General features: G+C 70.4%; 40 protein-coding genes. 17 read left to right on the top strand and 23 right to left on the bottom strand.

What is annotated here, in order from left to right:
* A partial coding sequence (locus GUY59_RS23255) for a hydroxyacid dehydrogenase (RefSeq protein WP_281283663.1) occupies positions 1–749 on the bottom strand: 749 nt, incomplete at its 3' end.
* 242 nt (positions 750–991) lie between these two features.
* Between GUY59_RS23255 and GUY59_RS23250 the strand changes: the two genes are divergently transcribed.
* The 5 genes from GUY59_RS23250 (at position 992) to GUY59_RS23230 (ending at position 6557) form a co-directional block, all read left to right on the top strand.
* Entirely contained in the window at positions 992–1846 is an 855-nt protein-coding gene (locus GUY59_RS23250) for a hypothetical protein (RefSeq protein WP_132333975.1), read from the top strand.
* An 86-nt stretch (positions 1847–1932) separates the two neighbouring features.
* Positions 1933–3294: an MFS transporter gene (locus GUY59_RS23245; RefSeq protein WP_138199782.1), complete on the top strand. Its 1362-nt coding sequence runs from the start codon at positions 1933–1935 to the stop codon at positions 3292–3294.
* A gap of 130 nt (positions 3295–3424) precedes the next feature.
* Positions 3425–3973: a DUF1707 and FHA domain-containing protein gene (locus GUY59_RS23240; protein ID WP_132333977.1), complete on the top strand. Its 549-nt coding sequence runs from the start codon at positions 3425–3427 to the stop codon at positions 3971–3973.
* Between the two features lie 112 nt (positions 3974–4085).
* A complete protein-coding gene (gene dacB, locus GUY59_RS23235; RefSeq protein ID WP_138199781.1) occupies positions 4086–5630 on the top strand; it encodes a D-alanyl-D-alanine carboxypeptidase/D-alanyl-D-alanine endopeptidase in 1545 nt (514 codons plus the stop codon).
* A 174-nt stretch (positions 5631–5804) separates the two neighbouring features.
* Entirely contained in the window at positions 5805–6557 is a 753-nt protein-coding gene (locus tag GUY59_RS23230) for a CAP domain-containing protein (RefSeq protein WP_138199780.1), read from the top strand.
* A 124-nt stretch (positions 6558–6681) separates the two neighbouring features.
* Here the strand turns inward: GUY59_RS23230 and GUY59_RS23225 are convergent, their stop codons facing one another.
* Genes GUY59_RS23225 through GUY59_RS23210 form a run of 4 tightly spaced genes read right to left on the bottom strand, consistent with a single transcriptional unit; the run spans position 6682 to position 10035 of the window.
* Positions 6682–7467 carry an ABC transporter permease gene (locus GUY59_RS23225; protein WP_138199779.1) on the bottom strand — a complete coding sequence of 262 codons (786 nt, stop codon included), beginning with the start codon at positions 7465–7467 and terminating at the stop codon, positions 6682–6684.
* Positions 7464–8213 (bottom strand): ABC transporter permease, encoded by a 750-nt coding sequence (locus GUY59_RS23220; protein WP_132333981.1) that lies wholly within the window; start codon positions 8211–8213, stop codon positions 7464–7466. Before GUY59_RS23220 ends, GUY59_RS23225 begins: the two co-directional genes overlap by 4 nt.
* Positions 8210–8986: an ABC transporter ATP-binding protein gene (locus tag GUY59_RS23215; RefSeq protein WP_132333982.1), complete on the bottom strand. Its 777-nt coding sequence runs from the start codon at positions 8984–8986 to the stop codon at positions 8210–8212. Before GUY59_RS23215 ends, GUY59_RS23220 begins: the two co-directional genes overlap by 4 nt.
* Positions 8983–10035, bottom strand: coding sequence for an ABC transporter substrate-binding protein (locus GUY59_RS23210; RefSeq protein WP_138199778.1), 1053 nt, complete (start codon positions 10033–10035; stop codon positions 8983–8985). The genes GUY59_RS23215 and GUY59_RS23210 overlap by 4 nt, the downstream gene beginning before the upstream one ends.
* A gap of 217 nt (positions 10036–10252) precedes the next feature.
* Between GUY59_RS23210 and GUY59_RS23205 the strand changes: the two genes are divergently transcribed.
* Positions 10253–11434, top strand: a complete 1182-nt coding sequence (locus GUY59_RS23205) for an amidohydrolase family protein (protein WP_138199777.1) — start codon at positions 10253–10255, stop codon at positions 11432–11434.
* Here the strand turns inward: GUY59_RS23205 and GUY59_RS23200 are convergent.
* Positions 11399–12574, bottom strand: a complete 1176-nt coding sequence (locus GUY59_RS23200; protein ID WP_138199776.1) for a PucR family transcriptional regulator — start codon at positions 12572–12574, stop codon at positions 11399–11401. The genes GUY59_RS23205 and GUY59_RS23200 overlap by 36 nt on opposite strands.
* Positions 12575–12745: 171 nt before the next feature.
* Here GUY59_RS23200 and GUY59_RS23195 point away from each other — a divergent pair, with 171 nt between their 5' ends.
* Complete coding sequence (locus GUY59_RS23195) at positions 12746–13726, top strand: adenosine deaminase (protein ID WP_138199775.1); 981 nt, start codon at positions 12746–12748, stop codon at positions 13724–13726.
* A 16-nt stretch (positions 13727–13742) separates the two neighbouring features.
* Here the strand turns inward: GUY59_RS23195 and GUY59_RS23190 are convergent, their stop codons facing one another.
* Entirely contained in the window at positions 13743–14024 is a 282-nt protein-coding gene (locus GUY59_RS23190; protein WP_138199774.1) for a hypothetical protein, read from the bottom strand.
* 260 nt (positions 14025–14284) lie between these two features.
* Here GUY59_RS23190 and GUY59_RS48895 point away from each other — a divergent pair, with 260 nt between their 5' ends.
* A complete protein-coding gene (locus GUY59_RS48895) occupies positions 14285–14554 on the top strand; it encodes a hypothetical protein (RefSeq protein ID WP_236667423.1) in 270 nt (89 codons plus the stop codon).
* Between the two features lie 46 nt (positions 14555–14600).
* The gene (locus GUY59_RS23185; protein WP_236667422.1) at positions 14601–15305 is read left to right on the top strand and encodes a hypothetical protein; all 705 of its coding nucleotides are present in this window, start codon (positions 14601–14603) and stop codon (positions 15303–15305) included.
* On the opposite strand, the gene map is transcribed toward GUY59_RS23185, so the two are convergent.
* The 3 genes from map to GUY59_RS23170 all read right to left on the bottom strand — a co-directional run bounded on the left by map (position 15292) and on the right by GUY59_RS23170 (position 17919).
* Positions 15292–16059 carry a type I methionyl aminopeptidase gene (map, locus tag GUY59_RS23180; RefSeq protein WP_138199773.1) on the bottom strand — a complete coding sequence of 256 codons (768 nt, stop codon included), beginning with the start codon at positions 16057–16059 and terminating at the stop codon, positions 15292–15294. The genes GUY59_RS23185 and map overlap by 14 nt on opposite strands.
* Positions 16060–16125: 66 nt before the next feature.
* Positions 16126–17091 (bottom strand): NAD(P)-dependent alcohol dehydrogenase, encoded by a 966-nt coding sequence (locus GUY59_RS23175; RefSeq protein ID WP_138199772.1) that lies wholly within the window; start codon positions 17089–17091, stop codon positions 16126–16128.
* A gap of 135 nt (positions 17092–17226) precedes the next feature.
* A complete protein-coding gene (locus GUY59_RS23170) occupies positions 17227–17919 on the bottom strand; it encodes a TetR/AcrR family transcriptional regulator (protein ID WP_138199771.1) in 693 nt (230 codons plus the stop codon).
* On the opposite strand from GUY59_RS23170, the gene GUY59_RS23165 reads away from it, so the two are divergent.
* Entirely contained in the window at positions 17918–18121 is a 204-nt protein-coding gene (locus GUY59_RS23165) for a hypothetical protein (RefSeq protein ID WP_138199770.1), read from the top strand. The genes GUY59_RS23170 and GUY59_RS23165 overlap by 2 nt on opposite strands.
* A 153-nt stretch (positions 18122–18274) precedes the next feature.
* Here GUY59_RS23165 and GUY59_RS23160 read toward each other — a convergent pair whose 3' ends face one another.
* Complete coding sequence (locus GUY59_RS23160) at positions 18275–19249, bottom strand: helix-turn-helix transcriptional regulator (RefSeq protein ID WP_138199769.1); 975 nt, start codon at positions 19247–19249, stop codon at positions 18275–18277.
* 61 nt (positions 19250–19310) lie between these two features.
* On the opposite strand from GUY59_RS23160, the gene GUY59_RS23155 reads away from it, so the two are divergent.
* The 3 genes from GUY59_RS23155 (at position 19311) to GUY59_RS23145 (ending at position 22669) form a co-directional block, all read left to right on the top strand.
* Positions 19311–20495, top strand: a complete 1185-nt coding sequence (locus GUY59_RS23155) for an epoxide hydrolase family protein (protein WP_138199768.1) — start codon at positions 19311–19313, stop codon at positions 20493–20495.
* A gap of 43 nt (positions 20496–20538) precedes the next feature.
* On the top strand, positions 20539–21381 hold the full coding sequence (locus GUY59_RS23150) for an NAD(P)H-binding protein (RefSeq protein WP_138199767.1): 843 nt from the start codon (positions 20539–20541) through the stop codon (positions 21379–21381).
* Between the two features lie 331 nt (positions 21382–21712).
* Positions 21713–22669 carry an NAD(P)-dependent alcohol dehydrogenase gene (locus tag GUY59_RS23145; protein WP_138199818.1) on the top strand — a complete coding sequence of 319 codons (957 nt, stop codon included), beginning with the start codon at positions 21713–21715 and terminating at the stop codon, positions 22667–22669.
* Positions 22670–22716: 47 nt separating this feature from the next.
* Here GUY59_RS23145 and ilvC read toward each other — a convergent pair whose 3' ends face one another.
* The 5 genes from ilvC to GUY59_RS23120 all read right to left on the bottom strand — a co-directional run bounded on the left by ilvC (position 22717) and on the right by GUY59_RS23120 (position 29956).
* Positions 22717–23700: a ketol-acid reductoisomerase gene (gene ilvC, locus GUY59_RS23140; RefSeq protein ID WP_138199817.1), complete on the bottom strand. Its 984-nt coding sequence runs from the start codon at positions 23698–23700 to the stop codon at positions 22717–22719.
* 23 nt (positions 23701–23723) lie between these two features.
* Complete coding sequence (gene ilvN, locus GUY59_RS23135; RefSeq protein ID WP_132333991.1) at positions 23724–24248, bottom strand: acetolactate synthase small subunit; 525 nt, start codon at positions 24246–24248, stop codon at positions 23724–23726.
* Positions 24241–25980 (bottom strand): acetolactate synthase large subunit, encoded by a 1740-nt coding sequence (locus GUY59_RS23130; RefSeq protein ID WP_138199766.1) that lies wholly within the window; start codon positions 25978–25980, stop codon positions 24241–24243. The genes ilvN and GUY59_RS23130 overlap by 8 nt, the downstream gene beginning before the upstream one ends.
* Before the next feature lie 204 nt (positions 25981–26184).
* Positions 26185–28788 (bottom strand): putative bifunctional diguanylate cyclase/phosphodiesterase, encoded by a 2604-nt coding sequence (locus tag GUY59_RS23125; RefSeq protein WP_252374848.1) that lies wholly within the window; start codon positions 28786–28788, stop codon positions 26185–26187.
* Between the two features lie 259 nt (positions 28789–29047).
* The gene (locus tag GUY59_RS23120) at positions 29048–29956 is read right to left on the bottom strand and encodes a 2-hydroxyacid dehydrogenase (protein WP_138199765.1); all 909 of its coding nucleotides are present in this window, start codon (positions 29954–29956) and stop codon (positions 29048–29050) included.
* A gap of 37 nt (positions 29957–29993) precedes the next feature.
* Between GUY59_RS23120 and GUY59_RS23115 the strand changes: the two genes are divergently transcribed.
* Complete coding sequence (locus GUY59_RS23115) at positions 29994–31067, top strand: PQQ-dependent sugar dehydrogenase (RefSeq protein WP_138199764.1); 1074 nt, start codon at positions 29994–29996, stop codon at positions 31065–31067.
* 5 nt (positions 31068–31072) lie between these two features.
* On the opposite strand, the gene GUY59_RS23110 is transcribed toward GUY59_RS23115, so the two are convergent.
* The 3 genes from GUY59_RS23110 to GUY59_RS23100 all read right to left on the bottom strand — a co-directional run bounded on the left by GUY59_RS23110 (position 31073) and on the right by GUY59_RS23100 (position 35393).
* Positions 31073–33064 carry a VanW family protein gene (locus tag GUY59_RS23110; protein ID WP_138199763.1) on the bottom strand — a complete coding sequence of 664 codons (1992 nt, stop codon included), beginning with the start codon at positions 33062–33064 and terminating at the stop codon, positions 31073–31075.
* Between the two features lie 92 nt (positions 33065–33156).
* Positions 33157–33819 carry a response regulator gene (locus tag GUY59_RS23105; protein WP_171055329.1) on the bottom strand — a complete coding sequence of 221 codons (663 nt, stop codon included), beginning with the start codon at positions 33817–33819 and terminating at the stop codon, positions 33157–33159.
* On the bottom strand, positions 33816–35393 hold the full coding sequence (locus tag GUY59_RS23100; RefSeq protein ID WP_252374847.1) for an ATP-binding protein: 1578 nt from the start codon (positions 35391–35393) through the stop codon (positions 33816–33818). The genes GUY59_RS23105 and GUY59_RS23100 overlap by 4 nt, the downstream gene beginning before the upstream one ends.
* Positions 35394–35558: 165 nt before the next feature.
* Between GUY59_RS23100 and GUY59_RS23095 the strand changes: the two genes are divergently transcribed.
* From GUY59_RS23095 to GUY59_RS23085, 3 genes are read left to right on the top strand one after another with little or no spacing between them, the layout of a single operon-like run.
* On the top strand, positions 35559–36527 hold the full coding sequence (locus GUY59_RS23095) for a Bug family tripartite tricarboxylate transporter substrate binding protein (RefSeq protein WP_138199762.1): 969 nt from the start codon (positions 35559–35561) through the stop codon (positions 36525–36527).
* Positions 36527–37012 (top strand): tripartite tricarboxylate transporter TctB family protein, encoded by a 486-nt coding sequence (locus GUY59_RS23090; RefSeq protein ID WP_138199761.1) that lies wholly within the window; start codon positions 36527–36529, stop codon positions 37010–37012. Before GUY59_RS23095 ends, GUY59_RS23090 begins: the two co-directional genes overlap by 1 nt.
* Complete coding sequence (locus tag GUY59_RS23085) at positions 37013–38533, top strand: tripartite tricarboxylate transporter permease (RefSeq protein WP_138199760.1); 1521 nt, start codon at positions 37013–37015, stop codon at positions 38531–38533.
* A 112-nt stretch (positions 38534–38645) separates the two neighbouring features.
* Here the strand turns inward: GUY59_RS23085 and gatB are convergent, their stop codons facing one another.
* The 4 genes from gatB to GUY59_RS23065 all read right to left on the bottom strand — a co-directional run bounded on the left by gatB (position 38646) and on the right by GUY59_RS23065 (position 44261).
* Positions 38646–40133 carry an Asp-tRNA(Asn)/Glu-tRNA(Gln) amidotransferase subunit GatB gene (gene gatB, locus GUY59_RS23080; RefSeq protein ID WP_138199811.1) on the bottom strand — a complete coding sequence of 496 codons (1488 nt, stop codon included), beginning with the start codon at positions 40131–40133 and terminating at the stop codon, positions 38646–38648.
* A gap of 2 nt (positions 40134–40135) precedes the next feature.
* Positions 40136–41626 carry an Asp-tRNA(Asn)/Glu-tRNA(Gln) amidotransferase subunit GatA gene (gene gatA / locus GUY59_RS23075; RefSeq protein ID WP_138199759.1) on the bottom strand — a complete coding sequence of 497 codons (1491 nt, stop codon included), beginning with the start codon at positions 41624–41626 and terminating at the stop codon, positions 40136–40138.
* Positions 41623–41922 carry an Asp-tRNA(Asn)/Glu-tRNA(Gln) amidotransferase subunit GatC gene (gatC, locus tag GUY59_RS23070; RefSeq protein WP_132334000.1) on the bottom strand — a complete coding sequence of 100 codons (300 nt, stop codon included), beginning with the start codon at positions 41920–41922 and terminating at the stop codon, positions 41623–41625. The genes gatA and gatC overlap by 4 nt, the downstream gene beginning before the upstream one ends.
* Positions 41923–42188: 266 nt before the next feature.
* Positions 42189–44261 carry a putative bifunctional diguanylate cyclase/phosphodiesterase gene (locus GUY59_RS23065; RefSeq protein ID WP_138199758.1) on the bottom strand — a complete coding sequence of 691 codons (2073 nt, stop codon included), beginning with the start codon at positions 44259–44261 and terminating at the stop codon, positions 42189–42191.
* Positions 44262–44519: the final 258 nt, after the last annotated feature.

The following is a 44519-nucleotide window of genomic DNA, read 5'->3' as shown; positions in this document are numbered from 1 at the left end:
ACCCGCCCCTCCTTGATGGCCGAGTAGAGGGCGGCCTCGTCGACGATGCCGCCGCGGGCGACGTTGACGATGCGCACGTTGGGCTTGACCTTGTGCAGCTCGTCGTCGCCGATGAGCCCGATCGTCTCCTTCGACTTCGGCAGGTGCACGGTGATGAAGTCGGCCTGCTTGAGCACGTCGTCGAGGGGCAGCAGCTTGACGCCCATCTGCGCGGCACGGGCCGGCGGCAGGTAGGGGTCGTAGGCGATCAGCTCGACGCCGAACGGCTGCAGGCGCTGGGCCACGAGCTGGCCGATCTTGCCGAGGCCGAGGATGCCGACGACCTTCTCGTCGAGCTCGACACCGGTGTACTTCGACCGCTTCCACTCGCCGTTCTTCAGCGCGGCGTGCGCCTGGGCCGTGTTGCGCGCGCTGGCCAGGATGAGCGCGAGGGTCTGCTCGGCGGCGCTGGTGATGTTGGAGGTCGGCGCGTTGACGACCATGACACCGGCCTTGGTGGCGGCCTCGACGTCGACGTTGTCGAGGCCGACGCCGGCGCGCGCGACCACGCGCAGCTTGGGGGCCGCGGCGATGGCCTCGGCGTCGACCTGCGTGGCGGAGCGGACGATCAGCGCGTCCACGCCGGCGAGTGCGGGCAGCAGCTTGGAACGGTCGGCGCCGTCGGTGTGGCGGACCTCGAAATCAGCGCCGAGTACGGCGAGGCCGGCCTCGGACAGCTCCTCTGCGACCAGAACGACGGGCTTGTTCACGGGTGTGGATCCTCCGGGACGGGCGGGCTTCGGGGGACTCGTCACACGTCCGGCCCCCGACGGTCCCACAGAGTCTAACGGTCGCTTGTGAACGCGTTCACGAGAGCCCCAGGATGTGAGACAAGGGCGGCCGTACCCACGGAACACCAAACTCATCCATATCGCGGCCGTCTTTGTCTTGCTCGGGGGATTTCTTCGCCATTAGCCTGATAAGCCGTGGCCGACTACCTATGGTTCGTCATATGAGCATCGGGAATCCTGCGCTTGCCGACGTGCTCGCCCAGCATGGCACCCCCCATCGCCTGCTGGGCGCTCTCGCCGACGGTGGAATCCTGGTGGCGGTGCGAACAGATCGCTCGGTCGTCCTGGGGACGACCCAAGCCGGTGACCGGGTCCTGCTCGGTTACACCGGCCCTGCCACCTATGCCAGGCACCGCGGCAGCCATTCCCTGTCGGCGTGTGACGCCGACACCATCCTGGACATCCAGCGCGTCACCGGCGTGCGGGAGATCGTCATCGACGCGGCCGGACCAGCCGCCGCGGCCGTGCCCATCGACGATCTCCAGCGCTTCCTCACCTCGACGCGGAGCGGACCGACGCCCGTGCTGTCGGGGGCGGCGCCCGCCGCCTACGCGACGGGCGCCATGGCCACGGTCTCGCGCGGTGCCGCGCTGGCCCAGGTCGCGCCCCCCTCCACCCAGGCGCCCTCGTTCCCGTGGGTGCCCGCGCCCAGGCCGCATCTGTCGGGGCCCATGCAGCAGGTGGACCCCGGCTACCGGCGGTGCACGCATCCGATCCTGCCCGCCCTGCGGCAGGCGATCGCGCAACTGCTGATGGACTTCCCTCTCGTGCACCACGTCTGGATCTCCGAGGCGCGCACCGCGTCCGGCGTCCCGGGCATCATGTTGCACGTGAAGGTGCACATGTCCGCCGCGGAAGACGTCGTACGCGACCTGCACCGTCTGGTGCGGGCCCGGCTGCCGCAGTTCGCGGCGTCCGGCGCGCCGATCCTCATGGCCAGGGTGGCCGACACGCGCAGCGAACGCCGGATGATCGAGATCGGGGCACACGTTGTGTGCGCCGACGTCCGCGACTGACACGTGAGACGGGCCCGCGCGGGCCCGTCACGCCACGCCGGAACCCGGCCCTACCGAACAACGCTCTGTTCGGCTTCAATGAGGGCATGATCGCACCGGAGACGAGCGCCTCCACGGTCCCCCGGAGCGTGCGCGTCGGCTACGGGGTGGGATCGTTCTGCACCGCCACGGTGGGCGCCGTTCCCGGGTTGCTCCTGCTCTACTACATGACGAACTTCCTCGCCGTACCCGCGTGGCTGGCCGGGGTGGTCGTGACCGCGCCCAAGGTCTGGGACCTCGTGATCAACCCGCTGGTCGGCCGCTGGTCCGACCGGACCAGGTCACGGCTCGGCCCGCGCAGGCCCTGGATGCTCGCCGGCGCGTCCACGCTGCCCGCCGCGTTCTTCCTCGTCTTCGCCGGGCCGCCGCTGACCGGTGTCCCCGCCGCGCTGTACGTCGGAGTGTGCTTCCTGGCCACCGCGACGGCGTACGCGCTGTTCGAGGTGCCGTACAAGGCGATGCCGGGCGAGATGACGCACGACTACCACGAGCGCACCTCGCTGCTCCAGTGGCGGATGATCTTCATCGGCGCGGGCACCGCCATCAGCGGCGTGCTGGCTCCCGCCATCGTCACCAGCCAGGGCGACGACGGCACACTCGGCAGCTACCGGCTGATGGGCGTCACGATCGCGGCCATCCTGCTGGTCTCGATGCTGGGCTCGTTCTTCGGCACCGCCCGCGCCCCGATGACCGGCGCCCCCGAGCCCGACGGGGGCGGATGGCGCGAGCAGTTCGCCGCGGTCAAGGGCAACGCGCCGTTCCTGTGGATCACGGCGCTGGCCTGCACCCAGATGCTGGCCGTCAGCATGATGCTGGCTGCGGCGCCGTACTTCGCCACCTACACCATCGGCACGCCGGACGCGACGCAGACGTTGTTCGCGGCGCTGGTCGGCCCGATGCTGCTGACGATGCCGCTGTGGGTGCGGCTGTCCAAGCGGTACGACAAGCGCGGCGCGATGGTGCTGGCCGCGCTGATGTTCGGAGGCGGCACCGCGGCGGCCATGGCCACCCCCGTCTTCGGCTCCCTGTACGCGCACGTGATGATCCTTCTCGTCGGCGTGGGCATCGCGGGCGTGCAACTGCTGCTGTTCTCGATGCTGGCGGACGTGATCGCGGTGGACGCGGCGAGGACCGGCAAGCGCAGGGCGGGTGTGCTGTCCGGGTTGTGGACGGCCATCGAGAGCGGGGTCAGCTCGTTCGGCGCGCTCATCTTCGGCGTCATCCTGTCGCTCGGCGGCTTCATCGAATCCGAGCCGAGCAGGCCGGTCGAGCAGCCGGTCAGCGCGGTGACCGCGGTGCTCATCGGGCAGACCACGGTCCCCGCGCTGATCATCCTGGCGTCGGTGGTGGTGACGCTGAGATACCGCCTCACGCCACCCGGCGCGCCGGGGCCGGACGTGCCCGCGTGATCGACCCGGCCGCGGGGCGACGCCGGTGTGCCTGGCCGACGTGGACGACCGGCATGCGCACGAAGTACGGTCATCGCCAGCGATCCGCGTATTCTGGACACGAGGCGCGGTTCAGGAAGATACTCGCTACATGAGCTCCACGCTTCCGCCCTTTCGTGCCTCGGATGGGGAACGCGACCGTGCGATCGACGAGCTCAGAGATCGCGCCGTAGAGGGCCGCATCTCCCATGACACGTTCGTGGGCCGGGTCGACCAGGTGCTCAGGGCGCGCAACCGCGACGAACTCGACGAAGTGGTGGCCGACCTGCCCAGGCGTGCGACACTGCGCCAGCGGCTGACCGACGCGGTGGCGGCGGTGTCGGAGTTCACCTCCAGGGTGCAGTCGGCGTGGCGGCGGCCCCGGCTGCCCCGGCTCGCGCTGCCCGACGACGAACGGCTGCGTTACGTGGTGGGCAGGGGCTCGGCCTGCGACCTCGTGCTGTCGGACCTGACCGTCTCCCGCGTGCACGCCGAGCTGCGGCGCGAGAGCGACGGGTGGATGCTGGTCGACCTCGGCTCGCTCAACGGCACCCGGCTCAACGGGTGGCGGCTGGTCGGCCCCGCGCGGGTCAGGTCGGGCGACGAGATCGCCTTCGGCGACTGCGGTTTCCTGCTCACGTCCAGCCAGCCGTCCGTCTGACTTTTCCATCCTCCCGATAAATACGGCCTCCGATAAATACGGAGATTTGCGGATTACAGGCTGACGGTGCTGCTCCATGCTGCAGGCGATCCCCCAGTCATTTGGAGACCCCATGCGGCGCACCTCAGCATCCCTCGTCGCGGGCACGCTCGTCGCGGCCCTCGCGTGGGCGTCCAGCCCCTCCACCCCGGCGGTCGCGCTCGACCCCTCGGCAGGCGTGGCCGACCTGACCCAGGACCTCAACCAGATCCTCAGCGACTCACGGCTCACGATCGCCAGGGCGGGCGTCGTCGTCAAGAGCGCCGAGAGCGGCGAGGAACTGTACGCCACCGACGCCGGCAAGCTGCTGATCCCGGCGTCCAACACCAAGCTGTTCACCTCGGCCGCGGCGGCCGAGACGCTCGGGCTCGACTACCGCTTCACCACCAGCGTGCTGAGCACCGGCCGCAAGGCGGGCAAGGTGCTGACCGGCGACCTCGTGCTGCGCGGCACCGGCGACCCGACCATGCTGGCCGAGGACTACGACGCGCTGGCCGCCAAGGTGGCCCGCGCCGGCGTCAAGGTCGTCACCGGCAAGCTCGTGGCCGACGACAGCTGGTTCGACGCTCAGCGGCTCGGCAACGACTGGGCGTGGGACGACGAAACCGCCTACTACGCGGCCCCGATCTCGGCCCTGACCGCCTCCCCCGACAAGGACTACGACGCCGGCTCGGTGATCGTCGCGGTGGCCGCGGAGAACGGCAAGGTGAAGGTGACCACGACACCGGACACCGGCTACCTGAAGATCGTCAACAGGGCGACGGCCGGTTCCGAGACCGACGTGCTCATCGAGCGGCAGCACGGCACCCGCACCGTCGTGATCACCGGTACGGTCGCGGACCCGTACCAGGAGTGGGTGGCCGTCGACGACCCCACCGCCTACGCCTCGTCGTTGTTCCGGGAGTCGCTGGCGAGGCACGGGGTCAAGGTGCTCGGCCGTACGACGACCGGCGCGGCCCCCAAGGGCGCCAAGGAGCTGGCCGCGCACGAGTCGATGACGCTGGGCGAGCTGCTGGTGCCTTTCATGAAGCTGAGCAACAACATCCACGCCGAGATCCTCACCAAGGCCATGGGCCGCAAGGCCGCGGACCAGGGCACGTGGGCGGCCGGGCTCAAGGTCACCACCGACTTCGCCACGACCAACGGCGCACAGGTGATCAACATGCGGGACGGCTCGGGGTTGTCGCGCCGCGACGGCTTCTCGCCCGGCTCGATCGTGCAGTTCCTGTCTGCCGTACGCGGCAAGCCGTGGTTCGACACCTGGTACAAGTCGCTGCCCATCGCGGGCGAGTCCGAGCGTTTCGTCGGCGGCACCCTGCGCAGCCGGATGGCCGGCACCCCCGCCGCGGGCAACGTGCACGCCAAGACGGGCTCGCTGACCGGGGTGACGGCGTTGTCCGGCTACGTCACCAGTGCCGACGGCGAGCCGCTGATCTTCTCGATCATGCTCAACCAGTACCTGTCGGGCTCGCCGAAGGACATCGAGGACAAGATCGCCGTACGGCTCGCTCAGTTCTCGCGCGCCTCGGCGAGCGGCGAGCCGGTCGAGCTGCGCGCGTCGGACCCGGGACCGGCGGGCGACCTGGAGTGCTCGTGGTTGAAGCCCGCGCAGTGCTGATCACCGTATGACGAAGGCGGCTCCCTGACGCGCAGGGGGCCGCCGCGGTTTACCCGGCTACGCGCACTGGATCACGATTTAGCCACTTGGAGCGGTCTTTTCAGGACAAAGCCGACCTTTGAGCGCCAGAATGCGGTTCGACCTTGTGTGCACACGGCCGACCCGGAGGAGAGAATGCGCGGACAGCTCAAGGCATGGGCCTGCCTAGGGAGTCTGGCGGCGCTGACCTTCCCCGCACCGGCCGCGCAGGCGGCCACCGGCGCGCAGGCCTGCCGGGTGACCGCGGCCAAGCCGACGATCTCCAACGGCTTCGTCCGCGGCACGGCCACCAGGTCGGGCTGCTCCGGCAAGGCCCTGCTCCGGGTACGCGTCGCGATGGCCGCCTCCGGCCCCGACCGGGTGCTCAAGAGCGGCTCCAAGACCATCGAAACCGGCTCGATCACCGCGAGAGTGCGCTGCACCACCACCCCGCGCACCTACTACGTGGTCGCGCTCGACGCCAAGGGCCACACCGCCAAGTCGGGCACGGCCCGGCTGGCGTGCGGCAAGTTCGCATCGGCGGGCGAGGAGGCCCTGGTCAAGCTGACCAACAAGGCGCGGGCCGGCGGTGACTGCAGGCCCCTCACCCACGACCCCAGGCTGCACCTGGCCGCCGAACGCCACTCGGCGGACATGGGGGCCAAGGGGCGGCTCAAGCACACCTCAGGCGGGCGCACGTTCGGCGAGCGCATCAAGGCCGTCAACTTTCCCTACAGCCTGATCGCCGAGAACGTCGCCATGGGCTACCCGGCCGCCGCCACCGTGCTCAAGGACTGGCTGAAGAGCCCAGGCCACCGCAAGAACATCCTCAACTGCTCGTTCACCCACATCGGCGTCGGATACAGCACCAAGGGACAGGCCTGGACCCAGATCTTCGCCACCCGCTGAAGCCACGGGAGCGTCGGGCTTCACCGGCCTCACCCGCCGGTTACCATCGCACGCCCACACGCTCCCCTCCGGGCGGGCCCGGCCGCGTCTCTCCCCCGCACAAATGACCGCGGCCGGGCCCGTGTCACCCTTGGGTGCCGGGCCGGTCGGAGAAGCGGGCCAGCACCAGCGACTCGACGACGCCGACGACCGCGTACGCGAGGATGGACACGGCCGTGACCACCACGATGTCCGCCCACACCTCGTCGTAGCGAAACCCGCCGATCGCCCGCAGGATCTCCGCGCCGATCCCCTCGCCGGTGGCCAGCCATTCGGCGATGAGCGCGCCGATGATCGAGGCCGGCACCGAGATCCTTGCCGCGGCGAAGACCGAGGGCATCGCGGTCGGCACGGCCACCTTGCGCAGGACGGTCATGCGGGTGCCGCCGTAGGCCAGGACCAGGTCGGTGGCCTGCGGCGAGGCCGATCTCAGCCCGAAGACGATGTTCACCAGCGCCGGGAAGAACACCACGATGCCGCCGATGACGGCGACGCCCGGCAGGTCCCTGCCGAAGATCAGCGTGATCAGCGGCGTCATCACCACGAGCGGCACCGAGCGCAGCAACATCGCGACCGGCATGAACGTCTGCTCGACGGTCCTGAACAACACGAACGTCACCGCGACGGTCATCGCGGCGACCATTCCCGAGGCGAACCCGATGGCGGCGTCCCTGACGGTGATGCCCAGCGCGCCGAACACGGCCTCGCGGTGCGCCTGCGACGCGGTCAGGTATTCCCACACCTGGGGCGGGCGCTTGCCCACGAGCGGGCTGATGCCGAACGCCTCCAGCGCCAGCCACCACGCGGCCACGACGATGACCACACAGGGCGCGAGGGGCCCGACGACCCGCAGGATGGTACGGCCGATCACTGCGCCTCGCCTCTCGACCAGGGGGTGACCACGCGGGCGACGAGCGCGACGGCGGCGTATCCGAGACCTGCGACCAGCCCGGCGACGAGCGCCAGCCCCCAGGTGCGCGGCACCTGGAACTGCTGCTGGGAGATCATCAGGGAGACGCCGAGCCCCTGGTCGTTGCTGCCGAGGTATTCGCCGATGATCGCCCCGAGCAGCGCGGAGGGCGCGGAGATCTTCAGCCCGGCGAACGTGCTGGGCAGGGCCGAGATGATCTGCACGTACCGCAGCCTGGCCAGGCGGCCACCGCCGTAGACGGTGACGAGGTCGAGGCCGGCCCGGTCGGCGGAGCGCAGCCCGAGCAGGGCGCCGATGAGCGTGGTGAAGAAGACGGAGATGGCGGCGAGGAACACCACGGTGGCCTCGCCGCCGAAGACGACCAGCACGATGGGGCCGATCGCGAGCAGCGGAACGCAGTAGCTGATCACGGCGAGCTGGGTGGCGACGGCTTCGAGCCGGGGCACGAGCAGCACCAGCAGCGCCACGCCGATGGCCGGCCCGTTGCCCCACAGGAAGCCCTGCGCGGCGGCGGACACGGTGGCGGTGAGGTTGGGGCCGTAGAAGGCCCAGCCGTCGTCGCCCATCGAGGCCAGCACGGCCCACGGCGTGGGCACCGCGCCGCCACCGGCGAACACCGTCACGGCCAGCAGCCACCACAACACGACGAGGGCGAGCACACCGGCCAGCCCCTGCGCCCTTCTCATGAGGCGTGCCCGAACAGCAGGTCGCTGAGGTGGTCGTGGAGGGCGTGGAACTCCGGCGTACGCATCATGCCTGGCGTGCGCGGGCGCGGCAGGCCGATCTCCACCAGCTCGACGATGCGGCCGGGACGCGGGCTCATGACGGCGACCACGTCCGACAGGAAGATCGCCTCGCCGATGCCGTGGGTGACCATCAGCGTGGTGGCGGGCTTCTCCGTCCAGATGCGCAGCAGTTCCAGGTTGAGCCGCTGCCTGGTCATGTCGTCCAGGGCGCCGAACGGCTCGTCGAGCAGCAGCACGCTGGGTTTGACGACGAGCGCGCGGGCGATGGAGACGCGCTGGCGCATGCCGCCCGACAACTCGGCGGGCCTGGCCTTCTCGAACCCTTCGAGGCCGACCAGCTTGATCAGGTCGTCGATGACACCGGGCTCGGGCCTGATCCCGGCGACCTCCAGCGGCAGCCGGATGTTGGCCGCGACACTGCGCCAGGCCAGCAGGGCCGCGTCCTGGAAGGCGATGCCGAGGTGGTGGCTCCTGCGCAGTTCCGCGGGCGTCTCGCCGTTCACCCGGATCTCGCCGCTGGTGGGCTGCTCCAGGCCGGCGAGGATGCGCAGCACCGTCGACTTGCCGCAGCCGGACGGGCCGAGCAGCGACAGGAACGAGCCCTTCGGCGTGCGCAGGTCCACGCCGTCGACGGCGGTCACGCCCTTGCCGAACGTCTTGCTCAGCCCGGTGACGCTGATGCCGGTGCCGTGTCCCTCGACGGGCTCGCTCATGCCGGCTTCTTCAGGCTCGGGTCAGCCTTGTAGATCTCGTCGAGCACGCTCAGGTCGAACAACTGCTCGGCCTTGATGGTCAGGCCGGCCTTGGCCAGCGAGGCGATGTTCTGCTCGATCAGCTCCGGCGTCATCGTGAACAGCCCGTTGGCCTTGACGTCGGGGGTGACGACGAGCTCGTTCTGCATCTTGGCCTCCTCGGTCTGCTCCTTGACGTCGAGGTTCTGGTCCTTGCCGTAGACGGTGGCGGCCAGCTCGGCCGACCTGGCCGGGTCGGCGACGGCGTCCTTCCACCCCTTGATCTCGGCCGTCAGGAACGCCTTGAGCTTGTCGCGCTCGTTGTCGATCGTCTCCTGGGTGACCGTGAACGTCTCGGCGACCAGCGGCAGGCCGGCGTCGGCGAGCAGCAGGTGCGTGGCGTCGTGGCCCTCCATCCTCAGGCGTACGGGGCCGCTGGTGACGAAGCCGACGTAGCCGTCGAGCTGCCCGGAGGTCAGCATCGAGGGGTCGGACTGGAACGGCACCCGCGTCACGCTGCCCTCGTCGATGCCGTTGGCCTTGAGCAGTGCGTTCCAGACCAGCTCGTTGGAGTCCTGGACGCCGATCTTCTTGCCGGGCAGGTCCTTGGCGCTCTCGATCGGGTTCTCGCTCAGGGAGATGACGGCGAACGGGTTCTTCTGGAAGGTCGCGCCGACGATCTTCAGTGGAGCGCCCTGCAGCACGGCGGGGGCGGTGATGGTGGGCGCGGACAGGCCCGCCCAGCAGCGCCCGGTGGCCAGTCCCGACTCGACCGAGGTGCCGGAACCGCCGCCCGACAGCAGCTCAACCTGGGAGAACCCGGCCGCCTTGTAGTAGCCCTTGCTGTCGGCGAAGTATTCGCCGGCGAACTCGACGTTCTTCTTCCAGGAGAGCTGGAGCTTGACCGAGCCCAGCCCGCCGCCGGAGGAGGAGCCGGCGGGCGAGCCGCTGTCGCCGCAGGCGGCCAGACCGAGCGCCAGACCGGCCAGCCCTGTCGTCCGCAGGAACGCGCGACGGTCGAAGGTAGCCATGATTCTCCTTGAGCGGCCGTGAAGGTGCAGGTCAGGACGTTATCTACCGATTATTACCATCAAGTGACGGTATTTTAGGACTTCTCGGTCGGTGGACGGCCATTGCCCGGCATCGCGGGAAAACCGCTGGCGGCCCCTGTAGGTCCCTACGAGAGTGCGGGGCCAGGACCGTAGATCCCTCCAGCAAGCCAGGGGCTCCGGTAGCGTCGGGCGTGAAATGAGACTTGACGGAATCCCCCTTTGGGACGGTACCGAACTTCGCGGCCCTGTCGACCTGAGCTGGGAGCCCGACCGGATCATCGACGTGAGCCCGGCCGCGCCGCGCCACGACGACCTGTGCGTCATCCCCGGCCTGGTGGACACGCACGTGCACCTGATCGGCCACGCCGGCCCCGGCGACCCGCCCGACTTCGCCACCTGGCCGCTGGTCACCACGCGCGACGAACAGGTGCTGCACGGCGTGGCCCACGCCCAGCGGGCCATGCGGCACGGCGTCACGACGCTGCGCGACCTCGCCGGCGACGAGGCCCAGGTCGCGCTGCGCCGGGCCTTCGACGCCGGGGTGCTGCAGGGACCGCGCGTCCAGGTGCACGGCGTCGTGGGGATGACCGCGGGGCACAACGATCTCTTCGTGCCGCCGGCCTCGCCGCTGCGCAAGCCCACGGCCGACGGGCCCGACGAATGCCGCAAGCTCGTACGCACCTGGGCCAGGGCCGGCATGGACGGCATCAAGCTCACCACCAGCGGCGGCGTGTTGTCGATCGGCGACAGGAACGCCTGGCGCAACTACACCCGCGACGAGATCGGAGCCGTCGTCGACGAGGCCCACGCGCTCGGCATGCCGGTCGCCTCCCACGCCCACTCAGAGGAGGGCATCCGGGTCGCCGTCGAGGAGGGCGTCGACTCGATCGAGCACGGCACCCTCCTGAGCACCGACCTGGCCGAGGTCCTGGCCGCCCGCCGCACCCCCGTGGCGCCGACACTGCTCATCAACGAGGCCATCGCCGAAGGCCGGGTCCCGGTCACCCCGGAGGCCAGGGCCAAGGCCGCCGAACTGGTCGCCGCCCGCGACGTGCTGCTCGCCCAGGCGGCCGCGCTCGGCGTACGGTTCGTGCTGGGCACCGACGCCAACGGCCACCACGTGCAGTTCGGCGACCAGCTCGCTGAGGTCCGCCACATGGCGAGGATCCTCGGCATGGACGCGGCGTCGGCGCTGCGCGCGGCCACCTCCGACGCCGCCGACTCGATCGGCATGCCCGTCGGCCGGATCGCACCCGGGCTGGGCGCCGACCTCATCGTGCTGCGCGGCCGGCCGTGGGAACGCATCGACGACCTGGCCACCGGCAACATCGTGGCCGTCGTGTCACGAGGCGCCGTCGTCGCGGGCGCGCTGCCCTGACCGCAGCGCGAGATAGAGGTCCGTACGGTCGCGCATCGACGACATGCGCCGCCCGGTCAGCTCCTCGATCCGCTGCATCCGGTAACGCAGCGTGTTGACGTGCACGTACAGCTCGTCGGCCGTGCGCTGCCACGACCCGCAGGTCTCCAGAAACAGGTCGAGCGTGCGCAACAGCTCGGAGCCGTGCCGCGCGTCGTAGTCCTCGACGGGCGCGAGCAGGCGGTCGCGGAAGGACCGACGGACTCCGACCGGCAGTGAGGCCAGCAGCAGTTCGAAGCTGTCGATGTCGGCCACCGACATGATCGACACGGGGCCGGGGCCGCCCCTGGCGGACTCCATGCCGCGCCTGGCCGTCTCCAGCGCCTCGCCGAGCCGCGACACGCTGGGCACCATCTCGCTGATCCCGGCCGCGATCCTTATTCCGGGGCTTGTCCCGGGGCTTATCCGAGGGCCGCTCCCGGGGCCGGCGACCAGGTCGCGCAGCTCGTCGGCCAGGCTCCTGCGCGAGGCCCGGCCGTTGACCAGCACGATCGCCTCGCGCGGCGTGCCGCCGACGATCAGGTGCCGTCCTCTCCTCGCCAGCCCCTCGTGCAGCAACTCCGGCAGGTCGTGCTCGGGACCGCCGGTCCGGGTGACCACCATGGCCGCCGTCGGCAGGCCAGGGTCGGCGCCGAGCAGCCGCAGATGCGCCGAGACCTCGCCGGGCGGGATCTGGCCGAGGACGTCGAGCAGCGTCTGCGCCCTGACCCGCTCGGCCCTGCGCTGCTCGGCGGCGAACCCCTCGACCGTCACCACCTCGGTGACCGCGCCGAACGACTGGTCGGGAGCCGCCAGCAGCAGCGGCAGCCGGCGCAGCTCGCACGCCTTGACCAGTTCCCGCGGCAGCTCGCCGAGCACGATGAGGCCCACGACCAGGCCGGCCGCGTCGCTCGCCCACAGCGCCTCGGCGAAGCGCTCGCAGTCGGACGGCTCGGAATACCACACCCCGCTGGTCAGCACGAGGTCGCCGGACTGCAGGTAGCGGCGGGGATCGGGCAGGTCGGTCGGGTAGGCGCGGCGGATCTCGCGATCGAGTGCCTCCTCGCCTGCCACCAGCGTCAGCCGCAGGTCGTCGCGTGCGAGCAGATCCGCCAGCCTCATGAAATCCGATGGTATGCCAGGCCGCGCGGATGGACGGGACGGCCGGGGTCCGTACCACGGACGGGAGCGCAGCGGCTCGCCCAGAGAGGGGTTTCCGCACGGAAATGCCCGTGACAGTTCAGAGGTTCGCACGATATCTGCCGGGCCGGGTGGTCCGGTTTACTCGGTGCCATGCGTCCCAAGGCGGAACTCCACCTGCACATCGAAGGCACCCTTGAGCCCGAGCTCGTCGTCGAGCTGGCCAGGCGTAACCGGATCGAGCGGCCGGCCTTCGACGTGTTCGACGTGGAGGCCGTCCGCGCCCGCAACGACTTCGCCGACCTACGCTCGTTCCTTGACGTCTACTACGACAACCTGGCGGTCCTGCGTACCGAGGAGGACTTCTACGACCTGGCCGCCGCCTACCTGCGGCGGGCCGCCGCGCAGGGGGTGCGGCACGCGGAGATCTTCTTCGACCCGCAGGCGCACACGAGCCGTGGCGTGCCGCTGGAGGCGGTGTTCGGCGGGTTGTCGGCGGCGCTGCGTGACGGCGAGGTGCCGGCCGCGCTCATCCTGTGTTTCCTGCGTGACCGGGGCGCGGAGGAGGCCGAGCGCACGCTGCGGGCGGCGCTGCCGTTCCGTGAGCAGTTCATCGGCGTGGGCCTGGACTCCGCGGAGGTGGGATATCCGCCGTCATTGTTCCGGCGGGTCTTCGACATCGCCGCCGCCGAGGGTCTGCACCGGGTGGCGCACGCGGGCGAGGAGGGCGGCCCCGACTACGTGTGGGAGGCGCTCGACGTGCTGGGCGTGGAGCGGGTCGACCACGGCATCAGGGCGATGGAGGACCCGCAGCTCGTGGCCAGGCTGCGGGAGGAGCGCATCCCGCTGACGGTGTGCCCGCTGTCGAACGTGCGGCTGGGGGTGGTGCCGTCACTGCGCGACCACATCCTGCCCGCGATGCTGGACGAAGGGCTGGTCGTGACGGTCAACTCCGACGATCCGGCCTACTTCGGCGGCTACGTCGAGGACAACTACGAAGCGTTGCGGCGGGAGCTGGGGATGACGGGCGAGCAGCTCGACCGGATCGCAGCCGGCTCCTTCGCCGCGGCCTTCGCGTACGACCCCCGGCACGGTGAAGGGGCCCACCCCGCGGGCAGGCCCCTTGGCTCTTAGCCGCTCAGGACCGACGTCAGCTGGTCGTGGCCGAGCAAGCGATGTCGTCGCCGCTGCCCCGGCCGAGGATCCCGCTGAGGATGTCGCCGGTGTTGAGGACGAGGAGACCGGTCTGGTTGGCGGAGGACTCGCGGGCGATCGTGTTGTCGTCACCGCAGAAGAAGAAGACGCGCGAGTTGTTGTCGCCGTCCCCCTCGTTCATGGGCATCTGAACCTGGGTCGTCGCCGCGAGCGCGGAGCCGCCGGACAGGAGCAGCCCTCCGACGAGCCCGGCCAGGATGAGCCCTGATCTGTACATGTCTTATCCCCTCTGATACCGATTGACTACTCTCTGTAGCTACCGGGGGAAGATCTGCCCGGCCGTTCTCTTCGACAAACTCCGGCATCTGCGCTCTTGACCGGGTCGAAACCGGCGCCTGGCGAAGCCAGGCCGGAGATCATCCAGCTTGACGATCAGATGCGCTCCCGCGAGGAGCCGAAGATCAACTCTTGACCGATTCGCGACCATGGCGCGCCGGCCCACGCCGCCCAGACTGGTGCGTGTCACGGGAGGCAGTCATGACCACAGGGGCCGATACCGGCCGGCGTACCGAACTCGACGCCGTGCGCGCCCTCGTGGTGGTCGGGCTGGTGTTCTTCCACGCGTCGCTGGTGTTCGACTCGCGCGACGACTTCTACGTCAAGAACGCGGAGACGACCGACATCACGTTCGTCATCGCGGCGCTCTGCGTGATCTGGGCGATGCCGCTGCTCTTCCTGATCGCCGGGCTGGGAGCCTGGCACTCCCCGCGCCGCCGGGGCCCGGCGGGTTCGCCGTGGAGCGCTTAGCCCGGCTGGGCGTGCCGCTGCTGTTCGCCCTGGTCACGATGCGCCGGTGCCTCAGTGGCTGCGGCTGCGGGCCGATCCCGGCTACCACGAGTCCTATCTGGAGTTCCTGCCGAAGTTCTTCTCCGTGCGGCCGGATCCGGGCGACTTCCCGTTCGTCGTGGAGGGGACGTACTTCGAGACCGGGCACCTGTGGTTCGTGGTGCTGCTGCTGACGTTCTCGCTCGTGCTCGCGCCGCTGGCGCGGTGGGTGCCGCGCGGCCGGGCGCTGCGCCGGCGCGAACGGCTCGTCGCGCTCTCGCAGCCGCGTGGCGCGATCCTGCTGCTCGGCCTGCCGATCGCGGCGATCTGCGCGCTCGCCCGCCTCGAAGAGGCCTTCGGCGGCTGGGACCGCTGGGCGTACCTGGCGTTCTTCCTGTACGGCTTCCTGCTCGTGACCGATCCCCGCTTCCGCGCGGCGATGCGGCGGACCCGGTGGATCGCGGCTGTCGCGGGAGCCGTGCCGATGCTGGTGGGGGTGAACCGGCTGTCGGCCTACCTGGCGCCCGCCGTGCTGCCGCTCTACATCCTGCACCAGCCGATCGTCGTGGCCGTGGCCTTCCACGTGGCCGGCTGGCAGGCGGCAATCCTGGTCGAATATGTGGTGATCGTGGCCTTGTCACTGGGGCTGACGGTGGCCGTCTACGACGTCCTGGTACGCAGGACCCGGGTGACGAGGTTCCTGTTCGGGATGTGGGAGCCTACGGGACGGTGAGGACGACCGGGCCGTCGTCGGTGATGGCGACCGTGTGCTCGACGTGCACGCTCCGGCTGTCGTCGCCCGAGCACACCGACCACCCGTCGTCGGCCATGTAGTAGGCGTCGCCGCCCCCGGCCATCAGGCTCGGCTCGATCGCGATGACCAGGCCGGTACGCAGCCGCAGGCCGCGGCCACCGCGCGCCTCGTTGGGCACGAACGGCGACTCGTGCATGGCCCGGCCGATGCCGTGGCCGCCGAAGTCGTTCTGCATGCCGTAGCCCGCGCCGCGGCCGACCGCGGACATGGCGTGCCCGATGTCGCCCATCCTGCCGCCGGGCAGAGCCGCCTCGATACCCGCGGCCAGCGTCTCCTCGGCGACTTTGATCATCTTGAGGTCCTCGTCGCGGGGGTGGCCCACGGTGAAGCTGACGGTGCCGTCTGCGTGCCAGCCGTCGACGTACGCCCCGCAGTCGATGCTGATCAGGTCGCCGTCACGCAGCCGGTACGGTGTCGGGAGGCCGTGCAGCATCACCCCGTTGACGGAGGTGCAGATCACTCCGGGATAGGGCATCGCGCCGAACGACGGGTGATAACCGAGGAACGACGCCCCCGCGCGGGCCTCCTCGATGACGGTCCTCGCCACCTCGTCGAGCTGCTTCAGCGTCACCCCGATGCCTGCCCGCTCCCGCACCGCCGCGTGCACGGCGGCCACCACCTTGCCCGCCTCCCGCATCGCGGCTATCTCACCGGCTGACTTGAGCTCGATCACGGCGCCTCCTCGTCGATAACTATACCGGTATTACTATCACACAAGGATGGCGCCGCGTTGGCCGCGTCAGAGCGTGATGACGACCTTTCCCCTGGCGTGCCCCCGTTCGAGATAACCGACGGCGTCGGGGACGTCGCTGAGCCGATAGGTCCGGTCGATGACGGGGGTGATGTCCCGGGATTCGAGCATCCGGCCGAGGGCGGCCAGGTCGTCGGCGTTCTCCTTGGTCATGAGCGAGACGAGCTTCTGGCGTACGAACAGGGACGACACGAGCAGCAGGACGATCCGCCCCACGACCCCGACCCAGGGGCCGCCGGAGCCGCTGTTGTGCACGAAGGTGCCGCGCGGGGCAAGCACGCGCCTGCAGGCGGCTAACGAGCGATTGGCAATGTTGTCGAGAATGAGGTCATATTTCTGCGTGCTTCGGGTGAAATCCTCTTTGGTGTAGTCGATGACGTGGTCGGCGCCGATCGACCGGACCAGATCCGCGTTCCGCCCGCTGCACACGGCCGTCACCTCGGCCCCGAGAACCTTGGCCAGCTGCACGGCGAACGTCCCCACCCCGCCGGAGGCGCCGTTCACCAGCACCTTGCGCCCACCGACCTGAGCCTTGTCGCGGACGCCCTGCAAGGCGGTGAGCCCGGCCGTGGGCACCGCCGCCGCCTCCTCGTACGTCAGCGCGGCCGGCTTGCGCGCCACCGGCCCGCCCTCGGGCACGGTGACGTATTCGGCGAACGCCCCCTTGCACACGCCGTAGACCTCGTCGCCGGGCTGGAACTTGGTGACGTCCTTGCCCACCGCTTCGACCTGCCCGGCCAGGTCGAAGCCGAGCACGTGCGCCTTGGGCCGGGTCAGCCCGGCCACGGCGCGGAAGATGTACGGCGAGCCGCGCATGAGGTGCCAGTCGCCCGGGTTGACCGAGGCCGCGCGCACCCGGATGAGCACCTCGTCGTCGCCCGCCTCCGGCTTGCCGACCTCCTGCAGCTCAAGCACGTCGGGCGGGCCGTAGGCACGGTAGCGGATGGCCTTCATGGATCTCCTGTCATGTGTAAGAGTTTTCTTACATATGAAAGGACGGTAGCATCCGCTCCTCCCGCGAACAATGCACGCGCGCGTCTTGTTCAGCCGGCCGATGGCTCAGCGCAGGAGACCGCCGCCCCGCGCGGCTCACCACATCGGGTACGGGCCGAGCGGGGCGGGTGGCGGCAGCGGGCCGGCGGGGGCGGTGCGGTCGGCGCGGAAGGCCTCCAGCAGGTACGCGACATGCCGCCGGGACGCGGCCAACCTCACCTCAGTGGAGCCGGCGGCCAGGCCGCCGTTGGCCATGAGCAACAAGGTCAGATCCGACCTGTCGAAGTCGGCACGCAGCCGCCCGGCCGCCTTCGCCCTGCGTACCAGCTCGGCGAGCCGCTGTTCGGAGCGCGCCCGCACGTCCTCGGCGCCTTCCACGGTGCCTTCCTCCGTACCTTCCACGGTGCCTTCGGCGGTGAACCGCGTCAGGAGCGCCGCGCTGAAGCCGCGCTCGACCACCTGCATCGTGGTCACCTGCTCGATGACCGTGCAGAACCCCCGCCACGGGTCGGCGTCGGCCAGCGCGTCGTCGATGGCCGAGCTGCACACGTTCAGCTCGTCGGCGAACACCTCCTCGACCAGCGACTCGCGCGTGGGGAACCGCCGGTAGAGGGTCGCCACGCCGACGCCGGCACGGCGGGCGATCGCGGCCATCGGCACGTCGAGGCCGCGTGCGCCGAACGCCTCACGCGCGGCTTCGAGGATGCGGTTGCGGTTGTGCAGCGCGTCGGCGCGGAGCCCGGCCGCGCCTGCCGCGGCAGGCCGCATCCGGGAGGAAGCAGCGGGCATGTCTCTCACATTAGACCAGGACGGACCGGCCGGTCGCGGTGACGGCGTCGCGTTGTTGTCGACGGGGCATGACGGCTGCGCTTACGCGCTGACCGGCCCCGAACGCACCTCTCCCTCTGCCCAGACCCGCCTGCTCGGGGACCTGCTGACGCGACCGTTGACGTTCGAGGCGGTGCCCGCGGAGGCCGGAATACCTCCATGACGGCCTTCGGCATCTCCGCGGAGGAGGACAAGGCGAGCGTGCGCTCGGCGCGTGAAGACACACGGCCCCGAGATGAAGCAGGGCCGGGCCCGGTCGACGCCTCGCTGGTGCCGAACCGAAACATCCCGTTCGTCTGCCGCCTCACCCGGCGCGTCACTCGTCCAGGTCGCCCGAGGTCGTGGCGCGGTGATAGCGGCCGGCGAGTTCACGCACGAATTCGACGAGTTCCGCGGGTTCCGTCACGGTGAAGTCGACGCCGAGTAGGCCGAGGTGAACGGCGAGCACCTCGATGCTGTCCGCGCCGGTGTCCAGCAGACAACGGGTGTCGTCGACCGGCGTTATCGCCCCGATGGCGGCGTTGATCCGTTCGGCGAGCCGTTCGGCCGGTACGTGCACCACGACCCGGGCCCGGTGTCGCCAGGCGGCCGACGACACGCCCCGGCGTACCTGGTCGACGGCTTCCTCGGGCAGTTCGCTTGGGGCGAACCGGGGACCCGTCGGGGTGCGCGGATGGAGCCGATCGACCCGGAACGTACGCCAATCGGCCCTCTCGACGTCGAACGCGACGAGGTACCACCGCCGTCCCCAGTTGACGAGCCTGTACGGTTCCACCTCGCGCCGACTCGCGGAGTCATCATGGCTTCGGTAGTCGAATCGCAGGCGCTCGTGGTCGCGGCAGGCGGCGGCGAGGACGCTCAGCGTGTCCGCGTCCACCCGCGGGCCCTGGTCGTCCCGGGGTACCGAGACGGCGTACCGCTGGAGGGCGTTGACGCGGCGGCGGAGGCGGGCCGGCAGCACCTGCTCCAGTTTCGCCAGCGCGCGCAGAGAGGTCTCCTCGACTCCGGTGATCGTGCCTCCGGCCGCCGTGCGGAGCCCGATCGCCACCGCGACCGCCTCCTCGTCATCGAGCAACAGGGGCGGCAGCGTGGCCCCGGCACCGAGCCGGTAGCCGCCGACGGCGCCTCGCGTGCCGTCCACCGGGTAGCCGAGGTTTCGCAGGCGTTCAACGTCGTTGCGGACGGTCCGGGTGCTGACCGACAGCCGCTCGGCCAGTTCGGCGCCGGTCCAGTCGCGGGGTGTCTGCAGGAGCGAGAGCAGGCGCAGCAGCCGCGCCGAGGTTTCCAACATTCTTCGAGCCTGCACTTCTATTAGGAACGAACCTTGCCTATTCGGCTCCTAGGTTAGAGCCATGACGAACGACAGCACGATCACCCCGTTCCGGATCGAGATCCCTCAAGCCGACCTCGACGATCTCCAGCAGCGGCTGGCCCGGACCCGGTGGGCCGAGGAACTGCCCGCCGGCGAGCCGGCACCGGCCGGCCCGGTGCCGGCCGGCTGGGAATACGGCGTCCCGGTGGGCTACGTCAAGCAGCTGGTCGAGCGGTGGCGCACGGGGTACGACTGGCGTGTCTGGGAGGCCAAGCTGAACGCGTACCCGCAGTTCACCACAGAGATCGACGGCCAGAACATTCACTTCCTGCACGTGCGGTCACCGGAGCCGGACGCGACACCGCTTATCCTTACCCACGGCTGGCCTACCTCGGCGGTCGAATGGCTGGACGTGATCGGCCCGCTCACCGACCCGAGGGCCCATGGCGGCGACCCGGCGGACGCGTTCCACCTGGTCATTCCGTCGGTGCCGGGCTTCGCCTTCTCCGGACCGACCCTGGAACGCGGCTGGGACCGGTACCGGGTGGCCCGGGGCTGGGCCGAGCTGATGCGCCGGCTCGGATACGACCGCTACGGCGCGGCCGGCAACGACGGTGGATCGCTGATTTCGCCGGAGGTGGGCCGAGCCGACCCCGAGCACGTCTGCGGTGTGCATGTGACGCAGGTCTTCTCATTCCCCTCAGGCGACCCCGCCGAGCTGGACGAACTCAGCGAGGAGGAGCGCGGCAAGCTCGCGTTCGCCGAGTGGTTCACCCAGAACCGGGGCGCCTACGACAAGCTCCACTCCACCGAGCCGCAGAGTCTGGCGCACGCCCTGGCCGACTCCCCGACCGGCCTCCTGGGCTGGCACGCCCAGCTCCTCGGTGCTTCGCTCGACCCGGACTTCGTGCTCACCAACGTGATGATGTACTGGCTGACCAACACCGCCGCCTCCGCCGCCCGGTTCTATTACGAGGACGCGGCGACGACCCCCGCCCGGCAGAAGTCCAACGGCAGGGGAACGACCGTGCCCGAGCCGACCACCGTGCCTCTCGGACTGGCCAATTTCGCCTGGGACTACCAGTCGATCCGGACGTTCGCCGACCGCGACCACAAGAACATCATTTCCTGGAACGCCTACGACCGGGGCGGCCACTTCGCCGCGCACGACGCACCCGACCTCCTCGTCGGCGACCTCCGGCAGTTCTTCCGCAAGGTGCGCTGACACCTCAGCCAACCCACCGCCCTCCTACGACAAGGAACCCCTTATGTATCTCGTCATCGGCGCCACCGCCCACTTCGGACGTCAGACCGTGGAGGAACTGGTCGCCGCGAACGCGCCGGTGCGGGCGCTCACCCGCACCCCGGAGCGGGCCGGACTCCCCGCGCAAGCCGAGGTCGTCCGGGGCGATCTGACCAAGCCCGAGACCCTGCCCACCGCACTGGTCGGCGTCGAAACCGCCTTCCTGGTTCCGCAGTACGGGTTGGACCTCGCTCCGCTGCTGGACGCCGCGGCCCAGGCCGAGGTACAACGGGTGGTGCTGCTGTCCTCAGGTGCGGTCGTCCCGGGCGCCGAGCGGCAACCCGACGTGATCGCCCAGTATCACCGCGACGTCGAGCGGGCCATCGAGGCGTCCGGGATCGAGTGGACTTTCCTGCGGCTGCTGTTCCCCGCCATCAATTCGTTGACGTTCGCGATGCAGCTCCAGGGCGGTGACGTCATCCGCGCGCCGTACATGGAAGCCGCCTTCAGCGCGGTGCACGAAAGGGACGTGGCCGAGGTGGCCGCGCGGATCCTGGTCGACGGCGGGCACGCGGGGCAGGCCCACGACCTGACCGGCCTCGAGTCGGTCACCCAGGCACAACAGGTCCGCATCCTCAGTGAGACGCTGGAGCGTCCGCTCACCGTCGAGGACGTCGACCCGGAACCCGTGCTGCAGCAAATGAGCCGGTTCATGGACCACGAGTTCCTGGCGGCGCTGTTCGGTCTCATGGCGCAGGCGGTCGGCAAGCCCGCGCCGGTCAATGACGTCATCGAACAGGTCACCGGGCACCCCGCGCGCACCTACGCCCAATGGGCCGCGGACCATCGGGCCGACTTCACCAACTGAGCCAGGTGGCCACCAAGACGGGTTCTGGCCCAGCACTGCTCACAGGTCGAAATCCGCATCATCACGCACCGGCAGGTCGGTCGCCACGATCTGACCTCGCATGCGTTCGACCGCCCGAGATTCTGTTATGAGCGACCACTTGTGGCCGTCTCCGACGATCAGGGGCCCCAGCTCATGAGCCGCGGTCGCGCGTCGGCGCGGAGCCCGGCCGCGCCTGCCGCGGCAGGCCGCATCCGGGAGGAAGCAGCGGGCATGTCTCTCACATTAGACCAGGACGGACCGGCGCCCCCGTTCACCGCCTAGCCTCACCAGCATGCGGACAGCGACAGAGATGCGTGCGGCCCTCTTCGACCGGTACGGCCCTCCGGAGGTGCTGTACGAGGGCACGGTGCCGACCCCTGCCCCCGGGCCCGGCGAGGTACTGGTCCGGGTCCACGCCGGCAGCGTCAACGGAGGCGACGGCCATGGCCGCGCGGGCCGGGTGCGGTTCGCGACGGACCTCATGGGACGCGGGTGGCCCAAACGCTCGGGGATCGACTTCGCCGGCGAGGTGGCCGCCCTGGGCTCGCCCATGTCCGGGCTCAAGGTGGGCGACCGGGTCTGGGGCGGGCTGCCGAGGGTGTTCGGCGCCGCCGCCGAGTTCGTGGTCGTACGCCCCCGCTACCTGGCCTTCGCCCCGGACGGACTGGACCTCGTACGGGCGGCGGCCCTGCCGGGTGCCGGCACGACGGCGATCACCGCGCTGCGGGACAAGGCCCGGCTCACGTCGGGCGAGCGGCTGCTGGTGCGCGGCGCGAGCGGCGGCGTCGGCCATGTCGCCGTACAGCTCGGACGCGCGTACGGCGCCCACGTCACCGCGCTCGCCGGAAGCGGGAACCTCGGGTTCGTCCGGGAGCTCGGCGCGCACGAAGCCTTCGACTACGCCACCACCGGCCCCGCCGACCTCGGCGGGTTCGACGTCGTGCTCGACACGGTGGGCACCGACATCGACGCCTACCGGCGGCTGCTCGCGCCGGGAGGGCGCATGGTGTCGATCGCCTTCGACCTGGACCACATGGTGGCGTCGTTGTCGTACATGATGGCGTCGGCGGTGTACGGCCGACGGCGGGTGCGCTTCTTCAGCGGCATACCCACCCACGCGCTGTTCGCGGAGCTGACCCGGCTGGTGGAGGACGGAACGATCAAACCCTTCGTCCACGCGGTCCATCCGCTGTCGCGCATCGTCGAGGCCCACCGCGCCCTGGAGGCCGGTGGCGTACGCGGGAAACTGGTCGTGGAGATCGGATAGCCGGCGGGCGGAAGTCTCATCGCCCCGCCCGCCGGCTCCGGCGAACGTCAGGCCTTCAGCCAGCTCATCATCGGGCGGAGCTTGGCGCCGGTCTTCTCGATCGGGTTCTCGGCCAGCTCGTCGCGCTTGCGGTGGAACTCCTTCTGGCCGCCGTCGAACTCCTCGACGAGCTGCCGGGCGAAGGTGCCGTCCTGGACCTCGGCGAGGATCTCCCGCATCGCCTGGCGCGACTCCTCACCGATGACGCGCGGGCCGCGGGTGTAGCCGCCGTACTCGGCGGTGTCGGACACCGACCAGTACATCTTCGACAGGCCGCCTTCGTACATGAGGTCGACGATCAGCTTCATCTCGTGCAGGCACTCGAAGTAGGCGACCTCCGGCTGGTAGCCGGCCTCGATGAGCGTCTCGAAGCCCGCCTTGATCAGCTCGGACACGCCGCCGCACAGGACGACCTGCTCGCCGAACAGGTCGGTCTCCGTCTCCTCCTTGAACGTCGTGCGCAGCGCGCCGGCGCGCGTGCCGCCGATGCCCTTCGCGTACGACAGCGCGAGGTCGAGCGCCTTGCCGGAGGCGTCCTTCTCGACGGCCACGAGGACCGGCACGCCGCGGCCCGCCTCGAACTGGCGGCGCACGAGGTGGCCGGGGCCCTTGGGCGCGACCATGCAGACGTCGACGCCCTCGGGGGCCTCGATGAGGCCGTAGCGGATGTTCAGGCCGTGCCCGAAGAACAGCGCGTCGCCCTCGACGAGGTTGGGAGCCACGTGGTCGGCGAACAGCTGACGCTGGATGTGGTCGGGGGCCAGGATCATCGTGAGGTTGGCCTCTTCGACCGCCTCGGACGGCGTGACGACGCGAAGGCCGTCGTTCTCCGCCTTCTCGCGGCTCTTGGAGCCCTCCGGCAGGCCGACGCGCACGTCGACGCCGGAGTCACGCAGGGAGAGCGCGTGGGCGTGGCCCTGGCTGCCGTACCCCAGCACGGCCACGTGGCGCCCCTGGATGATCGACAGGTCGGCCTGGTCGTCGTAGTAGATCTCGGTCACTTGCTCAAAACCTTTCAGGCGGTACGGTCCAGTGCCCTGAGGGACCGGTCGGTGATGGAACGGGCGCCGCGGCCGATGGCCACCATGCCCGACTGTACGAGTTCTTTGATACCGAACGGCTCGAGGACCTTCACGAACGCCTCGAGCTTGTCGGGAGTGCCGGTGACCTCGATGGTCACGGCGTCGGACGCCACGTCGATGCAGCGGGCCCGGAAGAGCTGGACGAGCTCCAGCACGTGGGAGCGGCTGTCGGCGTCGGCCTTGACCTTGATCAGCGTCAGCTCGCGCTGCACGGACTGCGCCGGGTCGAGCTCGACGATCTTGAGCACGTTCACCAGCTTGTTGAGCTGTTTGGTGACCTGCTCAAGAGGCAGCTCCTCGACGTTGACCACGATCGTCATCCGCGAGATGTCGTCGTGCTCGGTCGGCCCGACGGCCAGCGAGTCGATGTTGAAGCCCCGGCGGCTGAACAGCGCCGACACCCGCGCGAGCACGCCCGGCTTGTTCTCGACGAGCACGGAGAGGGTGTGTCTACTCATCCTCGTTCTCCCACTTCGGCGCCATGTCACGGGCGACCTTGATGTCGTCGTTGCTGGTGCCCGCCGCGACCATGGGCCAGACCATGGCGTCCTGGTGGACGACGAAGTCGACCACGACGGGAACATCGTTGATCTCCATGGCCTTCTCGATCGTCGCGTCGACGTCTTCTGGACGCTCGCAACGCAGGCCCACACAACCATAGGCCTCGGCCAGCTTGACGAAGTCCGGGATGCGGCGCGTCGTCTGCAGGTCGGTGTTGGAGTAACGCTCGTCGTAGAAGAGCGTCTGCCACTGGCGGACCATGCCGAGATTACCGTTGTTGATGACCGCGATCTTGACCGGCACGCCCTCGAGCGCGCAGGTGGCCAGCTCCTGGTTGGTCATCTGGAAGCAGCCGTCACCGTCGATGGCCCACACCGTGGCGTCGGGGCGGCCCATCTTCGCGCCCATCGCGGCCGGCACCGCGAAGCCCATGGTGCCGAGACCGCCGGAGTTGATGAACGTGCCCGGCTTCTCGTAGCCGATGAACTGCGAGGCCCACATCTGGTGCTGCCCCACCCCGGCCACGTAGTAGGTGTCGGGGCCGGCGATGGCGCTCAGCCGCTCCATCACGTACTGCGGGGCCAGCGAGCCGTCCTCGAACGTGTCGTAGCCCAGCGGGTAGGTGGTCTTGTATCCCCGGAGCACCGTCCACCAGTCGGCGTAGTCGCCGCGCTCCCCCGACGCCTCGATCGTGGCGACGAGGTCGCCGATGACCTCCTTGCAGTCGCCCACGATCGGCACGTCGGCGTGGCGGTTCTTCGAGATCTCCGCCGGGTCGATGTCGGCGTGCACGACTTTCGCGCGCGGCGCGAAGGACGACAGGTGGCCGGTCACCCGGTCGTCGAAGCGCACGCCCAGGCCGACGATCAGGTCGGACTGCTGGAGCGCGCCGACGGCCGAGACGCTGCCGTGCATTCCCGGCATCCCCATGTGCTGGGGGTGGCTGTCGGGGAAGGTGCCCCTGGCCATCAGGGTGGTGACGACCGGGATGTTGGTCAGCTCGGCCAGCTGGAGCAGCTCGGCCGACGCACGCGCCTTGTGCACGCCGCCGCCGACGTACAGGACCGGGCGCCTGGCCTCGGCGATCAGCTTGGCGGCCTCGCGGATCTGCTTGGAGTGGGGTCTGGTGACGGGGCGGTAGCCGGGCAGCTGCATGGTCGGCGGCCAGCTGAACGTGGTCTCCGCCTGCAGCGCGTCCTTCGAGATGTCCACGAGCACCGGACCCGGACGGCCGGTCGAGGCGATGTGGAAGGCCTCCATGATCGTACGCGGGATGTCCGCGGGATCGATGATCAAAAAGTTGTGCTTCGTGATCGGCATGGTGATGCCGGAGATGTCGGCTTCCTGGAACGCGTCGGTGCCGATGGCCGCGCTCGCCACCTGCCCGGTGATCGCCACGATCGGCACCGAGTCCATGTACGCGTCGGCGATCGGCGTCACCAGGTTGGTGGCGCCGGGCCCGCTGGTCGCCATGCAGACCCCGACCCGGCCCGTCGCCTGCGCGTAACCCTCGGCGGCATGGCCGGCGCCCTGCTCGTGACGTACGAGGACGTGCCGGACCTTGGTCGAGTCGTAGAGAGGATCGTAGGCCGGCAGAATGGCGCCGCCTGGGATCCCGAACACTGTGTCGACTTCCATGTGCTCCAGCGCCCTCACCAGGGACTGCGCACCTGTCATGCGTTCGGTCATCGGCTCGTTCCTTGCGTGGCTACTCGCTTTAGGACATAAAAAAGGCCCCGTCCCACCGGACGGTGGGCCTGGGGCGGCGCGCAGGTCGTCGTGCTTCGCTATCGGCCTGCGCGCCGGCGAAGTACTACGAGAATCTCACTGCGAAGCATGGCTTACACGATAGCCGCTCCGAACGCCCCAGTGTCAACTTGGTGGACACATGTCTCAAACGGTGAGACTCGTCCGCATCAGAGAGTCGACGCCCCGGGCCGCCATGGGCCTGGCCACCAGGAAGCCCTGTCCCCGCGTGCAGCCCATCTCCTTCAGCAGTTCGAGCTGCTCGGGGCGCTCGATGCCCTCGGCCACCACGATGAGCCCGAGGTCGTGGCCGAGCCGCACGATCGTGCGTGTAAGCAGCGTCAGTGTGTCGTCCTTGCCGAGCCCTGACACGAACGACGGGTCGATCTTGATCATGTCCACGGGCAGTTGCCGGAGGAACGCCAGCGACGCGTAGCCGGTGCCGAAGTCGTCGATGGCCAGGCGCACGCCGAGCGCGCGCAGCTCGGACAGCCGCTTGATGGTCTCCTCGGCGTCTTCGACCAGCATCTCCTCGATCACCTCAAGGGTGAGCGCGGAGGCGGGCAGCCCGCTCTCGGCCAGCGCCTCCTCCACGGTCTCGACGAACCGGGGCGCGGTGATCTGGCGGGCCGACAGGTTGAGCGACAGGCCGATGTCCCAGGACTCGGCCCGCCAGGCGGCCACCTCGCGGCACGACTCGCGCAGGATCCACTCGCCCAGCGGCACGATCAGGCCGGTGTCCTCGGCCGGCCCGAGGAACTGCTCGGGCGGCACGAACACCGACCCGCGCCACCACCGCACCAGCGCCTCGACCGCGGTCACCCGCGACGTGGCGAGGTCGACCACCGGCTGGTATTCGATGGCGAACTGCTGCTCGATCAGCGCCCGCTGCAGGTCGGCGGCCAGCTCCAGGCGGCGTACGACGTCGGCGTGCATCTGCGCGGCGAACACCTCGACCCGCCTCCCGCCGAGCTCCTTGGCGCGTGCCATGGCGACGTCGGCGTTGCGGATGAGGTCGCCCGCCGGCATGTCGTCCTCGGTGAAGGCCACGCCCACGCTGGCGGTCAGCGCCACGTCGCGGTCGGCGACGCGGAACGGCTCCTGCGAGACCGCGCGGACGAGCCGCTCGGCGAGGTCGACCGCGAGCTGCGCCTCGCCGCCCGTCTCCACGAGCACCGCGAACTCGTCCCCGCCCCACCGGGCGAGCGTGTCGTCGGCCCGCACGGCGCCGCGCAGCCGCCTGGCGGCCTGGCCGAGGAGGTAGTCGCCGCTGGCGTGGCCGACGGAGTCGTTGACCGAGGTGAACCCGTCGAGGTCGAGGAAGATCACCGCGACGTTGGCCCCTCCGGTGCCCGGCGTGCGGCCCGAGAGCACCTCACGGGTGCGTTCCTCGAAGTAGGCGCGGTTGGGCAGCCCGGTGATGCCGTCGTGGAAGGTCAGGTGGGCGACCTGGTTGCGCAGGGCCTCCTCGTCGCTGACGTCTCTGGTGGTCACCAGCATCAGCTCGTCGCCGCGGACGTGGCGGGTCGCCACCGACTCGGTGGGGCGCCAGGTGCCGTCGGCGGCCCGCACCCGGCACGCGATCAGGCAGGCGCCCGGCGAGACGCCCTCCTCGTCGAGGTGCATGGCCCGCATCGCGACCTGGATGCCGGGCACGTCCTCCGGGTGGATGTAGTCGAAGATCGACCCGCCCACCAGCTGGCCGGGGCGGTAGCCGTAGGTGGCCTCGACCCCGGCGCCGATCTCGCGCACCACGCCCTCGTAGTCGCAGAGCAGCACCACGTCACCGGTGCTCTCCGCCAGCTCCCTGAGCTGCCGCTCGCCGAGCTTGACCAGACCGCGCAGGCGCAGGTTGGTCGCCGACGCCACGAACAGGCGTACGAGCAGGAGCAGCACGACGGAGACCGCGACCACCACGACGCCGGTGATCGCCGGCCCCTTCGGCCCGCCCGCCAGGTGCGCGAGCAGCGTGCAGGCCGCGACGGCGACCAGCGCCAGCGGCACCACGCCGATCACGCCGGCCACGGCGGAGCCGCCCGCCTGCCCGCCGCGCGGCCCCCACGGGACGGCGGCCAGCAGCAGGAACGCGACCGGCGCGAGCATGACGCTCCACAGCGGCGCCTCGCCGCCGTCGAGCCGCGCCACGCCGACCGCCAGGCTGGCCACCGTCATGGTGGCGAGCACGCCGACGCCCGCCAGCCCGAGCAGCCATGAGCCGGCCTTGCTGGTGAGCACGGACGGAATCACGGCGAACGTGACCAGCAGCGCGATCATCGGCGGCAACATCACGAAGGTGAAGGCGGCGGGGTCGGCGGCGTTGGCGTAGACATGGCGAAGCGCCACCACCCAGCCGATCAGGAAGAGCGAGGCGGCGCACAGGTAGGCATCGGTGACCTGCCGTAAAACGGCTCTTGCCGGGAACTTGCGGTCGGCGGCGATCAGTGCGCCACCGGCCGTGACACCGGCGCCGAGCAGCACGAACATGTCGGCGAAGCTGACCACGAAGCTCTCGGCGAAGGGACGCAGCGCCACGCCGGCGGCCCAGATGACGGCGCCGCCGCCCATCCAGCGCGCGCCCATCGCCATGGGCCGAGGCACGGCCGGCTTCACCGAGGCCATCAGCAGGGCGCCGGCGGCGGCGAGCGCCGCGAGCCCTCCCGCGACCGCGCCGGTGAGCAAGGCCTGACCGTCCGCGAGGAGCGCGGCGGCGAACGCCACCACGCCGACCGCCGCCGCCGCGGTCAGCGGCACCCTTGGATCACGCCAGCGGATCACAGTCGTCGCCCATCCCGTCTCGTGCTCTGCACTCACGACCGCCGAAGCCCGGCGGACACTTCGCCAGTGTGTGCGGTTGTGAGTGCGCGGGTGGTGACAACGCCGATGTCGTCACCGATCTGATAACCACACGGACCGATTGCTGCCAAGAGCGCCTTGACAGTGAGTCAGGAACTCCCTGCAAACGTAACGGTACGCACCGCAGGTCACGGACCAGCCACGTTCCGGAATCCTCTCAGTACGTGTCGGTTATGACATTGACCAGCGGCTCACCTGCGAGATAGCGCTCCAGCTGGGCCCGGATGAGACTGAGCACGCGCCGCTCAGACGCGGGGGTGCTGCCCGCGACGTGCGGGGTGATCAACACGCCTGGCGCGCTCCAAAGAGGATGGCCCTCCGGCAGCGGCTCCGGCGCCGTCACGTCGAGAGCGGCGCGCAGCCTGCCCGTCTTCAGCTCGGCGATCAGGGCGTCGGTGTCGACGATCCCGCCACGGGCGGCGTTGACGAGCACGGCGCCGTCCTTCATGCGGGCCAGGAACGAGGCGTCCACCATGCCGGTCGTGTCGGCCGTGGCGGGCACGAGCAGCACCACGACGTCCGCGGCCGGCAGCAGCGCGGGCAGGTCGGCCATGCCGTGCACGCCGTCGCGGGCGGTCCTCGCCACGCGTACGACCTCCACCTCGAAGCCGGCGAGCCGCCGCTCCAGCGCCGCCCCGATGGAGCCGTAGCCGACGATGAGCACGGTCGAGTCGGCGAGGACGCCGGTGTGGCGGTAGGTCCACTCGCCCCTGCGCTGCGCGTCCACGAACGAGGGGAACTCCCGCAGCACCGCCACCATCGCCCCGACCGCCCACTCCGCGGTGCCCGCGTCGTGCACGCCGCGCGCGTTGCACAGCGTCACACCCTCGGGGATGTGCGGACGGTACGGTTCCACCCCCGCGGTCACGGTCTGCACGAGCCGCAACGAGGTCATCCGCGCCATCGTCCCCCGCACGTCGGGCACGGTCACCAGCGGCGGGATCCAGACCTCGACCTCCTCGACGCCTTCCGGCACCGCAGTCGTGCTGTTGTACACCGCGCACTCGGCCCCTGGCAGGTCGGAAAGGACATCAGCCGCCGAATCAGACGGAACCCAGGTCTTCATGCGCAGAACCTTACGACTCCGGGGAAGTATGGAGCACATGAGGATGCACATGAGGAAGCTCTGCGCGATCCTGGCGCTGTCCGTGCTGCCGGCGGGGCTCGCCGGCTGCTCCACCGCCGGAGGCGAGGTGCGACCGACGGCCGCTGTGTCGGCGGCGGGGCCGGCATCGGACCCGAAGGACGTGGCGACCGGGCTGGCCGTGCCGTGGGCGATAGCGTTCCTGCCCGGCGGCGGCGCCCTGGTCACCGAGCGCGACACCGCCAGGCTGCTGCGGGTCGCCCAGGACGGAAAGGTGAGCGAGCTAGGCACGATCGAGGGCGTGACGCCGGACGGCGAGGGCGGCCTGATGGGGGTCGCGGTCAAGGACCAGCACGTCTTCCTCTACTACACCGCCGCCGAGGACAACCGGATCGTCCGCTACCGGCTGACGGGCGACACGCTCGGCGAGCGCCGGGTGATCGTCGAGGGCATCCCCAAGGGCAGCAACCACAACGGCGGCAGGCTGGCGTTCGGCCCCGACGGCCACCTGTACGCCTCCACCGGCGAAACGGGGGACCGCGACCTGGCCCAGCAGCGCGACTCCCTGGCGGGCAAGATCCTGCGCATGACCTCGGACGGCACGGCCGCCCCCGGCAACCCGTTCGGCACGCTCGTCTACAGCTACGGCCACCGCAACGTCCAAGGTCTGGCGTGGGACGGCTCGGGCCGCCTGTACGCCTCCGAGTTCGGCGCCAACACCTACGACGAGATCAACCTGATCGAGCCGGGCGCCAACTACGGCTGGCCCGAGGTCGAGGGCCGGGGCGACGACGAGCGGTTCGCGAACCCGATCGTCACCTGGTCCACCGACGAGGCCTCACCCTCCGGCCTGGCGTACGCCGGGGGCTCGCTCTGGGCGGGGGCCCTGCGCGGGCAGCGCCTGTGGCAGGTGCCGCTCGGCTCCGACGGCGCCGCGGGCCGCCCGGTCGCGCACTTCGCCGACCGCTACGGCCGCCTCCGCGCGGTCACCGCCGCCCCTGACGGGACCCTGTGGGTGGGCACCAGCAACAAGGACGGCAGGGGCTCACCCAGAGAGGGCGACGACCGCATCGTGTCCGTGCCCACCTCGTGACCGGTTCACGAGGCGGTGCACGTGGTCTGAGGCTGCGGACGGTACTTGGTGGTCAGCTTGTCGTCCTTCTTGACCACGCGGCCGTTCTTGTGGAACACCCGCGTGACGTCGATGGTGAACCCCTGGGCGCCCGTCGTCGGCAGGCAGCCTGGCGTGTTGCTGGTCTCCCGGCGGAACTGGGTGAAGTCCCGCCGTTCCGACTCGACCGCCTCGATCTTGTCGTACCGCTTGACGCCCCAGAGCGCCACCGTCACCGACGTCTGCGTGGACGCGGTCTTGATCAGCACGCCGTTGTCCGAGTCGTTGCGCCACTTGAGGTCGGTCTCGGGGTAGAGCAGCGCGACGTCGCGACCGGCCGGGAACTGGTCGGTGTAGTAGTCCATCGGCTTGTGCTCGACGTCCTCGAGCCCGCTGAAGTACGCCGCGTTGTACATCGTCGTGGCGAACTGCGAGACCCCGCCGCCGACGATGTTGACCGTGCGCCCGCCGACGGTCTCCGTGGCCTCGACGTACCCGTCCTCGACGGTGCGCTCGCCCACCACGTCGTTGATCGAGAACGTCTCCCCCGGCTTGACGATGTGGCCGTCGAGCTCTTCCGCCATCCGCTGGATGTTCTTGGCGCGCGGCTGGCAGCAGGCGAAGTTCGTGGTGAAGGTGGCCAGCGTCTCCTTGATGCCGAGGCCGCGGATCTCCGAGGTCGCGACCTCGGGGGCGACCGTGCCCAGGCGGACGGGGACCGTGCGCTCGCCACCCTCGGCGAACACCTTCTCGGCGTCCCTGGCCAGCAGCTTGTCGTTCACGCCCCGGCCGGTGCGGGCGGGCACCAGGACCGGCGCGCCGTTCACGATCTCGTACGTGGCGTCGCGCGGCTGCTGGGCGGCGGAGACCAGGCTGCTTTCCACGTCGGCGAGCACCGCCTTGGCGTCGAACTGCGGCGCGAGCCCGCCGCTGCCGTCGGAGGCGAAGGACAGGTTGGCCGCGATCGCGGCGGGCGGGACCTGCGCCTGCTTGCCGTCGAGGGTGAGCGTGATGGGGCCGGCGACGGCCCGCTTCGCCTTGACCACGGCCGTCCTGACAGCTTCGCTGGTGGTGACGGGCTTGGACGGCCGGAGGGTGAGCACGACGGCGCCGCCGCCCCGCAGGAAGGCGTCGCCGATCCGCTTGACGGCGTCGTCCCTGTCGAGCAGGACGCCGTCCTCCGGCTGGCGGGCTCTCGGCGTCAGCCCGGAGAAGACCACCCGGCCCTCCTGGGCGCGCTTGTCGACGGACTCGGCGAGGCCCTCGACGGTCCTGGTGAGCTGGGAGGTGTCGATGTTGATCTTCGGTTCGAGCTCGGTGGTGCCGGTCAGGCCGCGCCACACCTCCTGCGGGCTGGGGAAGCCGCTGGGTGCCTGGCCGATCGTGCCGACCACGTCGAGCTCCAGCCCGGCCTCGTCGGGCTGGATGGTGTCCTTCTTGCCGCCTATGTCGGCGATGACCGGCTTGCTCAGCTGGGTGGCGAGCTCGGTGCGCAGCTTGTCCGCCGCCTGGGTGACGGTCAGCCCACCGATGTCGACCCCCGACACGCGGGTGCCGCGCAGCACGCTGCCGGACATCAGCACGGCGGGCACGACGTACGACAGCACGCCGAGCACCAGGAGGAGCGTGAGCAGGCCCGGCAGGAGCCGCCGTCCGCGCGGCTCGGGCTCGAAGGCGGGCGGGCTCTCGTGCGGGCTCTGCCCGCCGAACACAGGAGCGGGCGAGCCCGAATCCTTGCCCGCCATCGGCCACGGCTGCGCCGGTGGCGGGGCCGGGGGCAGTGCGCCGTTCGAGGGACCGCCCGCGGCGCTCGGGGCTTGGGCCTGCCGAGACTCCGGACGTTCCGGCGGTCCGAAGATGTCCCGGGAGACTCCCGGGGGCAGGCCTTCGATCCGCGGCTTCTTGGAGACGCTCGACGTGGGCAGAGGCACCGAGGCGAACGGGTCGGTCGGTGATTCGATCGGTCCGGCGTTTCGCACGCCTCAATCTCCTCCCGGTCCGCAGCCAAGTCTCAGGCAACAGTAAGGCACGCGGATCGGCATATGTCACGGGAAATGACTACGGAAGTGTGTCAACCTAGCCACCGGTAGCGATGTTCCGGACGACCGGCCGTGCCGTAACGCGGCCGGAGCTCGGCCTGACCTGCCGCGCACAGATATTCGAGATAGCGGCGGGCGCTCACCCGTGACAGGCCCGTGAGCTGGGCGGCCTCGGTCGCCGACAGGTCGCGGCCGGCCTCCCGCAGGCTGTCGGCGACCAGCGCGCACGTCGCCGGGGACAACCCCTTCGGCATGGGAGCCGTGGTCATGGGGGTGCCGAACAGCCGGTCGACGTCGTCCTGACGCGCTTGAGGGCCGATGGCGGTGATGCGCCTGCGGGTGTCGGCGTACTGCTGGAGGCGCTCGGTCAGTGCGGCGGCGGTGAACGGCTTGATCAGATAGTTGACCGCGCCGCCACGCATCGCCTCCTTGACCGTGGGCACGTCACGGGCCGCGCTGATCATGAGGACGTCCACGTCGTTGACCGCCTTGAGCACCTCAAGCCCGGACATGTCAGGCAGATAGATGTCGAGCAGCACAAGATCCGGCCGGAGCTCCGCCGCCGCGGCCAGCGCGCCCGCCCCGTTGTGGGCGACGGAGACCACGCTGAACCCCGGCACGCGGGACACGTAGCCGCTGTGGATCCGCGCGACCATGAAGTCGTCGTCCACCACGAGCACCCTGATGTCGTTCACGACCCCGCCCTCGCCCGCTCCGCCGCCGGAAGGAGGGCGGTGAAGACGGCGCCGCCCGCGTTACCCACCCGCACCCAGCCTCCTCTGCGCAGGCACGCCTGCCGGGTCAGCGCCAGGCCGAGGCCGCGCGGCCCCGACCTGGCGGCCTTGGTCGTGAAGCCCTCCCTGAAGACCTCGTCCACCAGGTCGGGGGCGATGCCCGGACCGGAGTCGCCGACGCGCACCCGCAGACCGGCGTGGTCGGCCTGCACCGACACCTCGATCGTGCCCTGGGCGCCGTCGAGGGCGTCGATGGCGTTGGTGACCAGGTTGCCCACCACCAGCACCGCGTCCTGTGGGTCGCCGAGCAGGCCGGCCGGCACGGACGAGTCGTCCGACAACACCAGCGTGGCGCCGCGCTCGGCCGCCGCCGCGGACTTGGCCAGCAGCAGCGCGGCCAGGGTCGGATCCTGGACGCGCTCGCGCAGGTCGGCCGCGTAGGCGCCGCCGGTGGTGCGGGTGATGAAGCCGATCGCGGCGTCGAACTCGCCCAGCTCCAGCAGGCCGACGACGGTGTGCATGCGGTTGGCGAACTCGTGCGCCTGCGCCCGCAGCGCCTCCGTCGCGCTGCTGGCGTCGTCGAGCTCGCGCGCCAGATGGACGAGCTCGGTGCGGTCGCGCAGGGTCACCACCCAGCCGCGGTGCTGACCGCGTACGGACACCGGGGTGCGGTTGAGCACCAGCACGCGCTCGCCGTGCAGCACGACGCGGTCCTCGCCGGGGTCGGCGCCCCCGAGCACGTCGCGCATGCGCTCGGAGACCGGCATCTCGGTCAGGTCGGCGCCCACGTCGCCCAGCAGCTCGCGGGCGGCGTCGTTGATCAGCGTGACGCGCCCGTCGAGGTCGAGCGCCAGCACGCCTTCCTTGACACCGTGCAGCACGCCCTCGCGCTGCTCCAGCAGGGCGGCGATCTCGCGCGGCTCCAGGCCGAACGTCTGCCGGCGCACCCGCGCGGTGATCAGCGCCGCCAGCGCGAGCCCGGCCATCAGCACGGCGAGCGCCGTCCAGACCAGCGGCGGGAGCGCGTCGACGACCTCGCTGATGACCGTGGTCTCCAGCACGCCGACCGAAACCAGGCCGATGATCTCGCCGTACTCGTCACGGATGGGCGTCTTGCCCCTGACCGTGGTGCCGATCGTGCCGGTCTCCTTGCCGACCCAACTGCGGCCCGTCCTGAGCACCGTGCTGCCGTCGGTGGACAGCTGCCTGCCGATCAGCGAGGCGTTGGGGTGGGCGTAACGTTTCTGGTCGGTGTTGGCGATCACCACGTAGTCGGCGCCGGTCTCCTGCTGGACGCTCATCGCCAGCGGCTGCAGCACCGTCTCGGGGTCGCTCCGCTCGAAGGCCTCCCGGACCTGCGGAAGCGCGGCCACCGACTGCGCGATCGCCAGTGCCCGCTGCTGGTGGAGCGAGGCCAGCTGGTCACGTGTGTGCTCGGCCCACACGCCCGCGGTGCCCCCGACGGCGAGCAGCACGATCACCATCTGGAGCACGAACAGCTGGGTCCCGAGTGAGGCCTCACGAACCCGTCTCACGGGCACATGGAAACAAACCGAGGTCACGGCCAGGTCGCGGGGAGGCCGCGGGATCCCGCGACCAATACGACCACTATGACGGCAACCGCGCAAAGGCTCGACTCCGCAGGGTAGGGGCTTCACGATCCGGTTCCTGTAACCGTGCGAACCCTTTCTGGAGTGATCATGCGCTTGCGCATATTCGCCGCCCTCGCGGCACTCTCCCTAGGTGCCCTGACCGGCTGTGGCGAGACGTCGGGCACCTCGGCGAGCTCACCATTGCGGATCATGGCCCCTGCCGCGCCCGGCGGCGGCTGGGACCAGACCTCCCGCATCGCCGAGCAGGCCATCAAGGCCGCCGACCCGCAGCGCCAGGTCGAGGTGTACAACGTACCCGGCGCCGGAGGCACGATCGGCCTGGCCCAGCTCGCCGGAGAGAAGGGCAACGGCAACCTGCTGATGACCATGGGCCTGGTCATGGTGGGCGCCATCGAGCAGAACAAGTCGAAGGTCACGCTGGCGGAGACCACGCCCATCGCCAAGCTGACCGAGGAGTACGAGATCGTCGTCGTGCCCGCCGCGTCGCCGTACAAGACGCTGGACGACATGGTGGCGGCCTGGAAGGCCGACCCGGCGAAGGTGTCCGTCTCCGGCGGGTCCGCAGGCGGCACCGACCACATCGTGGCAGGCCTGATGGCCAAGGCCGCCGGCATCGACCCCAAGCAGGTCAACTACATCGCCCACTCGGGCGGCGGCGAGGCGCTCAACGAACTCCTCGGCAACAAGGTGAGCGCGGGCATCTCGGGCGTGGCCGAGTTCGCCGAGCACGTGAAGTCGGGCAAGCTGCGCGCGCTGGGCGTCACCTCGGGCGAGCGGCTGCCGGACCTCGACGCTCCCACCCTGAAGGAGGCCGGGCTCGACGTCGAACTGGCCAACTGGCGCGGCTTCGTCGCCCCCGCCGGGCTCTCCGACGCCGACAAGAAGGCACTGACCGACCTGGTCACCAAGATGCACGACGCGCAGCCATGGAAGGACGCGGTGGCCAAGAACGGCTGGATCGACTCGTTCCAGACCGGGCAGCAGTTCGCCGACTACCTGGCCTCCGAGCAGACCAGGGTCAAGGCGATCATCGCCGAAATGGGGCTCGTCTCCTGATGGCCCGCTGGTGGCGGCCCGAGCTCGGGCTGGCGCTCGTCGTGCTGGTGCTGGGCGTGCTCGTCGTGGTCGGTACGCTCGACGTCTCCGCGGCAGCCTCCCAGCTCGGCCTCGGGCCGCGCTTCTTCCCCATGCTGGTGGGCGGAGCCATGGTGCTCATCGGCCTGTTCTACGTCGCCGACGTCCTGCGCGGCGGGCGCGGCGACCCCGAGGAGAGCGAGGACATCGACGCCCGCGCGCCCGCCGACTGGCGCAGCGTCGGGCTGGTCAGCGGGATCTTCCTGGCTTTCAGCGCGCTGCTGAACGTGCTCGGCTGGATCATCGGGGCGAGCCTGCTCTTCTTCGGCCTCGCCGTGGCGCTCGGCGCCGAGCACAAGCTGCGTGCCGCCGTGATCGCCGTCGTCATGGGCATCACCACGTACCTGCTGTTCGTCAGAGGACTCGGCGTGTCGCTGCCCGGCGGGCCGCTGACGGGAGTGATCTAGGTGGAGTCGCTGCAGCTCCTCCTCGACGGCTTCACCGCCGCACTCACCCCGGTCAACCTGATGTACGCGCTCATCGGCGTCACGCTGGGCACGCTCGTCGGCGTACTGCCCGGCATCGGGCCCGCGATGACCGTGGCGCTGCTGCTGCCGATCACGTTCACGGTGCCGCCGGCCAGCGCGTTCATCATGTTCGCCGGCATCTACTACGGCGGCATGTACGGCGGCTCCACCACCTCCATCCTGCTCAACACGCCGGGCGAGTCCGCCTCCATGATCACGGCGTTGGAGGGCAACAAGATGGCCAGGCGGGGCAGGGCCGCCCAGGCGCTGGCCACGGCGGCCATCGGCTCGTTCGTGGCGGGGACGATCGCGACCGCGCTGCTGGTCGTGGCGGCGCCCGCCGTGGTGAGCTTCGCCATCTCGTTCGGTCCCGAGGACTACTTCGCGCTGGCCGTGCTCGCGTTCACCGCCGTGTCGTCCGTGTTGTCCCGTTCGGTCGTACGCGGCCTGGCCTCCCTCGGGCTCGGCCTCGTGATCGGGCTGATCGGCATCGACCAGCAGACCGGCCAGGCACGGCTCACGCTGGGCATCCCGCAACTGCTCGACGGCATCGACGTGGTCATCGTGGCGGTCGGCCTTTTCGCGCTCGGCGAGTCCCTCTACGTCGCCTCGCGGCTACGCCACGCCATGCCCGAGGTGGTGCCCGTCGGCCGGGCGTGGATGGGCCGCTCCGACTGGGGCCGCTCGTGGCGGCCCTGGCTGCGCGGCACCGCGCTGGGCTTCCCGTTCGGCGCGCTGCCCGGCGGCGGCGCCGAGATCCCCACGTTCCTGTCGTACGCGGCCGAGAAGCGCCTGGCGCGCGGCGTGGCCCGCGAGGAGTACGGCCGGGGCGCGATCGAGGGCGTCGCCGGACCGGAGGCCGCCAACAACGCCTCCGCCGCCGGCACCCTGGTCCCGCTGCTGACGCTGGGCCTGCCCACGTCGGCCACGGCCGCGATCCTGCTGGCCGCCTTCCAGCAGTACGGGCTCCAGCCCGGACCTCAACTGTTCGACCACAACCCCGCGCTGGTGTGGGGCATGATCGCCTCGCTGTTCATCGGCAACACGATGCTGCTGGTGCTCAACCTGCCCATGGCGCCGCTGTGGGCGCGCGTGTTGCGGATCCCCCGCCCGTACCTGTACGCCGGGATCATCCTCTTCGCCGCGCTCGGGGTCTACGCCGTGAACGGCACCGTGGTGGACCTGTTCGTGCTCTATGTGCTCGGCCTGCTCGGCTACGCCATGCGGCGCTTCGGCCTGCCGGTTGCCCCCGCGGTGATCGGCATGATCCTGGGCCCGATGGCGGAGGTCCAGCTCCGCAGGGCGCTGGCCATCGGCGCGGGCGACGTGAGCGTACTGGTGCGCAGCCCGATCGCGGTCGTGCTGCTGGTGCTGGCGCTGCTCACGCTGCTCACGCCGCTGCTCAGAAGGATGCTGGCCCGCCGCGCCGCCGGCGCGGTCCCGCCCTCCCGGGACGAGTGACCGCAGGCTCGGGCCGCGGCTCGTTCCGCGACGAGGTGACCGTACGGCGTTCGGGAAGGCGCCGGGCCCCGCCGTTGATGCGGCGGGGCCCGGCGGCCGTGAGAGGCCGGTTCTACTCGGAGACGCCGAGCTTCTCCAGGATCAGCTGACGGGCTCGGGCCGCGTCGGCCTTGCCCTTGCTGGCCCGCATGACGCCGCCCACCAGCGCACCGGCCGCGGCGAGCTTGCCGGAGCGCACCTTGTCGGCCACGTCGGCGTTGTCGGCCAGCACCTGGTCGATGATCGCCGACAGCTCGCCCTCGTCGTTGACGATCCGCAGCCCGCGCTTCTCCACCACCTCGTCGGGCGTGCCCTCGCCCGCCAGCACGCCTTCGAGCACCTCGCGCGCCAGCTTGTCGTTGAGCGCCCCCGAGGTGACCAGCTTGGTCACCCTGGCGATGTCGTCCGGGGTGATGGGCAGGTCGGCCAGCGGGGTGGCGGTCTCGTTGGCCCGCCGCGCCAGCTCGCCCATCCACCACTTGCGCGCGTCGGCGGGCGGGGCCCCCACCGCGACCGTGGCCTCGACCAGGTCGATCGCGTCGGCGTTGCGCATGGCCTGCATGTCGAGGTCGGACAGCCCCCACTCGGCCTGCAGCCGCTTGCGCCTGACCGACGGCAGTTCGGGCAGCGTCGCCTTCAGCTCGCTCACCCAGGCCGGGTCGGGCGCCATCGGCACCAGGTCGGGCTCGGGGAAGTAGCGGTAGTCCTGCGCCTCCTCCTTGGACCTGCCGGAGGTGGTGGTGCCGGTGTCCTCGTGGAAGTGCCGGGTCTCCTGGACGATCTTCCCGCCGCCGGCGAGGACGCCCGCCTGCCGCTCGATCTCGCTGCGGACGGCCCGCTCGACGCTGCGCAGCGAGTTGACGTTCTTCGTCTCGGTGCGGGTGCCCCACTCGGACGCGCCGCGCGGCATGAGGGAGACGTTGACGTCGCAGCGCAGCGAGCCCTCCTCCATGCGTACGTCGGAGACGCCCAGCGAGCGCATGATCTCGCGCAGCTCGGTGACGTAGGCCCTGGCCGCCTCCGGCGCGAGCCGGTCGGTGCCCGGGATGGGCTTGGTCACGATCTCGACGAGCGGGATGCCCGCCCGGTTGTAGTCGACGATCGAGTAGTCGGCCCCGTGGATGCGGCCGGTGGCGCCGCCCACGTGGGTGGACTTGCCGGTGTCCTCCTCCAGGTGCACCCGCTCGATCTCGATGCGCACGGTCTTGCCGTCGACCTCGACGTCGACGTAGCCGTCGAAGCAGAGCGGCTCGTCGTACTGGGAGATCTGGTAGTTCTTCGGCATGTCCGGATAAAAGTAGTTTTTCCGGGCGAAGCGGCACCATTCAGCGATCGAGCAGTTCAGCGCCAGGCCGATGCGGATCGTCGACTCGATGGCCATGGCGTTGGCCGTCGGCAGCGCGCCCGGCAGCGCCAGGCAGGTCGGGCAGACCTGCGTGTTGGGCGGGGCGCCGAACGTCGTCCTGCAGCCGCAGAACATCTTCGACGCGGTGCCCAGCTCGACGTGCGTCTCCAGCCCGAGCACCGGCTCGAACACGTCGAGCGCTTCGTCATAGACCATGGTCATAGCGACGGGGCCTCCTTCAGCAACGGGCCGCCCCAGCGGCTCTCCAGGGCCTGCTCCACGGCGGCGCCGACGCGGTAGCAGCGGTCGTCGGCCAGCACGGGCGCCATGATCTGCAGGCCCACCGGCAGGCCGTCCTCGTCGGCCAGCCCGCACGGCACCGAGATGGCCGCGTTGCCGGCCATGTTGGACGGGATGGTGCACAGGTCGGCGAGGTACATCGCCATCGGGTCGTCGACCCGCTCGCCGATCGCGAACGCCGTGGTCGGCGTGGTCGGCGACACCAGCACGTCGGCCTGCTCGTAGGCGGCCTCGAACTCGCGGGAGATGACCGTGCGCACCTTCTGCGCCTGACCGTAGTAGGCGTCGTAGTAGCCGCTCGACAGCGCGTACGTGCCCAGCATGATGCGCCGCTTGACCTCGGGACCGAACCCGGCGGCCCTGGTCAGCGCCATGACCTCCTCGGCGCTGCGGGTGCCGTCGTCGCCGACGCGCAGGCCGTAGCGCATCGCGTCGAAGCGCGCCAGGTTGGACGAGCACTCCGAAGGCGCGACCAGGTAGTAGGCGTAGAGGGCGGTGGTGAACGACGGGCACGAGACCTCGACGACCTTGGCCCCGAGCGACTCGAGGAGCTGCACGGCCTCGTGGTAGCGGGCCAGCACGCCCGGCTGGTAGCCGTCGCCCGCCAGCTCCTTGACCACACCGATCCGCATGCCGGCGACGTCGGCGTGCCTGGCCGCCTCGACCACCGAAGGCACGGGCGCGTCGACGGAGGTCGAGTCCATCGGGTCGTGACCCGAGAACGCCTCCTGCAGCAGCGCCGCGTCGAGCACGGTGCGGGAGAACGGCCCGGGCGTGTCGAGCGAGCTCGCGAACGCGATCAGCCCGTAGCGGGAGGAACCACCGTAGGTCGGCTTCATCCCGACGATGCCGGTGACCGAGGCCGGCTGCCGGATCGAACCGCCCGTGTCGGTGCCCGTGGACAGCGGCGCCTCGTAGGACGCCACGGCCGCGCTCGACCCACCGGACGAACCGCCCGGCACCTTCGTCAGGTCCCACGGGTTGCGCGTCGTGTGGTACGCGGAGTTCTCCGTCGAAGAGCCCATGGCGAACTCGTCGAGGTTGGTCTTGCCGAGAATGACCAGCCCCGCCTCGCGCAGCCGCCTGGTGACGGTCGCGTCGTAGGGCGGCCGCCAGCCTTCGAGGATCTTGGACGCGGCCGTCGTCGGCATGTCGCGCGTGGTGAAGATGTCTTTGTGCGCGATGGGCACGCCGGCCAGCGGCCCGAGCTTCTCCCCGGCCCGCAGCCTCGTGTCGACGGCCCGCGCCTGCTCGATCGTCGTCTCGCGATCGACGTGGAGGAACGCCTGGACTTTGGGCTCCACCTCGGCCATGCGGTCGAGATGCGCCTCGGTCACCTCGACCGACGACACCTCACCCGCGGCGATCATCGAGCCCAGCTCGGCGGCGGTCTTGCGGATGAGACTCATGCCTCCTCCCCGAGGATGCGCGGCACCCGGAATCGGTCGTCCTCGACGGCGGGAGCACCGGCCAGCGCCTGCTCGGGCGTCAGGGACTGTCGCACCTCGTCGGCACGGAAGACATTGGTCAGCGGAAGCGCGTGCGACGATGGCGGCACATCTTCGGCGGCGACCTCGGCCACCTTCGCGACCGCCTCGATGATGGCATCGAGTTGGGTGGCGTAGTGGTCGAGCTCGTCACCGGTGAGCGCCAGCCTGGACAACCGGGCCAGGTGTGCGACCTCGTCGCGGGTTATGGCGGACATGAGTCGTTGAACCCGTTTCGTGGATGGAGTCTTCGGACACTGCCATCCTAGAGGGCTTGACGAACCATGCCCGAACGGTTAACTCGCCGGCAACACGGCCGCCGGGGCACGCGAGGCCCGGCCTCGCCCGTACAACTCCTCCAGCCGGGCTGCGGGCGCGAAGACCACGACGTCGACCTGGATCTGCTCGTTCCGGACCGGGTCCGTGACGAGTGCAGCAGCCCTCACCGCGGCCGCGTGATCGCCCGGTAGAAGCCGTCGTAGCGTCACGCGGTGCGGGTGATCTCCGGCGTATAGCCCAAACCGACTTTCGGCATCGCCTCCGTGTGGTCGCGCAGCCAGGCCGCGGCGTCCGCGGCCGGCATGGGCTCGCAGAACAGCCACCCCTGCGCCACGTCGCACCCCATGTCCGCCAGGCGGACGGCCACCTCGTCGGACTCGACGCCCTCCGCCACCGAACGCAGGCCCAGCGAGCGCACCAGGTCGACGATCGAACGCACGATCCTCTCGTCGTCCTCGGACTCGCCGATCCTGCTCACGAACGACGCGTCGATCTTGACCTCGGAGATCGCCAGACGCTGGAGTCTGATCAGCGAGGAATAGCCGGTGCCGAAGTCGTCGATGGCCAGCGGGACACCGAGCGTGGCCAGCGCCTTGATCGTCTCCTGGGTGTAGGCCTGGTCGCCGGTCAGGATGCGTTCGGTGACCTCCAGCTGGATGGCCGCGGGCGGCAGCCCGTACTTCGCCAGCCCGACCTCCAGCCGCTCCGGCAGCGCGGAGTCGAGCAGGTCGCGGGCCGAGATGTTGACCGAGATCTGCACGCGAAGCCCCGTGTGCCACCAGCGGGCGGCCTGCTCCAGCGCCTCGTCGATGACGTACGCGGTCAGCTGGCGCATCAGGTAGGACTGCTCGGCCAGCGGGACGAAATCGGACGGCGGGATCGGCCCGTTCGCCGGATGTCGCCAGCGCAGCAGCGCCTCCACCCCCTGCACCGCGCCCGTGCCGAGGTTGACTTTGGGCTGGTAGTGCAGGCGCAGCTCGCGGTTGTCGATGGCGCGGCGCAGGTCGCCGAGCAGGCTCAGGCGTTCCGGCGAGTTCCTGTCCTTGTCGGGCTGGTAGAGCTCCACTCCCGTACGGCCCTCCTTGGCGAGGTACATCGCCACGTCGGCGCGCTGGAGCAGCAGCTCGAAGTCGGGGGCGTGATCCGGATAGAGCGCGATGCCGACGGAACCGTCCACGTCGAAGGTCATGCCCTCCAGGCGCACCGGCTCGGTCAGCGCCGCGCGCAGCCTGGCCGCGACCTCCCTGGCCGCGTGGGTGTCTCTGATCGAGGGCAGCAGCACGGCGAACTCGTCGCCGCCCAGCCGCGCCACGACGTCTCCAGGGCGTACGGAATGGGTGAGGCGATGCGCGACCATCTGCAGCAGGCGGTCGCCCACCGGATGGCCCATCGTGTCGTTGACCTCCTTGAACCGGTCGAGGTCCAGCAGGAACAGGCCGACCCGCTCGTCCTGCCTGGCCTCGGCGAGCGCCTCCTCCGTGCTGACGATGAGCAGCTTCCGGTTGGGCAGGCCGGTCAGCTCGTCGTGCATGGCCTGGTGGTCACGGCGCATGGACAGCGTGGCGGTGAAGTAGACGGCGGCCAGAGGCGCGACGAAGAGCGGCACCAAACCAGGCGAATGGCTCATGACCACGACGACCAGGGGCGCCAGGCCGAGCAGGCCGGCGTAGACGAGGCTCTGCGGGCCGACGGTCGCCCTCAGCACCCGGCTGAGCGAACGCCGCTCGTGCAGCGCGACCGCACTGCACACGAGGGTCGCCCTCGTCGCGAAGTACGCGATCCCTGCCAGCCCGATCGCCAGCAGGTTTCCGCCGCTGGGCACCCATGGCAGGGCGGGACTCGGCACGATGCCGAACGTCCCCAGCACCACGCCCGCGGCGGTGAGCGCGAGGGTCGACTGCGCGATGTTGAACATGACCCGATGCCACGACTTGCGCGTCACCACGCCGTTCATGGCCACCGCGACCCCCTGCATGACCACCGCGCAGGGCAGCCCGAAGTGCAGGAGCACGGCGAACGTGAACATGGTGGAGGGGTAGGTGCCGCCCACGGCCGCCGCTGATGACACCATGACGGGCCTGAGCTCACCCAGGATCACCAGCACGGCCAGCACCCAGAACAGCGGCGTGCGGGCGAGTTCCACCAGCTCGGACATGTCGAGCCTGAGCATGGCCACCACGAGTGCGGTGAACCCGATCACGGTGATGCCCGCGAGAAACGCCCACAACGGCGTGCCGGCGCGTGGACCGGTATCGCGGGTGTCGGTTGGGTCAGTCATCGGTAACAGAACCCCCATTAGGTCACTATGGGAGGGTACGACCTTCACCCCACTTCGCGAAACCAAGCGCGTACGTTCCGTCACTTCTCCTTTCCGACATATACCCAGAAAACACCCTCCGTAGCACGCCATGCACGCTGCGAGCTCCACCCCACCCGAGTGACGCCCGAATGAGCCAGGTGGCGGGTACGGCCCGGCCTGGTGCGTACGCAACGGCGAAACACGACCGTCGAAGCAGGCTGCTGCCCCCACCCGCCC

Origin of the sequence: Nonomuraea sp. K271 (assembly GCF_009908215.1) — a bacterium.
Taxonomy (GTDB): domain Bacteria; phylum Actinomycetota; class Actinomycetes; order Streptosporangiales; family Streptosporangiaceae; genus Nonomuraea; species Nonomuraea longispora.
This window is presented reverse-complemented; position numbering and strand designations above follow the sequence as displayed.

What these genes read in the sequence shown, in the direction of transcription:
- GUY59_RS23250 (WP_132333975.1), top strand. Translation starts at nt 992, where the DNA reads ATGAGCATCGGGAATCCTGCGCTTGCCGACGTGCTCGCCCAGCATGGC.
- GUY59_RS23245 (WP_138199782.1), top strand. Translation starts at nt 1,933, where the DNA reads ATGATCGCACCGGAGACGAGCGCCTCCACGGTCCCCCGGAGCGTGCGC.
- GUY59_RS23240 (WP_132333977.1), top strand. Translation starts at nt 3,425, where the DNA reads ATGAGCTCCACGCTTCCGCCCTTTCGTGCCTCGGATGGGGAACGCGAC.
- dacB (WP_138199781.1), top strand. Translation starts at nt 4,086, where the DNA reads ATGCGGCGCACCTCAGCATCCCTCGTCGCGGGCACGCTCGTCGCGGCC.
- GUY59_RS23230 (WP_138199780.1), top strand. Translation starts at nt 5,805, where the DNA reads ATGCGCGGACAGCTCAAGGCATGGGCCTGCCTAGGGAGTCTGGCGGCG.
- GUY59_RS23220 (WP_132333981.1), bottom strand. Translation starts at nt 8,213, where the DNA reads ATGAGAAGGGCGCAGGGGCTGGCCGGTGTGCTCGCCCTCGTCGTGTTG.
- GUY59_RS23215 (WP_132333982.1), bottom strand. Translation starts at nt 8,986, where the DNA reads ATGAGCGAGCCCGTCGAGGGACACGGCACCGGCATCAGCGTCACCGGG.
- GUY59_RS23210 (WP_138199778.1), bottom strand. Translation starts at nt 10,035, where the DNA reads ATGGCTACCTTCGACCGTCGCGCGTTCCTGCGGACGACAGGGCTGGCC.
- GUY59_RS23205 (WP_138199777.1), top strand. Translation starts at nt 10,253, where the DNA reads ATGAGACTTGACGGAATCCCCCTTTGGGACGGTACCGAACTTCGCGGC.
- GUY59_RS23200 (WP_138199776.1), bottom strand. Translation starts at nt 12,574, where the DNA reads ATGAGGCTGGCGGATCTGCTCGCACGCGACGACCTGCGGCTGACGCTG.
- GUY59_RS23195 (WP_138199775.1), top strand. Translation starts at nt 12,746, where the DNA reads ATGCGTCCCAAGGCGGAACTCCACCTGCACATCGAAGGCACCCTTGAG.
- GUY59_RS23190 (WP_138199774.1), bottom strand. Translation starts at nt 14,024, where the DNA reads ATGTACAGATCAGGGCTCATCCTGGCCGGGCTCGTCGGAGGGCTGCTC.
- GUY59_RS48895 (WP_236667423.1), top strand. Translation starts at nt 14,285, where the DNA reads ATGACCACAGGGGCCGATACCGGCCGGCGTACCGAACTCGACGCCGTG.
- GUY59_RS23175 (WP_138199772.1), bottom strand. Translation starts at nt 17,091, where the DNA reads ATGAAGGCCATCCGCTACCGTGCCTACGGCCCGCCCGACGTGCTTGAG.
- GUY59_RS23165 (WP_138199770.1), top strand. Translation starts at nt 17,918, where the DNA reads ATGTCTCTCACATTAGACCAGGACGGACCGGCCGGTCGCGGTGACGGC.
- GUY59_RS23170 (WP_138199771.1), bottom strand. Translation starts at nt 17,919, where the DNA reads ATGCCCGCTGCTTCCTCCCGGATGCGGCCTGCCGCGGCAGGCGCGGCC.
- GUY59_RS23160 (WP_138199769.1), bottom strand. Translation starts at nt 19,249, where the DNA reads ATGTTGGAAACCTCGGCGCGGCTGCTGCGCCTGCTCTCGCTCCTGCAG.
- GUY59_RS23155 (WP_138199768.1), top strand. Translation starts at nt 19,311, where the DNA reads ATGACGAACGACAGCACGATCACCCCGTTCCGGATCGAGATCCCTCAA.
- GUY59_RS23150 (WP_138199767.1), top strand. Translation starts at nt 20,539, where the DNA reads ATGTATCTCGTCATCGGCGCCACCGCCCACTTCGGACGTCAGACCGTG.
- GUY59_RS23145 (WP_138199818.1), top strand. Translation starts at nt 21,713, where the DNA reads ATGCGTGCGGCCCTCTTCGACCGGTACGGCCCTCCGGAGGTGCTGTAC.
- ilvN (WP_132333991.1), bottom strand. Translation starts at nt 24,248, where the DNA reads ATGAGTAGACACACCCTCTCCGTGCTCGTCGAGAACAAGCCGGGCGTG.
- GUY59_RS23130 (WP_138199766.1), bottom strand. Translation starts at nt 25,980, where the DNA reads ATGACCGAACGCATGACAGGTGCGCAGTCCCTGGTGAGGGCGCTGGAG.
- GUY59_RS23120 (WP_138199765.1), bottom strand. Translation starts at nt 29,956, where the DNA reads ATGAAGACCTGGGTTCCGTCTGATTCGGCGGCTGATGTCCTTTCCGAC.
- GUY59_RS23115 (WP_138199764.1), top strand. Translation starts at nt 29,994, where the DNA reads ATGAGGATGCACATGAGGAAGCTCTGCGCGATCCTGGCGCTGTCCGTG.
- GUY59_RS23095 (WP_138199762.1), top strand. Translation starts at nt 35,559, where the DNA reads ATGCGCTTGCGCATATTCGCCGCCCTCGCGGCACTCTCCCTAGGTGCC.
- GUY59_RS23090 (WP_138199761.1), top strand. Translation starts at nt 36,527, where the DNA reads ATGGCCCGCTGGTGGCGGCCCGAGCTCGGGCTGGCGCTCGTCGTGCTG.
- gatB (WP_138199811.1), bottom strand. Translation starts at nt 40,133, where the DNA reads ATGGTCTATGACGAAGCGCTCGACGTGTTCGAGCCGGTGCTCGGGCTG.
- gatA (WP_138199759.1), bottom strand. Translation starts at nt 41,626, where the DNA reads ATGAGTCTCATCCGCAAGACCGCCGCCGAGCTGGGCTCGATGATCGCC.
- gatC (WP_132334000.1), bottom strand. Translation starts at nt 41,922, where the DNA reads ATGTCCGCCATAACCCGCGACGAGGTCGCACACCTGGCCCGGTTGTCC.
- GUY59_RS23065 (WP_138199758.1), bottom strand. Translation starts at nt 44,261, where the DNA reads ATGACTGACCCAACCGACACCCGCGATACCGGTCCACGCGCCGGCACG.